Annotated in this window: 49 protein-coding genes (2 of these 49 only partly in view); 35 read left to right on the top strand and 14 right to left on the bottom strand. The window is 57.8% G+C overall.

The genetic code is table 11. The features are described from left to right. The 4 genes from zntA to rsmD form a co-directional block, all read right to left on the bottom strand. Positions 1–1,624 carry the 5' portion of a Zn(II)/Cd(II)/Pb(II) translocating P-type ATPase ZntA gene (zntA, locus tag RTN40_RS08340; protein ID WP_312228057.1) on the bottom strand. Its footprint begins 563 nt before the window's first position, so only the first 1,624 of its 2,187 coding nucleotides appear in the window; the start codon lies at positions 1,622–1,624; the stop codon falls past the left edge of the window. Between the two features lie 73 nt (positions 1,625–1,697). Beyond that, positions 1,698–2,324, bottom strand: coding sequence for a lysoplasmalogenase (locus RTN40_RS08335; RefSeq protein WP_312228056.1), 627 nt, complete (start codon positions 2,322–2,324; stop codon positions 1,698–1,700). A gap of 103 nt (positions 2,325–2,427) precedes the next feature. Beyond that, positions 2,428–2,709, bottom strand: coding sequence for a DUF1145 family protein (locus tag RTN40_RS08330; protein WP_312228055.1), 282 nt, complete (start codon positions 2,707–2,709; stop codon positions 2,428–2,430). A 1-nt stretch (position 2,710) separates the two neighbouring features. Then, a complete protein-coding gene (gene rsmD / locus RTN40_RS08325) occupies positions 2,711–3,295 on the bottom strand; it encodes a 16S rRNA (guanine(966)-N(2))-methyltransferase (protein WP_312228054.1) in 585 nt (194 codons plus the stop codon). Positions 3,296–3,498: 203 nt separating this feature from the next. Here rsmD and ftsY point away from each other — a divergent pair, with 203 nt between their 5' ends. The 6 genes from ftsY (at position 3,499) to livJ (ending at position 10,505) form a co-directional block, all read left to right on the top strand. Next, on the top strand, positions 3,499–4,965 hold the full coding sequence (gene ftsY / locus RTN40_RS08320) for a signal recognition particle-docking protein FtsY (RefSeq protein WP_312228053.1): 1,467 nt from the start codon (positions 3,499–3,501) through the stop codon (positions 4,963–4,965). A gap of 2 nt (positions 4,966–4,967) precedes the next feature. Continuing rightward, on the top strand, positions 4,968–5,636 hold the full coding sequence (ftsE, locus tag RTN40_RS08315) for a cell division ATP-binding protein FtsE (RefSeq protein ID WP_312211840.1): 669 nt from the start codon (positions 4,968–4,970) through the stop codon (positions 5,634–5,636). Then, positions 5,629–6,684 carry a permease-like cell division protein FtsX gene (ftsX, locus tag RTN40_RS08310; RefSeq protein ID WP_312228052.1) on the top strand — a complete coding sequence of 352 codons (1,056 nt, stop codon included), beginning with the start codon at positions 5,629–5,631 and terminating at the stop codon, positions 6,682–6,684. The genes ftsE and ftsX overlap by 8 nt, the downstream gene beginning before the upstream one ends. A gap of 265 nt (positions 6,685–6,949) precedes the next feature. Beyond that, on the top strand, positions 6,950–7,804 hold the full coding sequence (rpoH, locus tag RTN40_RS08305) for an RNA polymerase sigma factor RpoH (RefSeq protein WP_103820369.1): 855 nt from the start codon (positions 6,950–6,952) through the stop codon (positions 7,802–7,804). Positions 7,805–7,942: 138 nt separating this feature from the next. After that, positions 7,943–9,208, top strand: coding sequence for a 4-aminobutyrate--2-oxoglutarate transaminase (locus tag RTN40_RS08300; protein WP_312228051.1), 1,266 nt, complete (start codon positions 7,943–7,945; stop codon positions 9,206–9,208). A 196-nt stretch (positions 9,209–9,404) separates the two neighbouring features. Continuing rightward, positions 9,405–10,505, top strand: coding sequence for a branched chain amino acid ABC transporter substrate-binding protein LivJ (livJ, locus tag RTN40_RS08295; protein ID WP_312211843.1), 1,101 nt, complete (start codon positions 9,405–9,407; stop codon positions 10,503–10,505). Positions 10,506–10,607: 102 nt separating this feature from the next. Here the strand turns inward: livJ and panM are convergent, their stop codons facing one another. Next, positions 10,608–10,994 (bottom strand): aspartate 1-decarboxylase autocleavage activator PanM, encoded by a 387-nt coding sequence (gene panM, locus RTN40_RS08290; protein WP_312228050.1) that lies wholly within the window; start codon positions 10,992–10,994, stop codon positions 10,608–10,610. Positions 10,995–11,422: 428 nt separating this feature from the next. On the opposite strand from panM, the gene livK reads away from it, so the two are divergent. From livK to ugpQ, 10 genes are all read left to right on the top strand, one after another. Then, positions 11,423–12,532, top strand: a complete 1,110-nt coding sequence (gene livK, locus RTN40_RS08285) for a high-affinity branched-chain amino acid ABC transporter substrate-binding protein LivK (protein ID WP_312228049.1) — start codon at positions 11,423–11,425, stop codon at positions 12,530–12,532. A gap of 45 nt (positions 12,533–12,577) precedes the next feature. Beyond that, a complete protein-coding gene (gene livH, locus RTN40_RS08280; protein ID WP_312211847.1) occupies positions 12,578–13,504 on the top strand; it encodes a high-affinity branched-chain amino acid ABC transporter permease LivH in 927 nt (308 codons plus the stop codon). Continuing rightward, positions 13,501–14,778, top strand: coding sequence for a high-affinity branched-chain amino acid ABC transporter permease LivM (locus RTN40_RS08275; protein ID WP_312228048.1), 1,278 nt, complete (start codon positions 13,501–13,503; stop codon positions 14,776–14,778). Before livH ends, RTN40_RS08275 begins: the two co-directional genes overlap by 4 nt. Beyond that, positions 14,775–15,542 carry a high-affinity branched-chain amino acid ABC transporter ATP-binding protein LivG gene (livG, locus tag RTN40_RS08270; RefSeq protein ID WP_312228047.1) on the top strand — a complete coding sequence of 256 codons (768 nt, stop codon included), beginning with the start codon at positions 14,775–14,777 and terminating at the stop codon, positions 15,540–15,542. Before RTN40_RS08275 ends, livG begins: the two co-directional genes overlap by 4 nt. Positions 15,543–15,559: 17 nt before the next feature. Then, the gene (livF, locus tag RTN40_RS08265; protein ID WP_312228046.1) at positions 15,560–16,273 is read left to right on the top strand and encodes a high-affinity branched-chain amino acid ABC transporter ATP-binding protein LivF; all 714 of its coding nucleotides are present in this window, start codon (positions 15,560–15,562) and stop codon (positions 16,271–16,273) included. A gap of 163 nt (positions 16,274–16,436) precedes the next feature. After that, positions 16,437–17,753: a sn-glycerol-3-phosphate ABC transporter substrate-binding protein UgpB gene (ugpB, locus tag RTN40_RS08260; protein WP_312228045.1), complete on the top strand. Its 1,317-nt coding sequence runs from the start codon at positions 16,437–16,439 to the stop codon at positions 17,751–17,753. A 69-nt stretch (positions 17,754–17,822) separates the two neighbouring features. Further along, positions 17,823–18,710: a sn-glycerol-3-phosphate ABC transporter permease UgpA gene (gene ugpA, locus RTN40_RS08255; protein WP_312228044.1), complete on the top strand. Its 888-nt coding sequence runs from the start codon at positions 17,823–17,825 to the stop codon at positions 18,708–18,710. Next, positions 18,707–19,552 carry a sn-glycerol-3-phosphate ABC transporter permease UgpE gene (gene ugpE, locus RTN40_RS08250; protein WP_312228043.1) on the top strand — a complete coding sequence of 282 codons (846 nt, stop codon included), beginning with the start codon at positions 18,707–18,709 and terminating at the stop codon, positions 19,550–19,552. The genes ugpA and ugpE overlap by 4 nt, the downstream gene beginning before the upstream one ends. Positions 19,553–19,557: 5 nt before the next feature. After that, complete coding sequence (locus RTN40_RS08245; protein ID WP_312228042.1) at positions 19,558–20,631, top strand: sn-glycerol-3-phosphate import ATP-binding protein UgpC; 1,074 nt, start codon at positions 19,558–19,560, stop codon at positions 20,629–20,631. Beyond that, positions 20,628–21,368 carry a glycerophosphodiester phosphodiesterase gene (ugpQ, locus tag RTN40_RS08240; protein ID WP_312228041.1) on the top strand — a complete coding sequence of 247 codons (741 nt, stop codon included), beginning with the start codon at positions 20,628–20,630 and terminating at the stop codon, positions 21,366–21,368. Before RTN40_RS08245 ends, ugpQ begins: the two co-directional genes overlap by 4 nt. Here the strand turns inward: ugpQ and RTN40_RS08235 are convergent. Further along, positions 21,365–21,730, bottom strand: a complete 366-nt coding sequence (locus tag RTN40_RS08235) for a DUF2756 family protein (protein ID WP_312228040.1) — start codon at positions 21,728–21,730, stop codon at positions 21,365–21,367. The two genes, ugpQ and RTN40_RS08235, sit on opposite strands and share 4 nt — an antisense overlap. 121 nt (positions 21,731–21,851) lie before the next feature. On the opposite strand from RTN40_RS08235, the gene ggt reads away from it, so the two are divergent. Beyond that, the gene (gene ggt / locus RTN40_RS08230; RefSeq protein WP_312228039.1) at positions 21,852–23,600 is read left to right on the top strand and encodes a gamma-glutamyltransferase; all 1,749 of its coding nucleotides are present in this window, start codon (positions 21,852–21,854) and stop codon (positions 23,598–23,600) included. Positions 23,601–23,638: 38 nt separating this feature from the next. Here the strand turns inward: ggt and yhhY are convergent, their stop codons facing one another. Continuing rightward, positions 23,639–24,127, bottom strand: a complete 489-nt coding sequence (yhhY, locus tag RTN40_RS08225; RefSeq protein WP_312228038.1) for an N-acetyltransferase — start codon at positions 24,125–24,127, stop codon at positions 23,639–23,641. 325 nt (positions 24,128–24,452) lie between these two features. Between yhhY and RTN40_RS08220 the strand changes: the two genes are divergently transcribed. The 5 genes from RTN40_RS08220 to gntU all read left to right on the top strand — a co-directional run bounded on the left by RTN40_RS08220 (position 24,453) and on the right by gntU (position 29,422). Then, positions 24,453–25,490 carry an oxidoreductase gene (locus tag RTN40_RS08220; RefSeq protein WP_312228037.1) on the top strand — a complete coding sequence of 346 codons (1,038 nt, stop codon included), beginning with the start codon at positions 24,453–24,455 and terminating at the stop codon, positions 25,488–25,490. Between the two features lie 121 nt (positions 25,491–25,611). Then, positions 25,612–26,307 (top strand): pirin family protein, encoded by a 696-nt coding sequence (locus tag RTN40_RS08215; protein ID WP_312228036.1) that lies wholly within the window; start codon positions 25,612–25,614, stop codon positions 26,305–26,307. Between the two features lie 101 nt (positions 26,308–26,408). Beyond that, on the top strand, positions 26,409–27,404 hold the full coding sequence (gene gntR, locus RTN40_RS08210; RefSeq protein ID WP_312228035.1) for a gluconate operon transcriptional repressor GntR: 996 nt from the start codon (positions 26,409–26,411) through the stop codon (positions 27,402–27,404). 137 nt (positions 27,405–27,541) lie between these two features. After that, positions 27,542–28,063: a gluconokinase gene (gene gntK, locus RTN40_RS08205; protein WP_312211859.1), complete on the top strand. Its 522-nt coding sequence runs from the start codon at positions 27,542–27,544 to the stop codon at positions 28,061–28,063. An 18-nt stretch (positions 28,064–28,081) separates the two neighbouring features. Continuing rightward, a complete protein-coding gene (gntU, locus tag RTN40_RS08200; RefSeq protein ID WP_312211860.1) occupies positions 28,082–29,422 on the top strand; it encodes a gluconate transporter in 1,341 nt (446 codons plus the stop codon). A 63-nt stretch (positions 29,423–29,485) separates the two neighbouring features. On the opposite strand, the gene RTN40_RS08195 is transcribed toward gntU, so the two are convergent. After that, entirely contained in the window at positions 29,486–30,079 is a 594-nt protein-coding gene (locus RTN40_RS08195; RefSeq protein WP_042393172.1) for a YhgN family NAAT transporter, read from the bottom strand. A 176-nt stretch (positions 30,080–30,255) separates the two neighbouring features. Between RTN40_RS08195 and asd the strand changes: the two genes are divergently transcribed. The 6 genes from asd (at position 30,256) to glgP (ending at position 41,038) form a co-directional block, all read left to right on the top strand. Next, positions 30,256–31,362, top strand: a complete 1,107-nt coding sequence (asd, locus tag RTN40_RS08190) for an aspartate-semialdehyde dehydrogenase (protein ID WP_312228034.1) — start codon at positions 30,256–30,258, stop codon at positions 31,360–31,362. Between the two features lie 225 nt (positions 31,363–31,587). Further along, positions 31,588–33,774 carry a 1,4-alpha-glucan branching enzyme gene (glgB, locus tag RTN40_RS08185; RefSeq protein WP_312228033.1) on the top strand — a complete coding sequence of 729 codons (2,187 nt, stop codon included), beginning with the start codon at positions 31,588–31,590 and terminating at the stop codon, positions 33,772–33,774. Further along, a complete protein-coding gene (gene glgX / locus RTN40_RS08180; RefSeq protein ID WP_312228032.1) occupies positions 33,771–35,747 on the top strand; it encodes a glycogen debranching protein GlgX in 1,977 nt (658 codons plus the stop codon). The genes glgB and glgX overlap by 4 nt, the downstream gene beginning before the upstream one ends. A 14-nt stretch (positions 35,748–35,761) precedes the next feature. Further along, positions 35,762–37,045, top strand: a complete 1,284-nt coding sequence (gene glgC / locus RTN40_RS08175) for a glucose-1-phosphate adenylyltransferase (RefSeq protein ID WP_312228031.1) — start codon at positions 35,762–35,764, stop codon at positions 37,043–37,045. Between the two features lie 92 nt (positions 37,046–37,137). Further along, positions 37,138–38,571 carry a glycogen synthase GlgA gene (glgA, locus tag RTN40_RS08170; protein WP_312228030.1) on the top strand — a complete coding sequence of 478 codons (1,434 nt, stop codon included), beginning with the start codon at positions 37,138–37,140 and terminating at the stop codon, positions 38,569–38,571. A gap of 19 nt (positions 38,572–38,590) precedes the next feature. Next, positions 38,591–41,038, top strand: a complete 2,448-nt coding sequence (glgP, locus tag RTN40_RS08165) for a glycogen phosphorylase (protein WP_312228029.1) — start codon at positions 38,591–38,593, stop codon at positions 41,036–41,038. 84 nt (positions 41,039–41,122) lie between these two features. Here the strand turns inward: glgP and glpD are convergent, their stop codons facing one another. Beyond that, positions 41,123–42,628, bottom strand: coding sequence for a glycerol-3-phosphate dehydrogenase (gene glpD / locus RTN40_RS08160; protein ID WP_312228028.1), 1,506 nt, complete (start codon positions 42,626–42,628; stop codon positions 41,123–41,125). A 189-nt stretch (positions 42,629–42,817) separates the two neighbouring features. On the opposite strand from glpD, the gene glpE reads away from it, so the two are divergent. The 3 genes from glpE to RTN40_RS08145 are packed head-to-tail and all read left to right on the top strand — an operon-like array spanning position 42,818 to position 44,805. Continuing rightward, complete coding sequence (gene glpE / locus RTN40_RS08155; protein ID WP_312228027.1) at positions 42,818–43,147, top strand: thiosulfate sulfurtransferase GlpE; 330 nt, start codon at positions 42,818–42,820, stop codon at positions 43,145–43,147. Positions 43,148–43,206: 59 nt separating this feature from the next. Continuing rightward, the gene (gene glpG / locus RTN40_RS08150) at positions 43,207–44,028 is read left to right on the top strand and encodes a rhomboid family intramembrane serine protease GlpG (RefSeq protein ID WP_312228026.1); all 822 of its coding nucleotides are present in this window, start codon (positions 43,207–43,209) and stop codon (positions 44,026–44,028) included. Positions 44,029–44,046: 18 nt separating this feature from the next. Then, the gene (locus RTN40_RS08145) at positions 44,047–44,805 is read left to right on the top strand and encodes a DeoR/GlpR family transcriptional regulator (RefSeq protein ID WP_312228025.1); all 759 of its coding nucleotides are present in this window, start codon (positions 44,047–44,049) and stop codon (positions 44,803–44,805) included. A gap of 4 nt (positions 44,806–44,809) precedes the next feature. Here the strand turns inward: RTN40_RS08145 and malT are convergent, their stop codons facing one another. Next, positions 44,810–47,515, bottom strand: coding sequence for an HTH-type transcriptional regulator MalT (malT, locus tag RTN40_RS08140; RefSeq protein ID WP_312228024.1), 2,706 nt, complete (start codon positions 47,513–47,515; stop codon positions 44,810–44,812). A 635-nt stretch (positions 47,516–48,150) separates the two neighbouring features. On the opposite strand from malT, the gene malP reads away from it, so the two are divergent. Then, positions 48,151–50,544 carry a maltodextrin phosphorylase gene (gene malP, locus RTN40_RS08135; RefSeq protein ID WP_312228023.1) on the top strand — a complete coding sequence of 798 codons (2,394 nt, stop codon included), beginning with the start codon at positions 48,151–48,153 and terminating at the stop codon, positions 50,542–50,544. An 8-nt stretch (positions 50,545–50,552) separates the two neighbouring features. Further along, the gene (malQ, locus tag RTN40_RS08130; protein ID WP_312228022.1) at positions 50,553–52,640 is read left to right on the top strand and encodes a 4-alpha-glucanotransferase; all 2,088 of its coding nucleotides are present in this window, start codon (positions 50,553–50,555) and stop codon (positions 52,638–52,640) included. 38 nt (positions 52,641–52,678) lie between these two features. On the opposite strand, the gene gntT is transcribed toward malQ, so the two are convergent. From gntT to gntX, 3 genes are all read right to left on the bottom strand, one after another. Beyond that, positions 52,679–53,995: a gluconate transporter gene (gene gntT / locus RTN40_RS08125; protein ID WP_312228021.1), complete on the bottom strand. Its 1,317-nt coding sequence runs from the start codon at positions 53,993–53,995 to the stop codon at positions 52,679–52,681. A gap of 222 nt (positions 53,996–54,217) precedes the next feature. Beyond that, positions 54,218–54,793, bottom strand: a complete 576-nt coding sequence (nfuA, locus tag RTN40_RS08120) for a Fe-S biogenesis protein NfuA (protein WP_312228020.1) — start codon at positions 54,791–54,793, stop codon at positions 54,218–54,220. Positions 54,794–54,852: 59 nt separating this feature from the next. Further along, positions 54,853–55,536, bottom strand: coding sequence for a DNA utilization protein GntX (gntX, locus tag RTN40_RS08115; RefSeq protein WP_312228019.1), 684 nt, complete (start codon positions 55,534–55,536; stop codon positions 54,853–54,855). A gap of 37 nt (positions 55,537–55,573) precedes the next feature. On the opposite strand from gntX, the gene bioH reads away from it, so the two are divergent. Continuing rightward, a complete protein-coding gene (gene bioH, locus RTN40_RS08110) occupies positions 55,574–56,371 on the top strand; it encodes a pimeloyl-ACP methyl ester esterase BioH (RefSeq protein ID WP_312228018.1) in 798 nt (265 codons plus the stop codon). A gap of 68 nt (positions 56,372–56,439) precedes the next feature. After that, positions 56,440–56,709 (top strand): YdgH/BhsA/McbA-like domain containing protein, encoded by a 270-nt coding sequence (locus RTN40_RS08105; protein WP_312228017.1) that lies wholly within the window; start codon positions 56,440–56,442, stop codon positions 56,707–56,709. 29 nt (positions 56,710–56,738) lie between these two features. Here the strand turns inward: RTN40_RS08105 and feoB are convergent, their stop codons facing one another. After that, on the bottom strand, positions 56,739–57,671 hold the 3' portion of the coding sequence (gene feoB / locus RTN40_RS08100; protein WP_312228016.1) for a Fe(2+) transporter permease subunit FeoB. The gene runs 1,404 nt beyond the window's last position; only the last 933 of its 2,337 coding nucleotides appear in the window; its start codon lies off the right edge, out of view; the stop codon is at positions 56,739–56,741.

Below are 57,671 nucleotides of genomic sequence, written 5' to 3'. Positions count from 1 at the left end.
CCACGGCGATCACCGTCTGCCCGGCGGCTTCCAGCTTGTGAATGCGCTCGCTAAATTCGGCGTCAGGAAACTTATCCGCTGCACAAATCACGATCTTTTTACCCTCAACGTCGGCTTCAATACCCGACCCCACCAGCGCGCGCTGCGCCGTGGCGGCCGGTATCACCATCCCTCGAGACTCGGCTTCCCGCACAATGGCCTGCGCCAGCGGGTGGGTGGAACCCTGCTCAACCGCGGCGGCCAGCGTCAGCAGTTCGTTCTCTGTGGTTGCATGAGGATAAATTCCTGTAACCTGCGGTTTACCCAGCGTCAGGGTGCCAGTTTTATCGAAGGCGATATGCCGTACGCGCCCAAGCTGCTCCAGCGCTGCGCCGCCTTTAATCAGTGCGCCCCGGCGTGCCGCGGCCGCCATTCCGGAAGCGATCGCCGCTGGGGTGGAGATCACCAGCGCGCATGGGCAGCCGATGAGCAGCAGCGTCAGCCCCTTGTAGATCCAGCCTTCCCACGCTGCGCTAAAGAGCAGCGGTGGCACAGTCGCCACCAGCAGGGCGATGAGCATAACGATCGGGGTATAGATCCGGCTGAAGCGATCGATAAAGCGTTCGACGGGAGCACGGCGCTCCTCGGCCTCTTCGATCAGCCTGAGGATGCGGTCGATGGCGCTATCGCCCGGCTCTGACAGCACCTTCAGCTGAACCATGCGATCTACGCTAGTAGCGCCGGCAGGCACTTTTTCCCCTGCGGCGCGCGCCACGGGGATGGATTCGCCAGTGATGGCGCTCTCATCAAAACTGGCGTCAGCGCTAAGCAGTGCGCCATCGGCAGGCAGGCGGCCTCCGGCGGCGACCTCAATCACATCACCGGGACGCAGCGCGCCTATCGCCACGGTTTTACGCTCGCCGTTGACGACCAGAGTAGCGGTCTCTGGCTTAAGCGCCACCAGCGCGCTGACTCCCTTCCGCGCCCGGCTGGCGGCCCAGCCTTCAAGACGCTCGCCGACTAAAAATAGCAGCAGCACCATCGCCGCCTCTGCCGTTGCGCCGATAAACAGCGCCCCGATGGCCGCCACGCTCATCAACGTCTCAATGGCAAACCAGCTGCCGCTTCGCATCAGGCGCAGCGCCTGGCGGGCGATAGGGTAGAGGCCAACAAGAGTGGTGGCGATAAAGGCCAGATTACCGAGCGGATGGTTGACCTGCTCCAGCGCCCAGCTTAGCGCCATCATGATAATCAGCGTGATGATCGGCAGGTTTTCCTGCAGGAAGGACGTTTTCTCTGCCGGGGCCGTCACGCTGCGCAGGGAGTAACCGGCATTTTTGACCGCGGCCTCTACCTGCGTGCTGACGTTGCCCGAGGCGTTAACCAGCAGTTTCTCGGTGGCGAAAAGCACCTGAACCTGTTCAACCCCGGCAACCTGTCTCACCGCGTTCTCTACTTTGCGCGCGCAGGCGGCGCAGTCCATGCCGTTAACGATCCAGCTGTAACGATCGCCATGAGCGGGAAGGGGGGTGACACGCTGCGTCTCGCACTCTGCCTCGCAGCAGCAATCCTCTTTGACCGGGGCAGGGGTGAGCTTAAACGCCGTAAACTGCGGTGCTTTTTTGGGCTTTTCAGGAACAGACATGATGTCCTCCGGTCAATGATAATTTTCTCATTAACCGGAGGATACACTCTGGAGTCGACTCCAGAGTCAAGCGTTAAAGATAGAGAGAGCGAACAATCAGGAAGTGACCAGCAAAATAGCAGGCGCTGGAGATAGCGCTGTCTGCCCTGAAGCGGCGGCGATAGTGACTGCCCAGCCAGACGATGTTACTCAGCAGCAGCAGAGCTGCACCGACAAACGCCGACAGCGCCGGACTGGTGGGACGGAAGAACCACAGCTCGCCTGCCAGCCAAACCATCACCAGCGTCATGGCGATAAAGGTGCAGATAGGCCAGCGCAGCTCCTCAAGGCGCGTCCAGACGGTGGCAATTAGCAGAACGCCAATCGCCAGCAGCACCAGCGGCAGCGGCCAGAAGAAGCTGAGGGTCATCTGGCTGGCGAAGTAGATGGTGTAGAGCAGATGGGCAAGGAAGAACGCCCCGATGGCGTAGAGCATCTGTTGACGCGGCAGCAGGGTCAGCGCATCGCCCACCAGAGTTGCGCACAGACCGGCCAGTACCAGATAGCTGACGGCGTTAAACATCGGTGCCTGCCAGGCCAGCAGCAACAGCAGCAGCAGCGTGACGGGTTTAAAGACCCAGCGTTGCCATGCTGGCCCGCGATAGGAGGCATCTACGTAAAGCCAGGCGGAAAAACAGACGGCGATAAACGACCAGAGCATCTTAATTCCTTGAATTTGTTACTGTCTCGTGGGCTTTACGCCCACACCCTTGCTATTCAGTGTAGTGGCCGTTGCGGGCAGATGACAATGCTGGCCCGCGAGATTACTTCTTCTTCTGAAGATTCTGCTTAAGCCTTTTCTGCCACACCAGCAGCTCAAAGACGCCAAACAGAAAGATGCGCCACTGCTCGGCGGCGGTCATTTGCGGGCCATCCTTTGGCAGGGCGGTTTTCATCATCACCATCTGCAGGGCATGCATAAAGGCAGTGAAGACCAGCGCCACGTTGACGAAGATATTCAGCGGACGCGGGAAGGGGTGGATCAGATTGAAGATCAGAAACGCCCAGACGCACAGCATTAGAACTCGGCCCAGATTAATCAGCATGTTACGCTCCTTGTATGTGTCGATGGTATAGGCGGTAGGCGACCTGTCCGGCTATCTTTTCACGGTGCAGGTCCCAGTGCGTCGGCACCGGTGGCAGCCCATTTTCTACTTCGCTCTCTACATAGATTAGCGCGTCATCCGCCAGCCAGCCGTTATTTTCCAGCAGCCGCAGCGTCTCATCGAGCAAGCCTTTACGAAACGGCGGATCGACAAAGACGATATCATGCGGGGTCCCACTCTGGTTAAGGAACGCGAGAGTGTTGTCGTTAACCACCTTGCCCTGGGTGGCATTCAGCGTCGCCAGGTTCTGCTGCAGCTGACGGGCCACGCCGCGCTCCATCTCTATTAGCGTTGCGGAAGCGGCGTAGCGCGACAGCGCCTCCAGGCCCAACGCGCCGCTGCCAGCGAAGCAGTCGAGGCAGTGGGCGTCTACCATTGAGGGGGCCAGCCAGTTAAACAGGGTCTCTCTGACGCGATCCGTCGTTGGCCGCAGGCCGGGGCTGTCCGGCACCGGAAGTTTTCGGCCACGCCACTGGCCGCCAATGATACGTATCTGGCCGCTGGCGGCTCGGTTGGGTTTTTTCATAATGCTGGCTCTGGTCACGATTTTTAGGCCGCTATTTTAGCGGCGGGCGACGCTGGACGAAACCTTAATCCGCAGGCGGTGCTGTGGAATCAGGAAAGTGTTAGACTAACGAATTACTTACACATTTTTCAGCCCCTGTTTGCGACTATCTTTAGGACAATACGGGCTGTGCCATGAATTAACCGCGAGGAGTGTAGTCGCAAATGGCAAAAGAGAAAAAACGGGGTTTCCTCTCCTGGCTGGGCTTAGGCCCAAAAGAGGAGCCGCAGCAGGCAGAGCCAGAGCAGCAGGTTGAGCAGCAGCCGGAAGAGCAGATCCAGCAGCAGGCGGCGGTTGTCACTGAAAAAGAAACGCAAACGGAAGCAGAAGCGAAAGCGGAGCATGCGCCGCATAGCGAAGCCGAGTCAGAAGCCTTTGCCGCCGATGTCGTCGAGGTGACGGAGCAGGTTGCTGCCAGGGAAGAGGTTCAGGAGACCGCGCCGGAAGAGGTTCCGGAGGAGCCTGCGCTGCCGCAGGAAGCGCCTCTGCACGCGCAACCGCCGGTCTACATTGCCGAGGAAGAGCTGCCGCAGGCGGAAGAAGTTGCTCTCGTCGAGCCGGAACCGGAAGAGTGGTTAACGGAAGAAGATCAGCGTGAGGTCACCGACGAGGAGCTGGAGGCCGCTGCGCTCTCTACCCCTGCGGAAGAGGAGATCGCCCTTGAGGAGGAGCCTGTCGAGGTCGCGCCTCTGGAGCAGGAAAAACCCACCAAAGAGGGTTTCTTTGCGCGCCTGAAACGCAGCCTGCTGAAAACGAAAGAGAATCTCGGTTCCGGATTTATCAGTCTTTTCCGCGGCAAAAAAATCGATGATGATCTGTTCGAAGAGCTGGAAGAGCAGCTGCTGGTGGCGGACGTTGGCGTCGAGACGACGCGTAAAATTATCGCCACGCTGACCGAGAGCGCCAGCCGCAAACAGCTGCACGATGCCGAGGCTCTCTACGGCCTGCTGAAGGCGGAGATGGGTGATATCCTCGCAAAAGTTGACGCGCCGCTTAATATTGAAGGCAAAACGCCGTTTGTTATTCTGATGGTTGGCGTTAACGGCGTGGGGAAAACCACGACTATCGGTAAGCTGGCCCGTCAGTTTGAACAGCAGGGTAAGTCGGTGATGCTGGCGGCGGGTGATACCTTCCGTGCGGCAGCGGTTGAGCAGCTGCAGGTGTGGGGCCAGCGCAACAACATTCCGGTGATTGCCCAGCACACCGGCGCGGACTCTGCCTCGGTGATTTTTGACGCCATCCAGGCGGCGAAGTCGCGCGGCATCGACGTGCTGATCGCCGATACCGCCGGGCGCTTGCAGAATAAAGCGCACCTGATGGAAGAGCTGAAAAAGATTGTCCGGGTGATGAAAAAGCTGGACGTCGACGCGCCGCATGAAGTGATGCTGACCATTGACGCCAGCACCGGGCAGAATGCAGTAAGCCAGACCCGTCTGTTTAACGAGGCGGTAGGCCTGACGGGGATCACTCTGACCAAGCTGGATGGTACGGCGAAGGGTGGGGTGATCTTCTCCGTCGCCGACCAGTTCGGGATCCCTATCCGGTATATCGGGACTGGCGAGCGTATAGAGGACTTGCGTCCGTTTAATGCGGGCGATTTTATAGAGGCACTTTTTGCCCGAGAGGATTAACAATGATTCGCTTTGAACACGTCAGCAAGGCCTATCTCGGTGGGAGACAAGCGCTGCAGGGGGTGACGTTCCACCTGCAGCAGGGCGAGATGGCATTTCTGACCGGCCACTCTGGCGCAGGGAAAAGTACGTTGCTCAAGCTGATCTGTGGTATTGAGCGGCCAAGCGCCGGGAAAATCTTCTTTGGCGGCCATGATATTAGCCGCCTGAAGAATCGTGAAGTGCCGTTTTTGCGTCGGCAGATCGGCATGATTTTCCAGGATCACCATCTGTTGATGGACCGAACGGTTTACGACAACGTGGCTATCCCGCTGATTATTGCCGGGGCCAGCGGGGATGATATTCGTCGCCGCGTCTCTGCGGCGCTGGATAAGGTCGGGCTGCTGGACAAAGCGAAAAATTTTCCGATTCAACTCTCCGGCGGTGAGCAGCAGCGCGTGGGTATCGCCCGCGCCGTGGTTAACAAGCCGGCGGTGCTGCTGGCGGATGAACCGACCGGTAACCTTGATGAGGCGCTTTCGGAAGGCATTCTGCGCCTGTTCGAGGAGTTCAACCGCGTCGGGGTCACCGTACTGATGGCGACGCATGACATCGGACTGATTTCCCGTCGTTCATATCGTACGCTGAGCCTGAGCGACGGACATTTGCATGGAGGCCTGACGGGTGAATAAACGCGACGCAGTAAATCAAATTCGCCAGTTTGGCGGCAGATTCGACCGTTTCCGCAAGCCTGGCGCAGGTGCGGGTGGCAACCGCCCCCCGTCAGGACGCAGCAGGACACCGCCTAAGCCCGGCTCGCGTAAAACAAACGTCTTTAATGAGCAGATGCGCTATGCGTTTAGCGGTGCGATTCAGGATCTCAAAAGCAAGCCGTTGGCGACCTTCCTGACGGTGATGGTGATTGCCATCTCCCTTACGCTGCCCAGCGTCTGCTATATGGTCTATAAGAACGTCAATCAGGCGGCGACCCAGTACTATCCGTCGCCGCAGATCACCGTCTACTTTGATAAGGCGCTGGATGATAACGCCGCCCAGCAGGTGGTCGGCCAGCTGCAGTCGGAGCAGGGGGTTGAGAAGGTCAACTATCTCTCCCGCGAGGACGCCCTCGGCGAGTTCCGTAACTGGTCCGGGTTTGGCGGCGCGCTGGATATGCTGGAAGAGAACCCGCTTCCTGCCGTTGCGGTGGTGGTGCCCAAGCTCGATTTTCAGAGCACCGAGTCGCTGAATACCCTGCGGGATCGTATTACCCGGATTAACGGTATTGATGAAGTGCGCATGGACGACAGCTGGTTTGCTCGCCTGACGGCACTGACCGGGCTGGTGGGCCGGGTATCAGCGATGATCGGCATTCTGATGGTGGCCGCCGTGTTCCTGGTGATCGGCAACAGTGTGCGCCTGAGCATCTTTGCCCGCCGCGATACCATTAATGTGCAGAAGCTGATTGGCGCAACTGACGGTTTCATACTGCGCCCGTTCCTTTACGGCGGAGCGCTGCTGGGCTTTAGCGGGGCGCTGATGTCGCTGATCCTCTCAGAGGTGCTGGTGATGCGGCTCTCCGCCGCCGTGACTGACGTGGCGAAGGTATTTGGCACCCAGTTCAATCTCGACGGCCTGTCGTTTGATGAGTGCCTGCTGCTGCTGCTGGTCTGCTCAATGATCGGCTGGCTAGCCGCCTGGCTGGCAACGGTGCAACATTTACGTCACTTTACGCCTGACTAAGCGATTTTTTGATATACTCTTTTCCTGCACCAGATGTCTTGCAGGGAAAGAGTCCCTGTTATCTCTTCTCCCCTGCGTCTGTTTTTATCAACGATGTGTCACAATTTGTGCGTAATCTATTCACAAGATGGCATTGAACTTGTGGATAAAATCACTGTCTGATAAAAATGTGGATGATATTCTCGTTGCTCACAATCGCTGGCATGTTTGTTGCCTTATCCAGGGACGAACTGCCGCCAGTAAGAAGTTTATTGAGAGGATTTGAATGACCAAAGAAATGCAAACTTTAGCTTTAGCCCCTGTTGGTAACCTGGAGTCTTACATCCGGGCCGCTAACGCTTGGCCGATGTTAACGGCTGATGAAGAGCGGGCGCTGGCTGAAAAGCTGCATTACCAGGGCGATCTGGAAGCAGCTAAAACGCTGATCCTGTCCCACCTGCGCTTTGTTGTTCATATTGCTCGTAACTACTCGGGCTATGGCCTGCCGCAGGCGGACCTGATCCAGGAAGGTAATATCGGTCTGATGAAGGCCGTGCGTCGCTTCAACCCGGAAGTAGGCGTGCGTCTGGTCTCGTTCGCGGTGCACTGGATCAAAGCCGAAATTCACGAATACGTGCTGCGTAACTGGCGTATTGTGAAGGTTGCCACCACGAAAGCGCAGCGTAAGCTGTTCTTTAACCTGCGTAAAACCAAGCAGCGTCTGGGCTGGTTCAACCAGGACGAAGTCGAAATGGTTGCACGCGAGCTGGGCGTCTCCAGTAAAGACGTGCGCGAGATGGAGTCCCGTATGGCCGCGCAGGACATGACCTTCGATATGTCCTCCGACGATGAGTCCGATAGCCAGCCGATGGCACCGGTGCTCTATCTGCAGGATAAATCGTCTAACTTTGCTGACGGCATTGAAGACGATAACTGGGAAGAGCAGGCGGCAAACCGCCTGACCGATGCGATGCAGGGTCTTGACGAGCGTAGCCAGGCGATCATTCGCGCCCGCTGGCTGGACGAAGATAACAAGTCCACGCTGCAGGAGCTGGCCGACCAGTACGGCGTCTCTGCCGAGCGTGTACGTCAGCTTGAAAAGAACGCGATGAAAAAGCTGCGCGCGGCAATCGAAGCGTAATTTCCGCGAAGCAACCTGCTGATACCCCTGGATGAAAGTCCGGGGGTTTTGTTTTTTTAGCGCCTGCTCTGGCGAATTTTTAGCCCCTGGCAAACACTTACAGATGCGCTACGCATGGGTATTTCTCAGGGGGACAGGATGAAAAATAACGAACTACATGAACGCCGCTTACAGGCGACACCGCGCGGCATCGGCGTAATGTGTAACTTCTTCGCTGACAGAGCGGAGAACGCCACGCTATGGGACGTGGAGGGTAACGAGGTAATCGACTTCGCTGCCGGGATCGCGGTGCTGAATACCGGCCATCGCCATCCGAAGATCATATCGGCAGTGGAGAATCAGCTCCTGGCCTTTACCCATACGGCGTATCAGATTGTGCCCTACGAGAGCTATGTGACGCTGGCGGAGAAAATTAATGCCCGCGTGCCGGTCGAAGGGCCAGCAAAAACTGCCTTCTTCTCCACCGGCGCGGAAGCAGTAGAGAATGCGATTAAAATTGCTCGCGCCTACACCAAACGCCCCGGCGTCATTGCCTTTGGCGGCGGCTTTCATGGCCGAACCTCAATGACGATGGCGCTGACCGGTAAGGTCGCGCCCTACAAAATTGGCTTTGGCCCTTTTCCCGGATCGATCTTTCACGCCCAGTATCCCAATGCGGTACATGACGTCTCCACCCAGGATGCCCTGAAGAGTCTCGAGCGCATCTTTAAAGCCGATATCGCCCCGGACCAGGTGGCGGCTATCCTGCTGGAGCCGGTACAGGGTGAAGGCGGCTTTGTCATCGCGCCCGACGACTTTATGCAGGGCGTGCGTAAGCTCTGCGACCAGCACGGGATCCTGCTCATCGCTGATGAGGTTCAGAGCGGCTATGCCCGCACCGGTAAGCTTTTTGCGATGGAGCACTACAGCGTGAAGCCGGATCTGATCACCATGGCCAAGAGTCTCGCGGGCGGCCTGCCGCTGTCGGCGGTCTCTGGTCGTGCCGAGGTGATGGATGCCCCCGCACCGGGTGGGCTGGGTGGCACCTACGCCGGTAACCCGCTGGCGATCGCTTCCGCGCTGGCGGTGCTGGAAGTCATTGAAGAGGAGCAGCTTTGCGAGCGCTCCCGCGTGCTGGGAGACGCGCTGGTGGCGGAGCTGAATAAAGCGAAAGCGGACTGCCCGTACATTGCCGACGTGCGCGCATTGGGTTCGATGGTTGCCGTGGAGTTTATCGATCCGCAGACCGACGAACCGTCACCGGCCTTTACCCAGAAGGTGCAGGCCCACGCGCTGGAGGCGGGCCTGCTGCTGCTCAGCTGCGGCGTCTACGGCAACGTCATCCGCTTCCTCTATCCGCTCACCATTCCCGATGCGCAGTTCCGCCGTGCACTGGATATCCTCTCCCGCTCGCTGACGCAGTAATCCTCCGCCCGGTGGCATACGACTGCCGGGCATACACTATTAACATTTCAAAATATCTATTCCCAAAAGATAAAAATGGGGTATGTTTTAGCAGAGTGTGCTGAAAAGGCGCGCACAGCAGACGCATATATGAAATAAAGCGCCATAAAACAACATCACAACAAACGTTACAACCAGAACAATGGGGAATCTCAGGATGAAAATGAAGGGTAAAGCGTTACTGGCAGGATGTATCGCGCTGGCATTCAGCACCATGGCACAGGCAGACATTAAAGTGGCCGTGGTGGGCGCGATGTCCGGTCCGGTTGCGCAGTATGGCGATCAGGAGTTTACCGGCGCGGAACAAGCCGTTGCAGACATCAATGCGAAAGGCGGTATCAAAGGCGAAAAACTGCAAATTGTAAAATACGATGACGCCTGTGACCCGAAACAGGCCGTTGCGGTGGCAAACAAGGTAATTAACGATGGCATCAAATACGTTATCGGTCACCTCTGCTCCTCCTCCACCCAGCCGGCTTCTGATATCTATGAAGACGAAGGCATTCTGATGATCACCCCAGCGGCAACAGCTCCGGAGCTGACCGCCCGTGGTTATAAACTGGTGCTGCGTACTACCGGTCTCGACTCCGATCAGGGACCGACCGCTGCGAAATACATTCTGGAAAAGGTCAAACCGCAGCGTATCGCCATCGTTCATGACAAACAGCAGTATGGTGAAGGCCTGGCCCGCGCCGTGCAGGATAACCTGAAAAAGGGCAACGCTAACGTGGTCTTCTTTGACGGTATCACCGCCGGTGAGAAAGATTTTTCCACGCTGGTAGCTCGCCTGAAGAAAGAGAACATCGACTTCGTTTACTACGGCGGTTACCACCCGGAGATGGGGCAGATCCTGCGTCAGGCTCGCGCCGCAGGCCTGAAAACCCAGTTTATGGGTCCGGAAGGGGTAGCGAACGTATCGCTCTCTAACATCGCTGGCGAATCTGCCGAGGGTATGCTGGTGACCAAGCCGAAGAACTACGATCAGGTTCCGGCAAACAAACCGGTTGTGGATGCGATCAAGGCGAAGAAACAGGATCCGAGCGGCGCGTTCGTGTGGACTACCTACGCCGCGCTGCAATCCCTGCAGGCTGGCCTGAATCAGTCCGACGATCCGGCGGAAATTGCCACCTGGCTGAAAGCCAACTCCGTGGATACCGTGATGGGTCCGCTGTCATGGGATGAGAAGGGTGACCTGAAAGGCTTCGAGTTCGGCGTGTTTACCTGGCATGCCAATGGTACAGCCACGGATGCTAAATAGTTTATGTATACGCCGGGTGGCGGCTAACGCCTTACCCGGCCTACGTCACTGAAGGCATGTAGGCCCGGTAAGCGCTAGCGCCACCGGGCTTTTTTATGGCCGCTACAGCCGCTTTTCCCAGCCGTCCTGCTGCGGGCGAAAGCCCAGCGCCTGGGTAAAGGCTGCCATGACGCTGCGGTCCTCGACGCCGACGTCTGCTATCCACCAGCGGGTCACCTGCGGATTACGCGCCATCGCCTCTTCAATCAAATACTGCCCCACGCCACGACGGCGGGTCACATCCCGCACGCGCAGAGAATCCAGCGCCCCCTCGCTGCCGCTAAGCGTCACGCGCACTGCCGCCAGCAGTCGCTCATTAAAGCGGGCAGCGTAGATCGGGTGCGTATCGTCAACGTTTAACGACGATGCGGAGTACTCCGGCCAAATTTTAGCTAAATCAATGCGATCCTGGTCGCTAAACGTGTCTAAACGGATGATGGTCAGTTTCATTCACTGCGGGTCCAAATCTCAAAAGATGGCAGCAGTGTACTCAATTTCATTAGCCAGACGCTTTCACTTTTTAATCACGTGGATCAGGTGAATACTTTTAACGCAGCCGCTGAAGCAGTTTTAAACATCAGGGATCGAAAAACAGGCAGTTTTTTTCTCTAATGAGTGGTGATTTATTCCGCTCTTTGTCCCATTATTTTATGCTGACAGACGCGCTTTTTTTTGTTTATCTCTGCATAAATACAGAATATTATCTCTGCTTAATAGCCTGAAAAATAGAGTATTTAATCAGGTTTTACGGTAAAAACTGCGCTAAACCATTAAGCATGCTGGTAAAAATAGCGTTGTTTAATAAAAGTACAGAATGCTTTTTAACCATAATAAAACAAAATATATACACGTCACGACGGTAATGGGGATTTCAGGTTATGAAAAGGAACGCGAAGACGTTGATCGCGGGCGCGATTGCACTGGCGGTGTCATATAGCGCGTCGGCTGCCGATATTAAAGTCGCCGTAGTCGGCGCGATGTCCGGGCCGGTTGCTCAGTGGGGTGACATGGAGTTCAACGGCGCACGCCAGGCCATTAAAGACATCAACGCTAAGGGCGGCATTAAAGGCGACAAGCTGGTTGCCGTTGAGTATGACGACGCCTGCGATCCGAAACAGGCCGTGGCGGTAGCGAATAAAATCGTTAATGACGGTATTCAATATGTGATCGGCCACCTCTGCTCATCATCAACCCAGCCCGCGTCTGATATTTATGAAGATGAAGGCATTCTGATGATCTCTCCAGGCGCAACTAACCCGGAGCTGACCGCACGCGGCTACAAATACATTATGCGTACCGCCGGGCTGGACTCGTCGCAGGGACCGACCGCAGCGAAATACATTCTGGAGAAGGTGAAACCGCAGCGTATCGCCATCATTCATGATAAACAGCAGTACGGTGAAGGGCTGGCTCGCTCCGTGCAGGATGGCCTGAAAAAGGGCAACGCGAACGTCGTCTTCTTCGACGGTATCACCGCCGGTGAGAAAGACTTCTCGGCGCTGATCTCCCGACTGCAGAAAGAGAATATCGACTTCGTCTACTACGGCGGCTACTACCCGGAGATGGGGCAGATGCTGCGCCAGGCGCGAGCCAACGGCCTGAAGACCCAGTTTATGGGACCGGAAGGGGTAGGCAATGCGTCCCTCTCCAATATCGCGGGTAGTGCAGGCGAGGGATTGCTGGTCACGATGCCAAAACGCTATGACCAGGATCCGGCTAACGGCGCTATCGTAGAGGCGCTTAAGGCTGAAAAGAAAGATCCTTCAGGCCCTTACGTCTGGATCACCTACGCCGCCGTGCAGTCGCTGGCGACGGCGCTTGAGCGGTCCGGCAGCGCCGATCCGCTGGCACTCGCAACAGATTTAAAATCTCACGGGGCAAATACCGTGATTGGGCCGCTGAACTGGGATGAAAAAGGCGATTTGAAGGGATTTGAGTTCGGTGTCTTTGAATGGCATGCCGATGGTTCGTCTTCGGTAGCTAAGTAAATCTCAATCGCCCGCTCAGCCGGGCGAGTTTAGAAAGGTTACGTTATGTCCGAGCAGTTTCTCTACTTCCTGCAGCAGATGTTTAACGGCGTGACGCTGGGAAGCACCTATGCACTCATCGCCATCGGTTACACCATGGTCTACGGCATTATCGGCATGATTAACTTCGCCCATGGCGAGGTCTACATGATCGGTAGCTATGTCTCCTTTATGATTATCGCCGCCCTGATGATGATGGGCATCGACAGCAGCTGGCTGCTGGTAGCGGCCGGATTCGTTGGCGCGATTGTTATCGCCAGCGCCTACGGCTGGAGTATCGAACGGGTGGCCTATCGCCCGGTGCGTAAATCCAAGCGCCTGATCGCACTGATCTCCGCCATCGGGATGTCTATCTTCCTACAAAACTACGTTAGCCTGACCGAAGGCTCGCGAGACGTGGCCCTGCCGAGCCTCTTCAACGGCCAGTGGACTATCGGCAGCAGCGAGAACTTCGCCGCCTCGATCACCACCATGCAGCTGGTGATCTGGATTGTTACCTTCGTTGCCATGCTGGCGCTAACCCTGTTCATCCGCTACTCCCGCATGGGCCGCGCCTGCCGTGCCTGCGCGGAAGATCTGAAGATGGCCAGCCTGCTGGGGATCAACACCGACCGTGTAATTGCCCTCACCTTTGTGATTGGTGCGGCGATGGCTGCCGTGGCGGGCGTCCTGCTTGGACAGTTCTACGGCGTGATCAACCCCTACATTGGCTTTATGGCCGGGATGAAAGCCTTTACCGCCGCGGTGCTAGGCGGCATCGGCAGTATTCCCGGCGCGATGATTGGCGGCCTGATCCTCGGCGTGGCCGAATCACTCTCCTCCGCGTACCTGAGTACCGAATATAAAGATGTGGTGTCGTTTGCTCTGCTGATCCTGGTGCTGTTGGTGATGCCAACCGGTATCCTGGGCCGCCCGGAGGTTGAAAAAGTATGAAACCGATGCATTTCGCGATGGCGCTGCTCTCCGCTGCGCTCTTCTTTGTGTTGGCCGGCGTTTTTATGGGCGTCCAGCTCAGCCTCGACGGCACTAAACTGGTGGTTGGCAGCGCGGCGGATATCCGCTGGCAATGGGTCTTTATCGGCACCGCGGTAGTCTTTCTCTTCCAGCTCCTGCGTCCCATGATGCAGAAAGGGCTGAAGAACGTCTCCGGGCCGAAGTTTATCCTGCCCGCTATTGACGGTTCAACGGTCAAACAGAAGCTATTTCTGATAGCCCTACTGGTCGCCGCCGTGGCGTGGCCGTTTGTGGTCTCCCGCGGCACGGTGGATATTGCCACCCTGACCATGATCTACATCATCCTCGGTCTCGGGCTAAACGTGGTGGTGGGGCTTTCCGGCCTGCTGGTGCTGGGCTACGGCGGCTTCTATGCCATCGGTGCCTACACCTTTGCGCTGCTGAACCACTACTACGGCCTCGGCTTCTGGACCTGCCTGCCGCTGGCGGGGCTGGTCTCGGCCGCGGCGGGCTTCCTGCTGGGCTTCCCGGTGCTGCGCCTGCGCGGTGACTATCTGGCGATCGTGACCCTCGGTTTCGGTGAGATCGTGCGTATCCTGCTGCTCAACAACACCGAAGTGACCGGCGGCCCGAACGGCATCAGCCAGATCCCGAAACCGACGCTGTTTGGCCTTGAGTTTAGCCGTACCGCCCGCGAAGGCGGCTGGGATACCTTCAGCAACTTCTTCGGCGTGAAGTACGATCCCAGCGACCGCGTGGTCTTCCTCTATCTGGTGGCGCTGCTGCTGGTGGTGTTAACCCTGTTCGTCATCAACCGTCTGCTGCGCATGCCGCTGGGTCGGGCGTGGGAAGCGCTGCGTGAGGATGAGATCGCCTGTCGCTCGCTGGGCCTCAATCCGACCCGCATCAAGCTGACCGCCTTTACCATTAGCGCCGGTTTCGCTGGCTTTGCCGGGACGCTGTTCGCCGCACGCCAGGGCTTCGTCAGCCCGGAATCCTTTACCTTTGCCGAGTCCGCCTTTGTGCTGGCGATTGTGGTGCTGGGCGGGATGGGCTCGCAGTTCGCGGTTATCCTGGCGGCAATCCTGCTGGTGGTCTCCCGTGAGCTGATGCGTGATTTCAATGAGTACAGCATGTTAATGCTCGGTGGTTTGATGGTACTGATGATGATTTGGCGTCCTGAAGGCTTGCTGCCGATGACCCGTCCGCAGTTGAAACTGAAAAACGGGCAAGTGAAAGGAGAGCAGGCATGAGTGAGCCATTACTGTCCGTTAACGGCCTGATGATGCGCTTCGGCGGGCTGCTGGCGGTAAACAACGTTGCACTGGAGCTGCATCCGCAGGAGATTGTCTCCCTGATTGGGCCGAACGGCGCGGGGAAAACCACGGTCTTCAACTGCCTGACCGGCTTCTATAAGCCCACCGGCGGCACCATCATGCTGCGCGACCAGCACCTGGAAGGGCTGCCGGGGCAGCAGATCGCCCGCATGGGCGTGGTGCGTACTTTCCAGCATGTGCGTCTGTTCCGTGAGATGACGGTGATCGAGAACCTGCTGGTGGCCCAGCATCAGCAGCTTAAAACCGGACTCTTCTCCGGCCTGCTGAAAACCCCGGCTTTCCGCCGCGCCCAGAGCGAAGCCCTGGATCGTGCCGCGACATGGCTGGAGCGCATCGGCCTGCTGGCCCACGCCAACCGTCAGGCTAGCAACCTGGCCTATGGCGACCAGCGCCGCCTGGAGATCGCCCGTTGCATGGTGACCCAGCCGGAGATCCTGATGCTGGACGAACCGGCGGCCGGACTGAACCCGAAAGAGACCAAAGAGCTGGACGAGCTAATCGTTGAGCTGCGTAACCATCACAACACCACCATCCTGCTAATTGAGCATGATATGAAGCTGGTGATGGGTATCTCCGACCGTATCTACGTGGTAAACCAGGGTACGCCGCTGGCAAACGGCACGCCGGAGCAGATTCGTAACAACCCGGACGTGATCCGCGCCTATTTAGGTGAAGCATAATGGTGGTAACGCGTAACATGGAAAACGTGATGTTATCTCTTGACCAGGTCAGCGCCCACTACGGCAAAATCCAGGCGCTGCACGACGTCAGCTTGCATATCAACCAGGGCGAAATTGTTACCCTGATCGGGGCCAACGGCGCGGGTAAAACCACGCTGCTTGGCACCCTGTGCGGCGATCCGCGCGCCAGTAGCGGACGTATTGTCTTTGACGGTAAAGACATTACCGACTGGCAGACAGCAAAGATCATGCGCGAGGCGGTGGCGATTGTACCGGAAGGGCGGCGCGTCTTCTCCCGCATGACGGTAGAGGAGAACCTGGCGATGGGCGGCTTCTTTGCCGATCGCGACCAGTTCCACACCCGCATCAAGTGGGTCTACGAACTGTTCCCGCGTCTGCATGAGCGCCGCATTCAGCGGGCCGGGACCATGTCCGGCGGTGAGCAGCAGATGCTGGCCATTGGCCGGGCGCTGATGAGCCAGCCACGTCTGCTGTTGCTCGACGAGCCATCCCTCGGTCTTGCACCGATTATCATCCAGCAGATCTTCGACACCATCGAGCAGCTGCGCAAAGAGGGGATGACCATCTTCCTCGTGGAGCAGAACGCTAACCAGGCGCTGAAGCTCGCCGATCGCGGCTACGTGCTGGAGAACGGTCGTGTGGTTCTTGAGGATAGCGGCGACGCGCTGCTGGCCAACGAAGCGGTGCGGAGTGCCTATTTAGGCGGTTGATTCGTCTCCTACGCCCGGCGGCGCTCTGCTTGCCGGGCCTACATATTCCTGTCATCTTTCTGTAAACAAACGGTTATTTTTCTGTCATTTGAGCGTGTCATGTTACTTCGCGAGCACGAAAAGCGTGATATCGCGCATCCGGCACAACAAGAGAGATAACCGAATGACATCGTTACGACATACAGCTTTAGGATTAGCGTTAGGTCTGGCGTTTGCAGGTCAGGCTATGGCAGTGACCACCATTCCGTTCTGGCATTCGATGGAAGGGCAACTGGGCAAAGAAGTAGACTCCCTGGCGCAGCGTTTCAATGACACCCATCCGGATTACAAAATTGTGCCGGTCTACAAAGGTAACTATGAGCAGAGCCTGAGCGCCGGGATTGCCGCCTTCCGTACCGGCAACGCCCCTGCCATTTTGCAGGTGTATGAAGTCGGCACCGCCACTATGATGGCGTCGAAAGCCATCAAGCCGGTGTATGAAGTGTTCAGCGATGCGGGTATCACGTTCGACGAGTCGCAGTTTGTGCCGACCGTCTCCGGCTACTACACCGATGCGAAATCCGGCCATCTGCTCTCCCAGCCGTTTAACAGCTCCACCCCGGTGCTCTACTACAACAAAGACGCCTTCAAAAAAGCGGGTCTCGATCCAGAGCAGCCGCCGAAAACCTGGCAGGATCTCGCCGCCTACACCGCGAAGCTGAAAGCCGCCGGCATGAAGTGCGGCTACGCCAGCGGCTGGCAGGGCTGGATCCAGATCGAAAACTTCAGCGCCTGGCACGGTCTGCCGGTCGCTACCAAAAACAACGGCTTTGACGGCACCGACGCCGTGCTGGAGTTCAACAAGCCGGAGCAGGTCAAGCACATCGCGATGCTGGCCGACCTCAACAAGAAGGGCGACTTCAGCTACTTCGGGCGCAAGGACGAGTCCACCGAGAAGTTCTATAACGGTGACTGCGCGATCACTACCGCCTCCTCCGGTTCGCTGGCAGATATCCGCCAGTACGCCAAATTTAACTACGGCGTAGGTATGATGCCGTATGACGCCGACGTGAAGGGCGCGCCGCAGAACGCCATCATCGGCGGGGCCAGCCTGTGGGTCATGCAGGGCAAAGATAAGCCGACCTATACCGGCGTCGCCCAGTTCCTTGAGTTCCTGGCGAAGCCGGAAAATGCCGCCGAGTGGCATCAGAAGACCGGCTACCTGCCGATCACCACTGCCGCTTACGATCTGACCCGTGAGCAGGGCTTCTATGACAAGAACCCAGGCGCGGATATCGCCACTCGCCAGATGCTGAACAAGCCGCCGTTACCGTTCACCAAAGGGCTGCGTCTGGGCAACATGCCGCAGATCCGCACCATCGTGGATGAAGAGCTGGAGTCGGTCTGGACCGGCAAGAAAACCCCGCAGCAGGCGCTGGACAGCGCGGTAGAGCGCGGTAACCAGCTGCTGCGCCGCTTCGAGCAGTCCACCAAATCATAAAAGTTGCAGCAATCCGTAGGCCGGGTAAGCGTAGCGCCACCCGGCATTTTCTCAGGAATAAAACGCCCTATGTCATCATCCCGTCCGGTATTCCGCTCGCGCTGGCTTCCCTATGCGCTGGTCGCGCCGCAGCTGATTATTACCGTTATCTTTTTTATCTGGCCCGCGGGCGAAGCGCTGTGGTACTCGGTGCAGAGCGTTGATCCGTTCGGTCTCTCCAGCCAGTTTGTCGGGCTGGACAACTTTATGGCGCTGCTGCATGACAGCTACTATCTGGACTCCTTCTGGACGACGATAAAGTTCAGCGCGCTGGTGACCTTCTCCGGCCTGCTGGCCTCGCTCTTTTTTGCTGCGCTGGTAGACTACGTGGTGCGCGGCAGCCGCTTCTATCAGACGCTGATGCTGCTGCCCTACGCCGTAGCCCCTGCTATCGCCGCCGTGCTGTGGATCTTCCTCTTCAACCCGGGGCGCGGGCTAATTACTCACGCGCTGGAGCAGATTGGCTATAGCTGGAACCACGCCCAGAACAGCGGCCAGGCGATGTTTTTAGTGGTCTTCGCCTCGGTATGGAAGCAGATCAGCTATAACTTCCTCTTCTTCTTCGCCGCGCTGCAGTCGATTCCCCGCTCGCTGGTGGAGGCCGCCGCTATTGACGGCGCAGGACCGGTGCGTCGCTTCTTCCAGCTCTCACTACCGCTGATCGCCCCCGTTAGCTTCTTCCTGCTGGTGGTTAACCTGGTGTATGCCTTCTTCGACACCTTCCCGGTGATCGACGCCGCCACCGCCGGTGGGCCGGTACAGGCCACCACCACGCTGATCTACAAAATCTATCGGGAAGGCTTTGCCGGGCTGGATCTCTCCGCCTCTGCCGCCCAGTCGGTGGTGCTGATGATGCTGGTGATTATCCTGACGGTGGTCCAGTTCCGCTACGTCGAGAGTAAGGTGCGCTATCAATGATTGAAAACCGACGCGGGCTGACGATCTTCAGCCATGTGATGCTGATCCTCGGCATCACCGCCATTCTCTTTCCGCTCTACGTCGCCTTTGTGGCGGCGACGCTGGACAACCGGGCGGTGTTTGAGACGCCGATGACCCTGATCCCCGGCAGCCACCTGCTGGATAACATGAAGACCATCTGGCTACAGGGCGTGGGAGCCAATAGCGCACCGTTCTGGCTGATGCTGCTCAACAGCTTCATCATGGCCTTTAGCATCACGGTGGGGAAAATTGCCGTGTCGATGCTCTCCGCCTTCGCCATCGTCTGGTTCCGCTTCCCGCTGCGCAATCTCTTCTTCTGGATGATCTTTATCACCCTGATGCTGCCGGTGGAGGTACGTATCTTCCCGACGGTCGAGGTGATCGCCAACCTGAAGATGCTCGACAGCTACACCGGCCTGACGCTCCCCCTGATGGCCTCGGCCACCGCGACCTTCCTGTTCCGCCAGTTCTTTATGACCCTGCCGGACGAGCTGATCGAAGCTGCGCGTATTGACGGTGCGTCGCCGATGCGCTTTTTCCGCGACATCGTGCTGCCGCTGTCGAAAACCAACCTTGCGGCGCTGTTTGTCATCACCTTTATCTACGGCTGGAACCAGTATCTGTGGCCGCTGCTGATCGTCAGCGACGTCAACCTCGGCACCGCCGTGGCGGGAATTAAAGGGATGATTGCTACCGGGGAGGGGACGACCCAATGGAACCAGGTGATGGCGGCGATGCTGCTAACCCTGATTCCCCCCGTCGTTATCGTATTAGCCATGCAGCGTGCCTTCGTGCGTGGTTTAGTAGACAGTGAGAAATAAAAAACATGGCTGGATTAAAACTACAGGCAGTAAGCAAAAGCTGGGACGGCGGCAAAACTCAGGTGATCCAACCCCTGACCCTGGACGTATCAGACGGTGAATTTATTGTCATGGTTGGTCCCTCCGGCTGCGGCAAATCGACCCTGCTGCGGATGGTGGCCGGGCTTGAGCGGGTCACCAGCGGCGACGTCTGGATCGATCGTCAGCGGGTGACCGAGATGGAGCCAAAAGAGCGTGGTATCGCCATGGTGTTCCAGAACTATGCCCTCTATCCACACATGAGCGTGGAGGAGAACATGGCGTGGGGACTGAAAATTCGTGGTATGAGCAAGGCGCACATCGCCGAGCGGGTCAAAGAGGCGGCGCGCATTCTGGAGCTGGATAGCCTGCTGAAGCGTCGTCCGCGCGAACTCTCCGGTGGACAGCGTCAGCGCGTAGCGATGGGCCGGGCGATCGTCCGCGATCCCGCCGTTTTCCTCTTTGATGAGCCGCTCTCCAACCTCGACGCCAAGCTGCGCGTCCAGATGCGCCTCGAGCTACAGCAGCTGCACCGCCGCCTGAAGACCACGTCGCTCTACGTCACCCACGATCAGGTGGAGGCGATGACCCTGGCGCAGCGGGTGATGGTGATGAATAAGGGCGTGGCAGAGCAGATCGGCACCCCGGTTGAGGTCTACGAGAAGCCCGCCAGCCGCTTTGTGGCAAGCTTCATCGGCAGCCCGGCGATGAACCTGCTGGATGGACGCATCAGCGTCTCTGGGGATCACTTTGAGCTGGAGAGCGGTATGGCTCTGCCCATTAACTGGTTCTACCGCGGCTACGCCGGGCGCAAAATGACGTTGGGTATCCGCCCGGAACATATTACGCTAAGCTCACAGTCCGCAGGCGGCATCCCGCTGGTGATGGATACCCTGGAGATGCTGGGGGCGGATAACCTGGCCCATGGCCGCTGGGGCGAGCAGAAGCTGGTGGTGCGGCTGCCGCATCACGATCGCCCGGCACCGGGCAGCACGCTGTGGTTGAACATGCCCGAGAGCCACCTGCACCTTTTTGACGGTGAAACAGGACAAAGAATATGAGTCACTGGCCTTACCCCGCAGTCGTCGCCCATCGCGGCGGCGGCAAGCTGGCCCCGGAGAATACCCTCGCGGGCATCGATACCGGGGCGCGCCTCGGTCACACCATGATCGAGTTTGACGTCAAGCTCTCGCGCGACGGGGAGATCTTCCTGCTGCATGACGATAACCTGGAGCGCACCAGCAACGGCTGGGGCGTGGCAGGGGATCTGGCGTGGAGCGATCTGCTGAAGGTGGATGCGGGGAGCTGGTTTAGCGGCGAGTTCAAAGGCGAGCCGCTGCCGCTGCTCTCGCAGGTGGCGGATCGCTGCCGCCAGCACGGCATGATGGCCAACATTGAGATCAAGCCGACCACCGGAACCGGGCCGCTGACGGGGAAAACGGTAGCGCTGGCGGCGCGAGCGCTCTGGCAGGGCATGACTCCGCCGCTGCTCTCGTCATTTGAGATTGATGCCCTGGAGGCGGCCCAGCAGGCGGCACCCGAGCTGCCACGCGGTCTGCTGCTCGATGAGTGGCGCAACGACTGGCGCGAGCTGACGGCGCGCCTTAGCTGCGTTTCACTGCACCTAAACCACAAATTGCTTAACGCGCAGCGGACGGCAGAGATAAAAGCGGCCGGGCTACATATTCTGGTTTACACCGTCAACCAACCCCAGCGTGCGGCGGAGCTTCTACGCTGGGGTGTGGACTGCATCTGTACCGATCGTATCGACATTATTGGTCCGGATTTTCAGCCCTAAGGACTCATCGTCTTCAGGGGGATGTTAGGCTGCGGCGTGCCGGACGGGTGCAGCATGCTGCCGCTATTGTTAGGCAGCATCTGCTCGCGGCTGTTATCCAGCATACCCGGCTGAGAATTTAGCATGCGCTGGGAGTTGTTGTTGATCTGCGACTCCAGGTGCTGCTGCTGCATGCGCGTCTGGGTCTGAAGCTGCTGATTCAACATCCCTTTCTGCTGGCTCTGCTGATTCAGCATCTGGGTCTGCATCCGCTGCTGGCTGGGGATTTGATACCCCGGCTGGTTCGGGTTATTCATGGTATTAATCGGCTGCGCGAAAGCACTAAGCGGCAGCAATATAGCCAGAGATAAGAGGCGTTTCATCGTTTTTCCTCCTGTAGGTGGATTATTTAAGTTTACTTGCTCAGCGCAAAGACTGTGCGTTTTTTAGCGTTGTGAACCAGGATTAAGCAGCAATATCAGCCATTTTTCCTGGAGAATAATGATGAGTAAGCCTAAGTTTGCGCGCTGGGCCGCTATTGCGGCGCTGGTTGCCGGAAGCTGTTTTGGCGTGGCCGCCGCGCCACAGCCGGAAGCGCCCCCCGTCTCCTACGGCGTTGAAGCCGATACCTTCCACCCGGTGCGCGAGCAGCAGGGAATGGTGGCGTCGGTGGATGCCGCCGCGACCCGCGTGGGCGTTGATATTTTAAAGCAGGGTGGTAACGCGGTAGATGCCGCCGTAGCGGTGGGGTACGCACTGGCGGTGACCCATCCGCAGGCGGGGAACCTCGGCGGCGGCGGATTTATGCTGCTGCGTAACAAAGACGGTACGACCACCGCCATCGACTTCCGTGAGATGGCTCCGGCCCAGGCTAGCCGGGATATGTTCCTCGACGAGCAGGGCAACCCCGATAGTAAAAAATCCCTGACTTCTCATCTGGCGACTGGCACCCCCGGCACGGTGGCAGGCTTCTCATTGGCGCTGGAGAAGTACGGCACGCTGCCGCTGAACAAGGTAGTGCAGCCCGCCATCAAGCTGGCCCGGCAGGGCTTTACGGTTAACGATGCCCTGGCGGAGGATCTGAAAACCTACGGCAGCGAAGTCTTGCCCAATCACGACAACAGCAAGGCGATCTTCTGGAAAAATGGCGAGCCGTTGAAGAAGGGCGACAAGCTGGTGCAGGCTAATCTGGCGAAAAGTCTGGAGATGATTGCCGAGCTGGGGCCGGATGCGTTCTATAAGGGGACGATTGCCGATCAGATTGCCCAGGAGATGAGTAAGAACGGCGGCTTGATTACCAAAGAGGATCTGGCGGCCTACCGGGCGGTAGAGCGTACGCCCATCAGCGGCGACTACCGTGGCTATCAGGTCTTCTCCATGCCGCCGCCCTCGTCAGGCGGGATCCATATCGTGCAGATCCTCAATATCCTCGAAAACTTCGACCTCGCGAAATATGGTTTTGGCAGCGCGGACGCTATGCAGGTGATGGCCGAGGCGGAGAAATACGCCTACGCCGACCGCTCTGAGTACCTTGGCGATCCGGACTTTGTGAAAGTGCCGTGGCAGGCGTTGACCAGTAAAGAGTACGCCAAATCCATTGCTCAGCAGATCGACGTCAACAAGGCGAAGCCGTCGAGCCAGATCCGCCCCGGCAAGCTGGAGCCTTACGAGAGCAATCAGACCACTCACTTCTCGGTGGTGGATAAAGAAGGCAACGCGGTAGCGGTAACCTACACGTTGAACACCACCTTTGGCTCGGGGATCGTGGCGGGTAACACCGGCATTCTGCTTAACAATGAGATGGATGACTTCTCGGCCAAGCCGGGCGTGCCGAACGTCTATGGGCTGGTGGGAGGCGATGCTAATGCCGTGGGGCCAAACAAGCGTCCGCTCTCATCGATGTCGCCCACCATCGTCGCTAAAGACGGTAAGACCTGGCTGGTCACCGGCAGCCCGGGCGGCAGCCGAATTATCACTACCGTGCTGCAAATGGTCGTCAACAGCATCGATTTCAAGATGAACGTGGCCGAAGCAACCAACGCACCGCGCTTCCACCATCAGTGGCTGCCGGACGAGCTGCGCGTGGAGAAGGGTTTTAGCCCGGATACGCTGAAAATGCTGGAGCAGAAGGGGCAGAAGGTCGCGCTGAAGGAGGCGATGGGCAGCACCCAGAGCATTATGGTGGGCGAGGACGGGGCGCTGTACGGTGCGTCAGATCCGCGTTCGGTGGATGACTTAACGGCGGGATATTAATCTGTTTGCCCGGTGGCACAGCGTCACCGGGCAATGTCTCACTTCATGCGTGCCATAAAGTAAGAGTCCACCAGCTCGCCGTTGCGCAGGGCATACTTCCTGGCGGTGCCCTCAATCTCAAAGCCATGCTTGCGGTAGAGCGCGATAGCGGCTTCGTTATCGGCATATACCGATAGCTCAATGCGCTCGATGCGCAGCCAGTTCTCGCAAACATCAATCATCGCCTTCATCAGGGCGCTGGCGACGCCCCGCTGGCGAAAGGCTGGCGAAACGGCAAGGCCAAACTCTGCCGCGTGGCTGCGGCGCGGGTTTTGCTCCACGCTGATGCCAATATGCCCGGCCACTTCCCCATCAATGGTGGCGACTAGCATACGGTGGCCAGGCCGGGGCTTAACCCGCTCCTGCCAAAGCTCCTGTGAAGGGTAGGGTAGCTGTAGTAGATGGTGATACATCTCCGGCTGCGCTGACATCAGGCGTAATGGCTCGGCATCGCTGGCTTCGACGTGGCGTATCACTATCTCACTCATTTTCCTCTATCCTCAGTTAGTTAACTCTCCTCTCCAACATCAGGGAATTTAAAATTTCCGTCAACTGCCATTTTTTGCAAAAAGTATTGGACAAGTGCGAATGATAATGATTATTATTGCGATGCGTTCAGGGGATGCTACGGTGAACCTGAAAGCACGACATTGCTCACATTGCTTCCAGTATTGTTTAGCCAGCTTATGCTGGCTTTTTTTTTGCGTATGTATCAATCTGGCTTACTTGCCATTTTGCTTCCGGGAAGTGCGTGTTACGGTGCTCCACTTTGCGCTATGGTTATGGACAGTGATTTAACAAAAGGACTGATTCATGACTCTGCACTGCGCATTTATTGGCTTTGGTAAAAGCACCACCCGCTACCATCTTCCCTACGTTCTCAACCGCAAAGCGAGCTGGCACGTGGCGCATATCTTCCGCCGCCATCCCAAGCCGGAAGAGCAGTATCCTCAGTATCAGCACATCCATTTCACCAGCGATCTCGATGAAGTGCTCAACGATCCGCAGGTGAAGCTGGTGATCGTCTGTACCCATGCCGATAGCCACTTTGAGTATGCGAAGCGCGCCCTGGAGGCGGGTAAGAACGTACTGGTAGAGAAGCCCTTTACCCCCTCGATGGCCGAAGCCATTACCCTGTTCGAGCTGGCGAAAAGCAAAGGCCTTACCGTCACGCCATACCAGAACCGCCGCTTTGACAGCTGCTTCCTGACGGCGAAAAAAGCCATCGAGAGTGGCAAGCTGGGTGAGATTGTCGAAATCGAGAGCCACATTGACTACTTCCGCCCGATAGCAGAGACCAAACCGGGTCTGCCGCAGGACGGCATGTTCTTTGGGCTGGGCGTGCATACGCTGGATCAGATCATCTCCCTGTTTGGTCGTCCGGACCATGTCTCCTATGACATCCGCAGCCTGCGTAATAAAGCCAACCCGGACGACACCTTTGAGGCGCAGCTCTTCTACGGCGATTTGAAGGCAATTGTGAAGACCAGCCACTATGTCAAAATCGATTACCCGAAATTTATCATTCACGGCACGCGCGGCTCGTTTATCAAGTACGGCATCGACCAGCAGGAGACCAGCCTGAAGGCCAATATCATGCCGGGTGAGCCAGGATTTGCCGCTGACGACACGCTGGCGACGCTGGAGTACCTCAACGATGCTGGAGAGACGGTACGCGAAGAGTGGCAGCCGGAGATGGGCGACTATGGCCGCGTCTACGATGCGCTCTACGCTACCCTGACAAATGGCGCAGAAAACTACGTCAAGGAATCTGAGGTGTTAACCAACCTTGAGATCCTCGAACGCGGGTTTGAACAGGCGGCACCCGCCACGGTAACCCTCGCAAAATAAGGTTTTTTGCTGTTTTAAAAGTTGTTCATAATTTTTGAACAGAGGAGTCAATTTTCACCCTCTATCATCCTGGGCCGATCGAGTACACACTTACTCCATCGACAGCATACGGGGGTGAAAAATGATTTTCTTACGCAAAGCAAACGAACGTGGTCATGCAAATCATGGCTGGTTAGATTCATGGCATACCTTCTCTTTTGCCAACTATTACGATGCGAATTTCATGGGCTTCTCTGCGCTGCGCGTCATTAACGACGACGTGATCGACGCAGGCCAGGGCTTCGGTACCCATCCCCATAAAGATATGGAGATCCTGACCTATGTACTGGAAGGAGCGGTTGAGCATCAGGACAGCATGGGTAACAAAGAGCAGGTGCCTGCCGGTGAGTTCCAGATTATGAGCGCCGGGACCGGAGTACGTCACTCGGAGTACAACCCGAGCGAAACCGAACGTCTGCACCTGTATCAAATCTGGATCATTCCAGAAAAAACCGGCATCACGCCGCGCTACGAGCAGCGCCGCTTTGACGCCACGCAGGGTCGCCAGCTGGTGCTCTCCCCGGATGCCCGGGACGGATCGCTGAAGGTGAACCAGGATATGGAACTTTCTCGCTGGCCGCTACAGAAAGATGAGCAGGGGGATTATCAGATTGCCGCCGGGCGCAAAGTCTGGATCCAGGTGGTGAAGGGTAGCGTCTCTATCAACGGGACTACCGCCACCACCGCTGATGGCCTGGCTATCTGGGATGAGCAAGCCCTGTCGATTCACGCTGACAGCGACAGTGAAATTCTGCTGTTTGACCTGCCACCGGTATGATGAGTTAAATAAAGTGCGCAACCTCTCCTTATCAGCGGGGAGGTTGCGTGCGTGGCGTGGTAAACTAAAACAATGTTTTCCCGTTTACCCCGCTCAGGACGATGAAAAAGAAAAGACCCGTACTTCAGGACGTTGCAGATCGCGTTGGCGTGACCAAAATGACCGTCAGCCGTTTTTTACGCAACCCGGAGCAAGTCTCCGTGGCGCTGCGTGGCAAAATCGCAGCGGTGCTGGACGAGCTGGGCTACATTCCTAATCGCGCACCTGACATTCTCTCCAATGCCACCAGCCGCGCCATCGGTGTGCTGCTGCCCTCTCTGACCAACCAGGTTTTCGCTGAAGTGCTGCGTGGAATCGAAAGCGTTACCGATGCCTACGGCTACCAGACCATGCTGGCCCACTACGGCTATAAGCCGGAAATGGAGGAGGAGCGGCTGGAGTCGATGCTGTCGTGGAATATCGACGGTCTGATCCTTACCGAGCGCAGCCACACCCCGCGCACGCTGAAAATGATCGAGGTAGCGGGCATTCCGGTAGTCGAACTGATGGACAGCCGTTCGCCGTGCCTCGACATTGCTGTTGGCTTTGATAACTTTGAGGCCGCCCGCCAGATGACCGCCGCTATTATTGCGCGCGGCCATCGCCACGTTGCCTATCTGGGTGCACGTCTCGACGAACGTACTATTATCAAACAGCAGGGGTATGAGCAGGCGATGCGTGATGCGGGCCTGACGCCGTACAGCGTGATGGTGGAGCAGTCCTCCTCTTACACATCTGGCATTGAACTGATGCGCCAGGCGCGCCGCGAGTATCCGCAGCTCAACGGTATCTTCTGTACCAACGACGATCTTGCGGTGGGCGCGGCCTTTGAGTGCCAGCGTTTAGGACTGAAAATTCCGGATGATATGGCGATTGCCGGCTTCCACGGCCACGATATCGGCCAGGTGATGGAGCCACGGCTGGCGAGCGTACTGACGCCGCGCGAACGGATGGGTCGTATTGGCGCAGAGCGCCTGCTGGCGCGCATTCGCGGTGAGGTAGTGACGCCGAAAATGTTAGATTTAGGTTTCACTTTGTCACCGGGTGGATCTATTTAGTCTGACAAATTTGAAGTAGCTCACACTTATTCACTTCTGCGACCGCCGGTTATTGCTTCTCATCAGCCCCGGCAGGAAAATGTTACCGATAACTGTTACCCGTAACAATCTACCTTTTGTCTCTGTGGGAGCGACCTTTGAGCACGACTAATCACGATCACCACGTCTATGTCCTGATGGGCGTATCCGGCAGCGGTAAATCTGCCGTTGCCAGCGAAGTGGCCTATCAGCTTCATGCCGCGTTCCTGGATGGCGACTTCCTGCATCCGCGTAGCAATATCACTAAAATGGCCGCTGGCGAGCCGCTGAACGATGACGATCGCAAACCCTGGTTGCAGGCGCTGAATGATGCCGCCTTTGCCATGCAGCGTACCAACAAAGTGTCGCTGATCGTCTGCTCGGCGCTGAAAAAACGCTATCGCGACCTGCTCCGCGATGGCAACCCAAACCTCTCCTTTATCTACCTGAAGGGTGATTTCGACGTGATCGAAACCCGCCTGAAGGCGCGTAAAGGTCACTTCTTCAAAACGCAGATGCTGGTGACCCAGTTTGAAGCGCTGGAAGAGCCGGGCGCGGATGAGCGCGACGTGTTAATTGTGGATATTGACCAGCCGCTTAACGGCGTAGTGGCCAGCACTATTGATGTGATTAATAAATAAAAAGATTAAGGCAGTACAGTGGGTACTTTAACGCTTGTTTTGACAGCGGTCGGCTCGGTTTTGCTGCTGCTGTTTTTAGTAATGAAGGCACGTCTTCACGCTTTCATTGCTTTGATGGTGGTCTCTATTGGAGCAGGGTTGTTTTCCGGAATGCCGCTCGACGCCATTGCCAAAACCATGGAAAAAGGCATGGGCGGTACGCTGGGCTTCCTCGCGATAGTGGTCGCGCTGGGGGCAATGTTTGGCAAAATTCTGCATGAAACCGGCGCGGTAGATCAGATCGCGGTCAAGATGCTGAAATCCTTCGGCCATAGCCGGGCGCACTATGCCATTGGCCTTGCAGGGCTGATCTGCGCGCTGCCGCTCTTCTTTGAGGTCGCGATCGTGCTGCTGATCAGCGTCGCGTTCTCGATGGCGCGCCACACCGGCACTAACCTGGTCAAGCTGGTCATTCCGCTCTTTGCCGGGGTTGCGGCGGCGGCGGCCTTCCTGCTGCCGGGACCAGCGCCGATGCTGCTGGCCTCCCAGATGCACGCCGACTTTGGCTGGATGATCCTCATTGGCCTCTGCGCGGCGATCCCTGGCATGCTGATTGCCGGTCCGCTGTGGGGCAACTTTATCAGCCGCTACGTTGAGCTGCATATTCCGGATGACATCAGCGAGCCGCATCTCGGCGAAGGCAAGATGCCGTCGTTCGGCTTCAGCCTGGCGCTGATCCTGCTGCCGCTGGTGCTGGTAGGTTTGAAAACTATCGCCGCCCGCTTCGTTGAGCAAGGCTCTACGCTTTACGAATGGCTGGAGTTTATCGGCCATCCGTTTACCGCCATCCTGGTGGCGTGTCTGGTCGCGATCTATGGCCTGGCGTATCGTCAGGGCATGGAGAAAGATAAAGTGATGGCGATCTGCGGTACGGCGCTGCAGCCGGCGGGCATTATCCTGCTGGTAATCGGTGCAGGCGGCGTCTTTAAGCAGGTGCTGGTGGATTCCGGCGTCGGTCCGGCCTTGGGCGAAGCGTTGACCGGCATGGGCCTGCCCATTGCCATCACCTGCTTCGTGCTGGCTGCGGCGGTGCGTATTATTCAGGGGTCGGCAACGGTGGCCTGTCTGACCGCGGTGGGTCTGGTAATGCCGGTGATTGAGCAGCTGCACTTCTCCGGCGCACAGATGGCTGCACTGTCGATCTGCATCGCGGGCGGCTCTATCGTGGTCAGCCACGTCAATGACGCCGGCTTCTGGCTGTTCGGTAAGTTTACCGGCGCAACCGAAGGGCAGACGCTGAAGACGTGGACGATGATGGAGACCATCCTCGGCACCACGGGCGCGATTGTCGGGATGATTGCCTTCTCGCTGCTGAGTTAATGGTCGATATGCCCGGTGGCGCTTCGCTTACCGGGCCTACAGTTTGAATGCACGTTTAAACGACTACCCCTTCATCCACACCCGGATGCCGTCCAGGAACATCTGGGTTGCCAGCATCACCAGCACCAGCCCCATCAGGCGCTCCAGCGCGTTAACCCCTTTCTCGCCAAGCAGGCGTAAGAACAGCGTTGATTGCAGAAGGATCGCCACCGTGCCGCCCCACGCCAGCATCAGGGCGATCACCAGATGTCCCATCTGGTTGGGATACTGGTGCGACAGCAGCATCAGCGTGGCGAGGAGGGTAGGGCCAGCCACCAGCGGGATCGCCAGCGGCACGATAAACGGCTCTTCACCGGCGGGCATACCGTAGCTGCCACCCTCCGGGCTGGGGAAGATCATCTTAATGGCGATTAAAAACAGAATGATGCCGCCGGAAATAGAGACGGTCTCGGCGCGCAGGTTCAGGAAGGAGAGGATCTTCTCACCGGCGAACAGGAAAATCAGCATCAGCAGCAGGGCGATCAGCAGCTCGCGGATCATAATCGCCCGGCGGCGTTTCGGCTCGGTGTGCTTCAGCACTGACATAAAGATAGGCAGGTTGCCGAGCGGATCCATAATCAGGATCAACAGCACCGCGATGGAGAGGATATCATTCATTGCTTCTTGTCCCTGAGGCACGCCATAAACGGCCGCTGATAAGCGCTATTTCTGACGGCGACACTATCATTGATTAATTTCACTTGCGACTTTAGCTGCATTTTGTAATGTGTGCGGTATACCAGTAAAAAGATCTGGATTGCTCAAACAGCACACACCTCTGCAGGAAATACGCTATGAAAAATGTTGGTTTTATCGGCTGGCGCGGTATGGTCGGCTCTGTACTCATGCAACGCATGGTAGAAGAGCGCGACTTCGATGCCATTCGCCCTGTCTTCTTCTCTACGTCCCAGCTTGGCCAGCCAGCCCCGACGTTCGGTACAGGCGCGGCGGGCACGCTTCAGGACGCGTTTGATCTGGAGGCGCTGAAGGCACTCGACATTATTGTCACCTGCCAGGGCGGCGATTATACCAACGAAATCTATCCAAAGCTTCGTGAAAGCGGCTGGCAAGGCTACTGGATCGACGCAGCCTCCTCGCTGCGCATGAAAGATGACGCCATCATCATTCTCGATCCGGTCAACCAGGACGTCATTACCCAGGGCCTGAACAACGGCGTGAAAACCTTTGTTGGCGGCAACTGTACCGTCAGCCTGATGCTGATGTCGCTGGGCGGCCTGTTTGCCGAGAACCTGGTGGACTGGGTCTCGGTTGCAACCTACCAGGCAGCCTCCGGTGGCGGCGCACGCCACATGCGTGAGCTGCTGGCACAGATGGGTCAGCTGCACAGCCACGTTGCGGGCGAGCTTGCAGATCCGGCCTCGGCTATCCTCGATATCGAACGTAAGGTCACGACCCTCTCCCGCAGCGGCGAGCTGCCGGTAGACAACTTCGGCGTACCGCTGGCGGGCAGCCTGATCCCGTGGATTGATAAACAGCTTGATAACGGCCAGAGCCGTGAAGAGTGGAAGGGGCAGGCGGAGACCAATAAAATCCTCAATACCGCCTCGGCGATCCCGGTAGATGGCCTCTGCGTGCGCGTGGGCGCGCTGCGCTGCCATAGCCAGGCCTTCACCATTAAGCTGAAGAAAGATGTCTCTATCCCGACCGTTGAGTCCCTGCTGGCGGCACACAATCAGTGGGCTAAAGTGGTGCCGAACGATCGCGAGATCACCATGCAGGAGCTGACCCCGGCGGCGGTAACCGGCACGCTGACTACCCCGGTTGGCCGTCTGCGTAAGCTCAACATGGGACCGGAGTATCTCTCTGCCTTTACCGTCGGCGATCAGCTGCTGTGGGGGGCTGCGGAGCCGCTGCGGCGAATGCTGCGCCAGCTGGCGTAACTATCACTGTTTATGAGGAGGTGCAGCGTCACCTCCTTTTTTTTGCACATTTTTTGTGAACCCGCGCGCTGAGTTTTTTGTTAAATACATAATGTAGTCGCAATTCATCCAAATTTATCAGGAGACAGGGGAACCCTTGTCTATGCTTAAGTTGGATCAGCTTCAGGCCAGCGTTGATGTGGCTGGCGAAAAAATGTGGCACATATAGAACAGGATAAAAAAACCATGTCCAGTCTTGTCGATAGAGACGTGATTAACGCGCTAATAGCAGGCCATTTTGCGGATCCCTTTTCCGTACTCGGTATGCATCGCACTAATGCCGGGCTGGAAGTCCGCGCGTTGCTACCTGACGCCACCGAAGTGTGGGTTATCGAAACGAAAACCGGACGTAAACTGGCCAGGCTAGAGTGCCTTGATTCACGCGGCTTCTTTGCCGGTATCATTCAACGCCGTAAAAATCATTTCCGCTATCAGCTTGCCGTTAACTGGCACGATCACTCCAATTTATTGGACGATCCTTACCGCTTCGGCCCTCTGCTCCAGGACTTAGATGCCTGGCTACTGTCAGAGGGTACGCACCTGCGGCCCTATGAAACCCTTGGCGCGCACGCCGATACAATGGATGGCGTCACGGGTACCAAATTCTCCGTCTGGGCACCTAACGCCCGACGCGTCTCGGTCGTAGGCGAATTTAACTATTGGGATGGCCGTCGCCACCCGATGCGCCTGCGCAAAGAGTCCGGCATCTGGGAGCTGTTTATCCCCGGTGCGCAGCATGGTCAGCTCTACAAGTTTGAGATGATCGACGCCCACGGCAACCTGCGCATTAAGGCCGACCCGTATGCCTTTGAGGCGCAGATGCGTCCGGAGACTGCCTCCATGATCTGCGGCCTGCCGGAGAAGGTTGAGCAGTCGGAAGAGCGCCGACAGGCTAATGAATTTGACCAGCCCATCTCCATCTATGAGGTGCACCTCGGCTCCTGGCGTCGCCATACCGACAACCACTTCTGGCTGAGCTACCGCGAGCTGGCGGAGCAGCTGGTTCCCTATGCCAAATGGATGGGCTTTACCCATTTAGAGCTGATGCCGGTCAACGAGCATCCGTTTGACGGCAGCTGGGGCTATCAGCCGACCGGGCTATACGCGCCCACCCGCCGCTTCGGCACGCGGGATGATTTCCGATACTTTATTAAGGCCGCCCATGCGGCGGGCCTGAACGTAATCCTCGATTGGGTGCCCGGCCATTTCCCGAGCGATGAGTTTGGCCTCGCCGAGTTCGACGGGACCGATCTCTATGAGCATAGCGATCCGCGTGAGGGCTACCATCAGGACTGGAACACGCTGATCTATAACTACGGTCGCCGTGAGGTCAGCAACTATCTGGTGGGCAACGCTCTCTACTGGGTAGAACGCTTCGGTATTGATGCCCTGCGCGTCGATGCGGTGGCCTCGATGATCTACCGCGACTATAGCCGCAAAGAGGGGGAGTGGATCCCCAACGAGTTTGGCGGTCGCGAGAACCTGGAAGCCATCGAATTTCTGCGCAGCACCAACCGCAAGCTAGGGGAGCAGGTGCCCGGCGCGGTGAGCATGGCGGAAGAGTCCACCGATTTCCCTGGCGTATCGCGGCCCCCGGCTAACGGCGGGCTGGGATTCTGGTACAAGTGGAACCTGGGCTGGATGCATGACACCCTCGACTACTTTAAGCTCGACCCTATCTACCGTCAGTATCATCATAATCAGATGACGTTCGGGATGCTCTACAACTACACCGAGAACTTCATTCTGCCGCTGTCGCACGATGAAGTGGTGCACGGCAAAAAATCCATTCTTGACCGGATGCCGGGCGACGCATGGCAGAAGTTTGCCAACCTGCGCGCCTACTACGGCTGGATGTGGGCCTTCCCAGGTAAAAAACTGCTCTTTATGGGCAACGAGTTTGCCCAGGGGCGCGAGTGGAACCACGACAGCAGCCTTGACTGGCATCTGCTGGAGGGTGGCGATAACTGGCATCACGGCGTTCAGCGGCTGGTACGCGATCTCAATACTACCTATCGTCACCACAAGGCGCTGCACGAGCTGGACTTTGATCGCTACGGTTTCGAATGGTTGGTGGCCGATGATAACGAGCGTTCGGTGTTTATCTTTGTACGCCGGGATAAAGCCGGTAATGAAATTATCGTTGCCAGCAACTTTACGCCGGAGCCGCGCCATGAATACCGCTTTGGCGTCAACCAGCCGGGCCGCTGGCGTGAGGCACTGAATACCGACTCGGTACACTATCATGGCAGCAATATGGGGAACTACGGTACCGTGCACAGCGATGAGATCCCAAGCCACGGGCGTGATAACTCGCTCAGCCTGACGCTGCCGCCGCTCTCTACCATCTGGCTGGTCAGGGAGGGTGAATGACGAAGCTGGCGGCAGGCAAGCCTGCGCCACTTGGCGCGCATTATGAAGGCAATGGCGTGAACTTCACGCTCTTCTCGGCAAATGCAGAGCGGGTTGAGCTTTGCATCTTTGACGATGAGGAGAATGAGCAACGCTACGATATGCCTGCCCGCAGCGGTGACGTCTGGCACGGTTTTCTGGAGAAGGCACGCCCTGGCCTGCGCTACGGCTACCGGGTACACGGCCCCTGGGATCCGGCTGCGGGCCACCGCTTTAATCCAGCAAAGCTGCTGATCGATCCCTGCGCTCGCCGGGTTGACGGTGACGCCATCGATCACGATCTCTTTCACAGCGGCTTCGATATTGCCGATCCGCATAATAACGCAAAGATTGCGTTGAAGAGCGTGGTGGTTAACGAAGCCTTTGACTGGGAAGACGATGCGCCGCCGCGTATCCCCTGGGGCAACACGGTGATCTATGAGGCCCATGTCAAAGGGCTGACCTGGCTGCACCCTGATATTCCGGAAAAGATCCGCGGTACCTATAAGGCGCTCGGCCATCCGGTGATGATCGACTACTTCAAGCGTCTCGGGATCACTGCCCTGGAGCTGTTGCCGGTGGCGCACTTCGCCAGCGAGCCGCGTTTGCAGCGGCTGGGCTTAAGCAACTACTGGGGCTACAACCCGCTGGCGATGTTTGCCCTCGATCCACGCTACGCCTGTGAGCCTGCCCGCGCGCAACAAGAGTTTTGCGAGGCGGTAAAAGCGCTGCACGCTGCCGGTATTGAGGTGATCCTCGATATCGTCCTGAACCACAGCGCCGAGGTCGATATTGAAGGCCCCACCTTCTCCCTGCGCGGAATCGATAACCGTAGCTATTATTGGATCAGGGAGAACGGCGAGTACGCGAACTGGACCGGCTGCGGCAACACCCTGAATCTGAGCCACCCTGGCGTGGTGGAGTACGCCCACCAGTGCCTGCGGCATTGGGTCGATACCTACCACATCGACGGTTTTCGCTTCGATCTGGCGTCGGTAATGGGGCGTACGCCGCACTTTGATCCCTGTGCGCCGCTGTTTGAGGCGATTAAAAACGATCCGGTGCTGTCGGCGGTCAAGCTGATTGCCGAGCCGTGGGACGTGGGGGAAGGCGGCTACCAGGTAGGTAATTTTCCACCGCTGTTTGCCGAGTGGAACGATCAGTTTCGCGATGCTGCTCGCCGCTTCTGGCTGGCAAAAGATATCTCTTTGGGCCGGTTTGCCACGCGTTTTGCCGGCTCTGGCGACGTATTCAGACGTAGCGGGCGTCTTCCCGCCGCGTCGATTAATTTGGTGACGGCGCACGACGGCTTTACGCTGCGCGACTGCGTCTGCTTTAACCATAAACACAACGAGGCCAACGGCGAAGAGAATCGCGACGGCACTAACAATAATCACAGCAATAATCATGGTACAGAGGGATTAGGCGGGTCGTTGTATGTGATTGAGCGGCGACGAGACAGTGTCCATGCCCTACTGGTCACGCTGCTGCTATCACAAGGTACGCCAATGTTGCTGGCCGGTGATGAACTGGGTCACAGCCAGCACGGTAATAATAATGCCTATTGCCAGGACAACGCGCTGACCTGGCTCGACTGGGAACAGGCAAATGACGGGTTGACCACCTTTGTGGCTACGTTAATCCATCTTCGCCAGCAGGTACCGGCATTAACGCAAAATGCCTGGTGGGAAGAGGGTGACGGCAACGTCAGCTGGCTGAACAAGGATGCCCAGCCTTTAAGCGTGCGGGAGTGGGAGCATGGGGTAGGCCGTCTGCAGATCCTGCTTTCAGACCGTCTTCTGATTACGCTGAACAATACGGATAAGGTTACAGAAATTGTATTACCCGACGGGGAATGGCGCGCCGTTCCCCCATTTGCCGGTGAGGATAATCCGGTAGTAGTGGCTGTCTGGCATGGGCCCGCGCATGGAGTATGCGTTTTTCGAAGGTCATAAAAAAGGAGTTCATCATGGTTAGATTAGATAACAACGATCCGCTAATGTTAGCGCGCCAGCTCCCCTTAAAATCTGTAGCCCTGATCCTGGCGGGCGGGCGCGGTACGCGTCTCAAAGACTTGACCACCACGCGTGCCAAGCCTGCGGTACACTTTGGCGGCAAGTTCCGTATTATCGATTTTGCTCTCTCCAACTGTCTTAACTCCGGTATCCGCCGTATCGGCGTGATTACCCAGTACCAGTCGCATACGCTGGTGCAGCATATCCAGCGCGGCTGGTCCTTCTTTAGCGAAGAGATGAACGAGTTTGTCGATCTTCTCCCCGCCCAGCAGCGCGTACATGGTGAAAACTGGTACCGCGGCACGGCGGATGCGGTCACCCAGAACCTCGACATTATTCGTCGCTATAATGCGGAGTACGTGGTGATCCTCGCAGGCGATCATATCTACAAGCAGGACTACTCGCGCATGCTGATCGACCACGTCGAGAAGGGTGCACGCTGCACCGTGGCCTGTCTGCCGGTACCGGTCGCGGAGGCCACGGCGTTTGGCGTCATGGCGGTCGATGAAAACGAAAAAGTAATCGATTTCGTTGAGAAGCCCCCTAAGCCGCCTTCAATGCCTAACGATCCAACCCGTGCGCTGGCCAGCATGGGGATCTATATCTTTGACGCTGATTATCTTTATGAGCTGCTGGAGCAGGACGATCAGGATCCCACCTCCAGCCACGACTTCGGCAAAGATATTATTCCTAAGATCACCCGCGCCGGGATGGCCTTTGCGCACCCGTTCCCGCTCTCCAGCGTGCAGTCGGATCCGGACGCAGAGCCATACTGGCGCGACGTGGGCACCCTCGAGGCCTACTGGAAGGCTAACCTCGATCTCGCCTCTGTGACGCCAGAGCTTGATATGTACGATCAAAATTGGCCTATCCGAACCCACATGGAATCGCTACCGCCTGCTAAATTTGTACAGGATAGATCCGGTAGCCACGGTATGACGCTCAATTCGCTGGTGTCGGGCGGCTGCATTATCTCCGGTTCGGTGGTGGTGCAGTCGGTGCTGTTCCCGCGCGTGCGCGTTAACTCATTCTGCAATATCGACTCGTCGGTACTGCTGCCGGACGTCTGGGTAGGACGTTCGTGCCGCCTGCGCCGCTGCGTCATTGACCGCGCCTGTAAGATACCTGAGGGCATGGTCATCGGTGAAAACGCAGAGGAGGATGCCCGCCGGTTCTACCGTTCAGAGGAAGGCATTGTGCTGGTCACGCGTGAGATGTTAAGCAAATTAAAAGAGTGACGGCATCAACTCATAACCTTGCGCGGAAGGGGTCCGCGCGCTGGTTTACCGCTACCGCTCGCATACGGTAGCGGTTTTTAACAGGAGCGAGAATGCAGGTTTTACATGTATGTTCTGAGATGTTCCCGTTGCTCAAGACCGGTGGTCTGGCAGATGTCCTTGGTGCACTCCCTGCGGCGCAAATAGCCGGTGGTGTTGATACTCGCGTACTGCTGCCGGCATTTCCTGATATTCGGCGCGGTATTACCGATGCGAAAGTGGTGTCCCGACGGGAGACGTTTGCCGGACACATCACGCTGCTCTACGGCCACTATAACGGCGTTGGCATCTATCTGATTGATGCCCCACACCTCTATGACCGTCCCGGCAGTCCGTATCATGACACCAATCTTTTTGCCTATACCGACAACGTGCTGCGCTTTGCCCTACTCGGCTGGGTAGGCAGCGAGATGGCCTGCGGCCTCGATCCGTTCTGGCGGCCGGACATTGTCCATGCCCACGACTGGCATGCCGGGCTGGCTCCCGCCTACCTTGCGGCACGTGGCCATCCGGCCAAATCGGTATTTACCGTGCATAATTTAGCCTACCAGGGTATGTTTTATGCTCATCATATGGGTGAAATAGAACTGCCATGGTCATTCTTTAATATTAATGGCGTAGAGTTTAACGGTCAGATCTCGTTCCTGAAGGCGGGACTCTACTTTGCCGACCACATTACGGCGGTCAGCCCGACCTACGCGCGGGAGATCACCGAGCCGCAGTTTGCGTACGGCATGGAAGGGCTGCTGCGTCAGCGCCACGCGGAGGGCCGCCTCTCGGGGATCCTCAACGGGGTGGATGAACAGATCTGGGATCCAGAGACCGACCTGCTGCTGGCGTCACGCTTTACCCGTGATTCGCTGGAAGATAAAGCGGAGAACAAGCGCCAGCTGCAAATTGCCATGGGTCTGAAGGTCGATGAGAAGATCCCGCTCTTCGCCGTGGTCAGCCGCCTGACCAGCCAGAAAGGGCTGGATCTGGTGCTGGAAGCACTGCCGGGCCTGCTGGAGCAGGGCGGACAGCTGGCTCTGTTGGGCGCGGGCGATCCGGTGCTGCAGGAGGGCTTCCTTGCCGCTGCCGCCGAGCATCCGGGGCAGGTAGGGGTCCAGATTGGCTATCATGAAGCCTTCTCGCACCGCATTATGGGCGGCGCGGATGTGATTCTGGTGCCGAGCCGTTTTGAGCCTTGCGGCCTGACCCAGCTCTACGGCCTGAAGTACGGCACGCTGCCGCTGGTGCGGCGTACCGGTGGGCTGGCTGACACCGTATCCGACAGCTCACTGGAGAACCTGGCGGACGGTATCGCCAGCGGATTTGTGTTTGAAGACAGCAACGCCTGGTCGCTGCTCAGGGCGATAAGGCGTGCTTTTGTGCTGTGGTCCCGACCTTCGCTGTGGCGCTTTGTTCAGCGCCAGGCGATGAATATGGATTTTAGCTGGCAGGTTGCCGCTCAGTCCTATCGGGATCTCTATTATCGGTTGAAGTAGAGCACCAGGAATCACGTTTATGAATGCACCCTTTACCTATACATCACCGACACTCAGCGTCGAGGCGTTAAAGCACTCTATAGCCTATAAGCTGATGTTTACCATTGGTAAAGATCCGGCTATCGCCAACAAACACGAGTGGCTGAACGCCACCCTGTTTGCCGTACGTGACCGCCTGGTCGAGCGCTGGCTGCGCTCAAACCGTGCGCAGCTCTCTCAGGAGACGCGTCAGGTCTACTACCTGTCGATGGAGTTTCTGATTGGCCGCACGCTTTCCAACGCGATGCTTGCGCTGGGCATCTACGGCGATGTTAAAAACGCGCTGGAAGAGATGGGGCTGGATCTCGAAGAGCTGATCGACGAAGAGAATGACCCGGGTCTGGGCAACGGCGGTCTGGGCCGCCTGGCCGCCTGCTTCCTCGACTCGCTGGCTACGCTTGGCCTGCCGGGGCGCGGCTACGGTATCCGCTACGACTACGGCATGTTTAAACAGAACATCGTTGATGGCCGCCAGAAAGAGTCCCCGGACTACTGGCTGGAGTATGGCAACCCGTGGGAGTTCAAGCGCCACAACACCCGCTATAAAGTGCGGTTCGGTGGCCGGATCCAGCAGGAGGGGAAAAAGACCCGCTGGCTGGAGACGGAAGAGATCCTGGCGGTTGCCTATGACCAGATTATCCCTGGCTTTGATACCGATGCCACCAATACGCTGCGACTGTGGAACGCCCAGGCCAGTAGCGCGATCAATCTCGGTAAATTCAACCAGGGCGACTACTTTGCCGCAGTGGAAGATAAAAACCACTCGGAAAACGTCTCCCGTGTGCTCTACCCGGATGACTCCACCTACTCCGGTCGCGAGCTGCGTCTGCGCCAGGAGTATTTCCTTGTCTCCGCGACGGTGCAGGACATCCTCAACCGCCACTTCCAGCTGCATAAAACCTACGCCAACCTCGCTGATAAGGTCGCCATTCACCTCAACGATACCCATCCGGTACTGGGTATTCCTGAGCTGATGCGCCTGCTGATCGACGAGCATAAGTTCTCCTGGGATGATGCCTTTGAGGCGACCTGCCAGATCTTCTCCTATACCAACCACACGCTAATGAGTGAGGCGCTGGAGACCTGGCCGGTGGATATGCTGGGCAAAATTCTGCCGCGCCACCTGCAAATTATCTTTGAGATCAACGACTACTTCCTGAAGACCGTGCAGGAACAGCATCCGAACGACACCGGGCTACTCAGCCGCGTCTCGATCATTGATGAGTCCAACGGCCGACGGGTGCGCATGGCCTGGCTGGCGGTAGTGGCCAGCCACAAGGTCAACGGTGTCTCCGAGCTGCACTCGAACCTGATGGTACAGTCGCTGTTTGCGGATTTTGCAAAGGTATTCCCGACGCGCTTTACCAACGTCACCAACGGCGTGACGCCGAGGCGCTGGCTGGCGCTGGCTAACCCGCCGCTGTCGGACGTGCTTGACGAGCATATCGGCCGCACCTGGCGTACCGATCTCAGCCAGCTTAGTGAACTTGAGCAGCACATCGACTTCCCCATGGTGAACCAGGCCGTACGCCAGGCGAAGCTGGAGAACAAAAAACGCCTTGCGCTCTACATCGGCCAGCAGCTTAACGTGGTAGTGAACCCGAAGGCGCTGTTCGATGTGCAGATCAAGCGTATCCATGAGTACAAGCGCCAGCTGATGAACGTTCTGCACGTCATTGCCCGCTATAACCGCATCAAGGCCGATCCGGAAGCGGACTGGGTGCCACGCGTTAATATCTTTGCCGGCAAGGCAGCTTCGGCCTACTACATGGCGAAGCATATTATTCACCTAATCAACGACGTGGCGAAGGTCATCAACAACGACCCGCAGATTGGCGACAAGCTGAAGGTGGTGTTCATTCCGAACTATAGCGTCAGCCTGGCGCAGCTGATCATTCCGGCGGCCGATCTCTCCGAGCAGATTTCTCTGGCGGGAACGGAGGCTTCCGGGACCAGCAACATGAAGTTTGCTCTCAACGGTGCGCTGACTATCGGCACGCTGGACGGTGCAAATGTCGAGATGCTGGAGCATGTGGGCAACGACAATATCTTTATCTTTGGTAACACGGCGGATGAGGTTGAGACGCTGCGTCGTCAGGGCTATAAGCCGCGTGACTACTACGATAAAGATGGAGAGCTGCACAGCGTGCTGACGCAGATCGCAACCGGCGTGTTTAACCGTGAGGATCCGGGCCGCTACCGCGATCTGGTGGACTCCCTGCTTAACTTTGGCGATCACTATCAGGTGCTGGCAGATTTCCGCAGCTACGTTGACTGTCAGGACAGGGTAGATGAGCTGTATCGCCAGCCGGAAGAGTGGACCATTAAAGCGATGCATAACATCGCCAATATGGGCTACTTCTCATCTGACAGGACGATCAAGGAGTACGCGGACAAAATCTGGAACATCAAGCCGATACGCCTGTAAAAACAAAACGCCCGGTGGCGCTATGCTTACCGGGCCTACACGTAGGCCGGGCAAACGCAGTGCCGCCCGGCGTTTCAATATCAACTACGATGCCAGCGACAGTTCACGCTTGGCCCAGTTAGCCAGCCACTGCGCCACTCGCGACTGCTGCTCAGCGTTCAGCCACATACCTGCTTTTGTCCGACGCCAGATGGCATCGTCGAGGCGGCGCACCCACTCATGCTCCGCCAGATAACGTAGTTCAGCCTCGTAGAACTCATGGCCGAAGTTCTCGCCAAGCTCTTCAAGCGAGCTGGTACCAGCAAGAATAAGCTCGCTGTTGCTGCCGTAGGTGCGAGCGTAGTGACGAGCCTGCGGCTCGCTGATAAACGGATAGCGACGGCGCAGCTTCGCCGCGTAGTCATCCCGATCGCCGGCAATATCGCCCCCCGGCAGCACGCACTCTTTCGTCCACGCCGGACCGATGCCGCTGTAGTACGGGGTCAGCTTCTCCATCGCATGCTCGGCCAGCTTACGGTAGGTGGTCAGCTTACCGCCAAAGACGGAGAGCAGCGGCGCTTTTCCCTCGTCGTCACGAATATCCAGGGTGTAGTCGCGGGTGATCGCCTGCGGTGAGTCGGACTCATCGTCGCACAGCGGGCGCACGCCGGAGTAGGTCCAGACGATATCGTTCCGGGTAAGGGGTTTTTTAAAGTGCGCGTTATAGACCTTCAGCAGATAGTTAATCTCACTCTCGTCGATCTCAACGTGCTTCGCATCGCCTTTATACTCTACGTCGGTGGTGCCGATGATGGAGAACTCATCCATCCACGGGATCACAAATACGATACGCTTATCTTCGTTTTGCAGAATGTAGGCCTGCTTCTGGGAGTGCACGCGCGGCACCACGATATGGCTGCCTTTGATCAAGCGGATCCCATACGGCGACGGCAGCTGCATCCCCTCGTCAAAGAACTGTTTCACCCATGGGCCGGTAGCGTTGACAAGGCCGCGCGCCTGCCAGCGGTACTTCTCGCCGGTATCCACGTCTTCGGCTTCAACAATCCACAGGCCGTTTTCCCGGCGTGCCGAGGTTGCCCGGGTGCGGGTTAATACCTCACCGCCTTTACGCACCACCATTTGCGCATTCGCCAGCACCAGCCGTGCGTCGTCTACCCAGCAGTCAGAATATTCGAATCCGCGCACAATCTCCGGTTTCAGCACCGACTCTGAGCCAAAACGCAAGCTAGTAGAGCCAGGCAGGCTGGTGCGCTTGCCCAGGTGATCGTACATAAACAGGCCGATGCGGATCATCCACGCCGGACGCAGGTGCGGACGGTGCGGCAGACGAAAGCGCATAGGGAAGGCGATATGCGGGGCCATCTGCAACAGCACCTCACGCTCTGCCAGCGCCTCGCTTACCAGACGGAACTCGTAATGCTCCAGGTAGCGCAGGCCTCCGTGGATGAGTTTAGAGCTGGCGGAAGAGGTGGCACAGGCCAGATCGTTTGCCTCCAGCATGAGCACGGAAAGGCCACGCCCGGCGGCGTCTGCCGCGATACCGGCACCGTTGATGCCCCCACCTATCACAATCAGATCTTTGGTTTCCATGCTCACCTCATGCACTTTCGTAAAAGCTCAAAAATGTTCGATATCGCTCATAATAGCAAACGAACGCGCCTTTGGTAACATCAAAAAAACAATTTAGAGTGATATGCATAACATAATGGCGTTTACCTGGCGGAACGACGTAAAATTAGAGAATGTGGAACGTCCATACCCAACAGAGATGAGAGCGCAATGGATCAGTTTGAGTGTATTAATGTAGAAGAGGCCCACCAGAAGATGCAGCAGAAGCTGGCGGTGCTGGTAGATATTCGCGATCCGCAAAGCTATGCCATGGGCCATACCCCAGGCGCGTTTCATCTGACCAACGATACGCTGGGCACCTTTATGCAGCAGAACGACTTTGATACGCCGGTGATGGTGATGTGCTACCACGGCAACAGCAGCAAAGGCGCAGCCCAGTACCTGTTACAGCAGGGTTTTGACCAGGTCTACAGCGTCGACGGCGGCTTTGACGCCTGGCATCGCCATTTCCCGGCGGAAGTGGCGCACGGTACGCTTTAGTCAGCGGAGCAATAACCCGCTATACTGCCCTCTTTTGTGTGGAAAAAGCGACCGCCAGCATGTTGATGATCACCTCCTTTGCTAACCCGCGCGTCGCCCAGGCGTTTGTTGACTATATGCAAACCCAGGGCGTTGTTTTGACTATTCAGCACCACGAGACCAGCGACGTCTGGCTGGCGGACGAGAGCCAGGCCGGACGCGTGCGCGAGGAGCTGGCGCGCTTCCAGCAGAATCCGGAAGATCCGCGCTACCTGGCGGCCAGCTGGCAGTCAGGGCAGATCGACAGCGGCCTGCACTACCGCCGATACCCCTTTATCGCCACTCTGCGCGAACGGGCCGGGCCGGTGACGCTGATCGTGGCGCTGCTCTGCATGCTGGTGTTTGTCCTGATGAGCACCCTCGGTGACCAGATAGTGATGGTCTGGCTGGCGTGGCCCTTCGACCCTTCGCTGCAGTTCGATCTCTGGCGCTACTTTAGCCATGCGCTGATGCACTTTTCCGTGATGCATATTCTCTTCAACCTGCTCTGGTGGTGGTACATCGGCGGGGCGGTGGAGAAGCGTCTCGGCAGCGGCAAGCTGATTGTTATCACCCTTATTAGCGCGCTGCTCAGCGGCTATGTGCAGCACAAGTTTAGCGGACCGTGGTTTGGCGGCCTCTCTGGCGTGGTGTACGCGCTGATGGGCTATGCCTGGCTACGAGGCGAGCGCGATCCGCAAAGCGGTGTCTATTTGCCGCGCGGCCTGATAGCCTTCTCATTAATATGGTTAATTGCCGGCTGGTTTGATCTGTTTGGCATGTCTATCGCCAACGGCGCGCACGTCACCGGCCTGGCCGTGGGGCTGGCGATGGCGTTTGTTGATACGCGAAAACGAACATAAAAGCTCAGGAACATTGCAATGAAACAGACACAGCGCCACGATGCCATCATCGAGCTGGTAAAAAAGCAGGGCTACGTCAGTACCGAGGAGCTGGTGGAGCAGTTTGCCGTCAGCCCGCAGACCATTCGCCGCGATTTGAACGACCTGGCCGATCAGAACATGATCCTGCGCCACCACGGCGGCGCGGCGCTCCCCTCCAGCTCGGTGAACACCTCGTGGCACGATCGCAAGGCCACCCAGACGGCGGAAAAGGAGCGGATTGCCCGCAAGGTCGCCAGCCAGATCCCGGACGGGGCAACGCTGTTTATCGATATCGGCACCACGCCAGAGGCGGTAGCCCATGCGCTGCTGGATCACAGTAACCTGCGCATCGTGACCAATAACCTCAACGTCGCCAACACGCTGATGGTGAAAGAGGACTTCCGTATCATTTTGGCCGGGGGCGAGCTGCGCAGCCGTGATGGTGGGATTATCGGCGAGGCGACACTCGACTTTATCTCCCAGTTCCGCCTCGACTTCGGCATCCTCGGGATCAGCGGCATTGACGCCGACGGCTCGCTGCTGGAATTTGATTACCATGAGGTGCGCACCAAGCGAGCGATCATCGACAACTCACGCCACGTGATGCTGGTGGTGGATCACTCTAAATATGGCCGTAACGCGATGGTGAATATGGGCAGCATCAGCATGGTGAATGCAGTCTATACCGACGTGATGCCGCCCGCTGGCGTGCTGGACGTGATCAAAAGCCACAATATCCAGCTGGAACTGTGTTAAGGGATTAGACCCCGTAACCCATCATCTGTAATAGCTGCTGCGCGTGCTGCACCGCATCCTGGCGGTGGGCGACGCCCAGCTTCTGGTAGAGGTTACGGATGTGGGTTTTGATGGTGGTCGCTGCCACTGCCAGCTCGCCGGCAATCTGCTCGTTGCTGTAGCCAGAGTAGATGAGACCCAGCACCTGCCACTCCCGCTGGGTCAGCGGGCTGGTGCGGATCAGCTCCGGCACCTCCGGGTGGGTCAGCAGACGCTCAACGAAGCGCTCATCAAAATGGGCATACTTGTGGCGATGATGCTGGTTGATGTCGCGCAGGATGCGCTGAGCGCGATGGCCCTCCAGCTCCGGCAGGGCGTTAAGCTGGATCAGCTGTCGCAGCTGCTGCGCCATCGCTTCACCTTCAATCACAAAATGGCTGATAAAGCCGGTGCGGTTTGCCAGCGTCAGCGCTTCCAGCAGCACCCGCTGGGCATCGGTCTTGCGTCCGGACTGCCAGTAGAGCTGGTTGAGCAGCAGCAGGTTACGGTTCAGATCGCTCATCAGCCGTAGGCTGCGCGCGTTCTCGTTCAGCTCCTCCAGTACCATCTCCGCTGACTCCACGTCCCCCAGCAGGATCTGCGCCCGGGCGATATTTCGCCATTGACTCTGGCGGAAGTGGTTATTGGCAAATTCTGATTTCGGCGTCTGGCGCAGCCACTGGGCGGCGGCCTGCTTATCACCGGTCATCTGCCAGTAGATCACCCGCACCTTGTCAGCATTCGACACCCAGTCGCTATGGTACTGCCCATTGCCGAGCAGGTTTTCCAGCCGGTTAAGGTGGCTGCGGGCATTATCAAGATCGCCACGCGCCAGCGAGTTTTGCACCAGCAGGGCCAGACACTGTAGCTGTTGCTGAGGCTGGTAGGCGGAGAGCACGGTCATGCCTTCCCGGGCGGCGGCTTCGGATTCATCGAGACGTCCCCATGCCCACAGCAGCTGGGCGCGAATGCGCAGCAAAAATTCATGCAGCGGCAGCTGTTCAAGGTGCTGCTCGCGAATAAGGGTGAATGCTTTCTCCTGGCACTCCCATGCAGCCTGCAGGAAGCCCTGGGCAAACAGGATCTCACACTGCTGGATCAGGCTCCACAGCGCGTAGTGCCAGACGTCGTGGCGGCGCGCCATCTGCTCGGTTTGCTGCATCAGGGTAAGGGAGTGGCTGAGCTGTCCCTTGCAGTGCAGCACCTCACCGTGCACCGAAGTGGCCACGATACGGCTGTAGAAGTTGGCCAGCGGCAGCTCGTCGAGGGCGATCATCGCCAGCCGCTCAGCCTCCACCGGATCGCCGTCGTTAATGGCGACCTGGGCGCGCAGGGCGTTAAAGTCACCGTGCAACGCGTGATCCGCCGTCATATCCATCTCCTGCTCGGCGCGGGCCAGCAGGGTATTCACTTCGCTATAGCGGTGCTGGCTCTGCATCAGCCAGGCCTGCAGTAGCACCAGACGTGGGTTCTCCAGCAGGCTCTCCCACGGCAGCGCCTTTAACGACGCCTCCAGCAGGGTCAGCTCGCTGTGGTTAAACAGTCCCCATGCATGGTGCAGCAGAATATCGCGCAGCATCGTGCCATCGCCTGCGGCCAGCGCATGGTGGATGGCCTCGCTCGGGAAGCCCTGCGCCATCCAGCTCTCTGCCGCCGCGCGGTGGATATCCGGCAGCTCGGTAGCCAGCTCCCACTGGCAGCGCTGGCGTAAAAAGCTGCCAAACAGCGGGTGGTAGCTAAACCACTCTCCAGAGTCATCCATACGCTGTAAAAACAGCCCCTGACGCTCGATCTCTTCCAGCCGCATCTGACCGTTCTCTTCGCCGGTGACGCGGACGATCAGCGCATCGTTCATTGAGCGCAGCAGGGAGCTTTTCAGCAGGAACTGGCGGGTGTTGAGATCGATATTGTCCAGCACTTCATCAACCAGATAGTCCGACAGATGGCTGGCGTTGATCCCCGCCAGACGTCGGGCGGAGTGCTGGGTTGAGCTGTTGTTCTGCCGCGCCGAGAGAGCGATCAGCTGCAGCGCGGTGGCCCATCCGGCCACGTCGTCGCACAGGCGGCTGCTCTCTGCTGCTTCAATCGGTGCATTCAGGCGGCAGTCAAAAAACTGCTTCGCCTCCTGATGGGTGAAGGCCAACTGCTGGCTGCTCACCTCCAGCAGCTGATCGCGCACGCGCAGGTTGGCAATGCCTAGCTGCGGCAGGTTGCGCGATAGCACGACCAGGGTCAGGTTTTCCGGCTGGTGGCGCAGGAAGAAACGCATGGCGTCGTGGATAACCGGATTGGTGATCAGATGATAGTCGTCGATAACGATATAGAGCGAGCGCTGCCACTCTGCCAGCTCAATAAAGAGCTGTGAGAAGAGCGAGGGGAGGCTGGCATACTGGCGCTTCTGCGCCATCGCCTCGCTGGAGACGCAGTGGCCGCCGGTGGCCTGCTGCACGGCGGCAACGAGATAGCTGGCGAATCGCTCCTGCTGATTATCTCCTTCGTCGAGGGAGAACCAGCCCAGATCGTCTTTACTGGCGGCCCACTGTGAAATAAGCGTCGTTTTGCCATAGCCAGCCGGGCTGGTAACCAGGGCCAAACGAAAATTGTTCGCGCCGGAAAGTTTAGCCAGCAGGCGTTCGCGGACCACAGTATGGTCAAGACGAACCGGGCGACTTAATTTAGACGGAATCAACATAGTTATCACTTCACTGTGAGGGAACGAAAAAAAGGAATTTTTTTGAGCTTCGTAATTAATAACTAATACGTTCGGTCAGAATGGATTTTATTGCAAGTTATGTCCGAATTTTACGGCGCTGAATTTGCACCAAGTCACATTTCTATAACCTGGCTGAATAAAACGCCCGACAGGTAGCGAGGGCAGGTGGTAACTAGCCTGCGGGCAAATGGAGCAGAATGTAATATTCACTTTTGGCACAGTAAGGTTATCGCGGTGATATTCAGAATCCATAGGTCAAAAGTGGTAATTAATAGGGGATGAGCGTGAGGGTTGTTAATATTTGTATACGCGTTTTCCCTGAGTAAATTTAAATTCATGGCTGTATGTATGAAACGGCATTTCATTTTTATGACCCCTGGCCAGGTTACCTGTGTCTAATTCCCTCATACTTTCGTATCAGTTTTTATGCCGTCTGGCCGTTGAATTTTTGAGTAATTCGCGTTTTTACAGCTAACTTTAAGTGGCAGCGGTCACACTTTTGGCTCATCCCTGCGGCTCCTCCCGGCCTTTTCCCCGGCAGGATGAGGAAGTCAGCGTATGGGCCAGGCAAACTAGCATTAACGTTGTTTTTACCTACAGGATCCCCGTTTGCTATGTCACAGCCAACCTTCAACAAAGCTCAGTTTGCCGCCGCCCTGACGCGTCAGTGGCAGCGTTTTGGTCTCCATGCTGCTGATGAGATGACGCCTCACCAGTGGTGGCACGCGGTCAGCGGCGCGCTGGCAGAGCAGCTTGCCGCCCAGGCGGTCACCAAACCCGCAGATAACCAGCGCCATGTGAACTATATCTCGATGGAGTTCCTGATTGGCCGCCTCACCGGTAACAACCTGCTCAATATGGGCTGGTATCAGGAGGTAAGCGACGTGCTACAAACGCACAACGTCAACCTGACCGACCTGCTGGAGGAGGAGATCGATCCGGCGCTGGGCAACGGTGGGCTGGGACGGCTGGCAGCCTGCTTCCTCGACTCGATGGCGACGGTGGGCCAGCCCGCTATTGGCTACGGTCTGAACTATCAGTACGGCCTGTTCCGCCAGTCCTTTGCCGACGGGCATCAGCAGGAGGCCCCGGACGACTGGCATCGCGGCAGCTACCCCTGGTTCCAGCACAATTCCGCGCTGGACGTGCAGGTCAATCTTGGTGGCAAGGTGAGCCGGGACGGGCACTGGGAGCCGGCGTTTTCCCTGATTGGCGAGGCGTGGGATCTGCCGGTGCTCGGCTACCGTAACGGTGTAGCCCAGCCTCTGCGGCTGTGGCAGGCAAAGCACGCCCATCCGTTTGACCTGACCAAATTTAACGACGGCGAGTTCCTGCGTGCCGAACAGCAGGGCATCGACGCCGAAAAGCTGACTAAAGTTCTCTATCCCAACGACAACCATACCGCAGGTAAAAAGCTGCGCCTGATGCAGCAGTATTTCCAGTGCGCCTGCTCGGTGGCGGACATTCTGCGTCGTCACCATCTGGCCGGGCGCAAGCTGGCGGAGCTGCCCGACTACGAAGTGATCCAGCTGAACGATACCCACCCGACCATCGCCATTCCGGAGATGCTGCGGGTGCTGATCGACGAGCATCAGCTGGGCTGGGACGAGGCGTGGTCGATCACCAGCCGACTCTTTGCCTATACCAACCATACGCTGATGCCGGAGGCGCTGGAGAACTGGCACGTGCAGCTCCTGAAGCCGCTGCTGCCGCGCCACATGCAGATCATTAAAGAGATCAACGACCGCTTTAAAAAGCAGGTGGTGAAAGTCTGGCCGGGCAACGAGGCAGTGTGGGCCAAGCTGGCGGTGGTCTATGATGGCCAGGTGCGGATGGCGAACCTCTGCGTGGTCAGCGGCTTCGCGGTCAACGGCGTCGCTGCACTGCACTCGGACCTGGTGGTGAAGGATCTCTTCCCGGAGTATCACCAGCTGTGGCCGAACAAGTTCCATAACGTTACCAACGGCATCACTCCGCGCCGCTGGATCAAGCAGTGCAATCCGGCGCTGGCTTCGCTAATCGACAGCACCCTGAAAAAAGAGTGGGCCAACGATCTCGACCAGCTGCTGGCTCTGGAGAAGTATGCCGATGACGCCAGCTTCCGTGAACGCTACCGCGCGATAAAACAGGAGAACAAGACCCGGCTGGTGGAGTTTGTGAAAGCGCGCACCGGTATCGTCATCAATCCCAACGCTATTTTTGATATTCAGATCAAGCGCCTGCATGAGTACAAGCGTCAGCACCTGAACCTGCTGCACATTCTCGCCCTCTACAAAGAGATCCGCGAGAATCCGCAGGTAGACCGCGTGCCGCGCGTCTTCCTGTTTGGGGCCAAAGCCGCACCGGGCTACTACCTGGCGAAGAATATTATTTTTGCTATCAATAAAGTGGCGGAGGCGATCAACAGCGATCCCCACGTGGGCGACAAGCTTAAAGTCGTCTTCCTGCCAGACTACTGCGTCTCGGCGGCGGAGAAACTGATCCCGGCGGCGGACGTCTCTGAGCAGATCTCTACCGCAGGGAAAGAGGCCTCCGGGACCGGCAACATGAAGCTGGCGCTGAACGGCGCGCTCACCGTCGGCACGCTGGATGGTGCAAACGTCGAGATTGCCGAAAAGGTGGGCGAGGAGAATATTTTCATCTTCGGCCATACCGTGGAAGAGGTGAAGGCGCTGAAGGCCAAAGGCTACGATCCCGTGAAGTGGCGTAAGAAAGACAAGCTGTTGAATGCGATCCTTAAAGAGCTGGAGAGCGGTAAATACAGCGACGGCGACAAGCATGCGTTCGACCTGATGCTGCACAGCATCGGTAAGCAGGGGGGCGATCCCTATCTGGTTGCCGCTGACTTTGCCGCCTACGTTGAGGCGCAAAAACAGGTCGATGTGCTCTATCGCGACCAGGAGGCGTGGACCCGTGCGGCGATCCTCAATACCGCCCGCTGCGGCATGTTCAGCTCCGATCGCTCAATTCGTGACTATCAAAATCTGATTTGGCAGGCCAAACGCTAAGGAGCGCCATGGAAAGTAAACGTCTGGCTGACGCCGCGCTGGCGGCGGGCATTGGCCCAAACTATATCAACGCCCACGGCAAACCCCAGTCAATTGGTGCCGACACCAAACGGCGTTTGCTTAACGCGATGCATCCCGATGCGGCAAAAAAGGCAGCAGCGGCCCCCATTCCACAGGTTAAGGTGCTTATCCACGGCAAAAGGCTGTCATTGCCCGTTGAAGGCAGCGGCGAATTTAGCTGGGAGCTGACGACCGAAACCGGCGAGCAGCATCAGGGGACATTCCGCGATAAGAAGCGAATGACGCTACCGGCCTCGCTGGCAGAGGGCTACCATACGCTGACCCTGCGACAGGGTAAAAAGCAGTGGCGGTGTCGGGTGATTGTCGCCCCGCCGCGCTGCTATGAACCCGACGCGCTGCTGGCGGGTAAGAAGCTGTGGGGCGCGACCGTGCAGCTCTACACCCTGCGTTCGGACAGCAACTGGGGCATCGGCGATTTTGGCGATCTGAAAGCGATGCTGGTAGAGGTGGTGAAGCGGGGCGGCTCTTTCATCGGCCTTAACCCGGTTCATGCCCTCTACCCGGCGATGCCGGAGAGTGCCAGCCCCTATAGCCCCTCCTCGCGCCGCTGGCTTAACGTACTCTATATCGACGTCAACGCGGTGGAGGATTACCGACGCAGCGACGAGGCGCAGGCGTGGTGGAAGATGGAGTCTACCCAGAAGGCGCTGAATGCAGTACGCGACAGCGAGTGGGTTGACTATGCTGGCGTGACCGCCCTCAAGCTGGCGGCGCTCAAAATGGCGTGGCGGCTGTTTGCCGATCGGGCTGATGACGACGAGCAGATGGCGGCGTTTCGCGGCTTTGTGCAGCAGCAGGGGGAGGGGCTCTACTGGCAGGCGGCGTTTGACGCTCTGCATGCGTACCAGGTGAAAGAGGATGAGATGCGCTGGGGCTGGCCGGTATGGCCGGAAGCCTATCGGCGCACCGATAGCCCGCAGGTAACAGCTTTCTGCCAGGAGCACGCCGACGAGGTGGATTTCTACCTCTGGCTACAGTGGCTGGCCGCCGTTCAGCTTGCGGAGTGCTGGGAGACCAGCCAGGGCTTTGCGATGCCGATTGGTCTCTACCGTGACCTGGCGGTAGGCGTTGCCGAGGGCGGGTCGGAGACCTGGTGCGATCGCGAGCTTTACTGTCTGGAGGCCTCCGTGGGTGCGCCGCCGGATATTCTTGGGCCGCTGGGGCAAAACTGGGGCCTGCCGCCGATGGATCCGCATATCATCACCGGCCGTGGCTATGAGCCGTTTGTTCAGCTGCTGCGGGCTAACATGAAGAGCTGCGGCGCGCTGCGTATTGACCACGTCATGTCGCTTCTGCGCCTGTGGTGGATCCCCTACGGCGAGACGGCGGATCAGGGCGCGTATGTTCACTACCCGGTGGATGACATGCTGGCGATCCTTGCTCTGGAGAGTCAGCGCCACCGCTGCATGGTCATTGGCGAAGATCTGGGCACCGTGCCGAAGGAGATCGTCAGCAAGCTGCGCGACAGCGGGGTCTACTCCTACAAGGTGCTCTATTTCGAAAGCGATCATAAGAAGCGGGTACGCGCCCCGGAAGCCTGGCCTGCCCAGTCGATGGCGGTGGCGACCACTCATGACCTGCCGACTTTGCGCGGCTACTGGGAAGCACACGATCTGACCCTCGGCAAGACGCTCGGGCTGTATCCGGATGAAGAGGTGCTGCGTGGGCTGTATGAAGATCGTGAGCGAGCCAAACAGGGCCTGCTGGACGCCCTTCATCAGCACGGCTGCCTGCCGAAAAGCACCGGCCGTAAAGCCGCGCGCATGGCAATGAATGCTACTCTCAACCGGGGCCTGCAACGCTATATTGCCGACAGCAGCAGCGCCTTGCTGGGGCTGCAGCCCGAGGACTGGCTAGATATGGCCGAGCCGGTCAACGTGCCGGGGACCAGCTACCAGTATAAAAACTGGCGGCGCAAGCTCTCAACGTCGTTGGAGAAGATGTTTGCCGATGAGAAGGTAAACAGGCTGGTGAAGGATCTGGATAAGCGGCGTAAGGCAGCATTACGGAAGTAAAGAATCGCCCGGCAGCGCAGCGCCGCCGGGCACATCAGTTAGATCACCATTCCCAGCAGCAGACAGCCGATCAGGCCGCATACCGCGATAATGGTCTCCAGCGCCGACCAGGATTTCATGGTCTCACCGATGCTCAGGTTGAAGTACTCCTTGAACAGCCAGAAGCCTGGATCGTTCACGTGAGAGAAGATCACGCTGCCGGAACCCACGGCGATAACCATCAGCTCAGGGCTAACGCCGGTAGTGGCAATCAGCGGAGCGGCAATACCGCCAGCGGTAATGGCCGCTACGGTGGCAGAGCCAAGGGCGATACGCAGCACGGCGGCAATCGACCACGCCATAAAGAGCGGCGACAGGTTAGTGGAGTGCATCATGGCGGCAATGTATTTATCCACGCCGCTGTCTACCAGCACCTGCTTGAACGCGCCACCGCCGCCGATAATCAGCAGCATCATGGCGATGATTTTGATTGAGGAGGTGATGGTCTCGGTGATCTGATCCATCGAACGACCACGGTTAAGGCCGAAGGTAAAGATGGCGATCAGCACCGCAATCAGCGTCGCCATCACCGGGTCGCCAAAGAACTCGGCGTAGGCGAGCACGGGGTGACCTTTCGGCAGGATCATCTCCGCGACGGCGCGACCAGCCATCAGAATCACCGGCACCAGCGAGGTCCAGACGCTGACCGCAAAGCTCGGCATCTCCGCTTCGGTAAAGGTTTTCGCGTTGTAGAGGCCTTCCGGGATCGGCTTATCGATTTTCTTCAGGAAGCGCGCATAGACCGGGCCGGCCAGGATCACGGTCGGGATAGCCAGCAGCGTACCGTAGAGCAGGGTTTTGCCCATGTCGGCGTGGAAAATAGTGGCGATAGCGGTCGGGCCAGGGTGCGGCGGCAGGAAGCCGTGGGTTACGGAGAGAGACGCCGCCATCGGCACACCGACGTAGAGCAGCGGTACGCGGGCTTTTGCCGCGATGGTGAATACCAGCGGCAGCAGCAGCACGAAGCCCACCTCATAGAACAGGGCAAAGCCGACGGTGAAGCCGGTTAATACCACTGCCCATTGAATGTATTTCTGACCAAATTTAGCAATCAGGGTGGTGGCGATACGTTGGGCACCGCCGCAGTCCGCCAGCATCTTACCCAGCATGGCGCCGAAGCCCATGATCAGCGCAAGGCTGCCGAGGGTACCGCCGACGCCAGCTTTAATCGAGGCGATCACTTTATCCACCGGCATTCCTTGCAACAGCCCGACGGCAAGCGCCACCAGGATGAGTGCAATGAAGCCGTTTAATTTAAAGCGGATCATTAACAGAAGTAATAGAGCAACACCGAGAGCAACGATGATGAGTGGCATGATTTACCTGGCCTTTATGATGTTATGGGTAACGCTTATCTAAAAAGTCGCTGGCTTAATAAGTAGTTTTAACTGCACGGAGGGATGATACGGGTAACATGCGGGCGAATAGAATCACTTCGGCCGGGTAAATTTAAGAAGTGCGACGTGGGTCATATTATAAAGCGGAGTGAAGAGGCCCGGCAGGCGGGCCACCGGGCATAACATCAGAAGGCAGGTCGATCAGTAGTAGGAGTGTTCGCCGCGCTGGTGCTCGGTCAGATCGCGCACGCCTTTCAGCTCAGGGAACTCGTTCAGCAGCTGCTTCTCGATCCCCTCTTTCAGCGTGACATCGACCATTGAGCAGCCGTTGCAACCGCCGCCAAATTGCAGAATGGCGTAGCCTTCATCGGTGATCTCCATCAGCGTCACGCGGCCGCCGTGGCCCGCCAGCTGTGGGTTGATCTGCGACTGGAGCAGATACTCCACGCGCTCCATCAGCGGGGCGTCGTCAGAGACCTTGCGCATCTTGGCGTTTGGTGCTTTCAGCGTCAGCTGTGAACCCAGCTGATCGGTCACGAAATCGATCTCCGCATCGTCCAGATACGGGGCGCTCAGCTCGTCAACATACGCGGTCAGCAGCGGAAAAGTTAACGCGGTGTCAGTCGCTTCCACTGCATCCGGCGGGCAGTAAGAGACGCCGCATTCGGCATTTGGAGTGCCTGGATTGATCACAAATACGCGGATTTGTGTTCCTTCTTCCTGATTTGCCAGCAGTTTGGCAAAGTGCGCCTGTGCGGCGTCGGAAATATGGATCATAGCAATGGCCTAAATAGTTGACTGTTTTACTTGGTTATAATACGCCCATCATCGAGGCTCTACAAGGTTCGACACAGGCACCATACCTGAACAGTCGCCGCGCCGCCCTGCATCAGCAGGCGGGTGATCTCCGCAACGGTGCTTCCGGTAGTGACGACATCATCCACAATAGCGATATGGAGACCGTGGAGAGGCAATTCAAGGCGAAAGGCATTTTTCAGATTGCTTTTTCGTTGGCGGGCGTTGAGAACGTGCTGAGTCAGAGCAGGACGGATGCGGGTCAGGGTTTCGCTGGCGTAGCGGCAACCTAGCCAGCGCGCCAGCGGGCGGCAGAGAAGCTCGCTTTGGTTAAAACCTCTTCGCCACTGGCGGCGCGAATAGAGCGGAACGCTAACGATGCGGTCCGGCAAGGGCAGCCTCGTTGTGCGACGGGCATCGAGGATCGCCAGCAGCTGTAGCCGGGCCAGCGCCGCGGCCAGCTCTGGCCGGCGGGAAAACTTTAGCTGGTGAATCAGCGCGCTAAGCGGCGGCGCATAGGTGTTGACCGCCACCAGCCTCTGCCAGGGGGGCGGCTTTTGCAGGCAGCGTCCGCAGGGTAGGGTCATACTGGCGGCAGGCAGGCCGCACTGCGGACATAACGTATCAGTAAGGTGAGCCGCCCGGTAACAGACGGAGCAGATCCCTGAGTGGGGTAGGGCGAGCGGCATTCGGCATAGCCAGCACAAGCCTGGCACTGTTAGCATACGTAACCTCCTGGACAAGAGAAGAGAACAATAGCGGATGAACGACATCTGGTGGCAAACCAAAGGCGAAGGAAATTGTCATCTTGTGCTGCTGCACGGATGGGGACTGAATGCGGAGGTGTGGGATTGCATTACGGCGGATCTGGCCGCGCATTTTACACTTCACCTGGTCGATCTGCCCGGCTATGGGCGCAGCACCGGCTTCGGCGCAATGACGCTGGCCGAGATGACGGAAATTGTGCTGGCCCACGCGCCCGATGAGGCTATCTGGCTCGGCTGGAGTCTCGGCGGGCTGGTGGCAAGCCAGGCGGCGCTCAGCGCGCCGGAGCGTGTCACTGCCCTGGTGACGGTGGCCTCCTCGCCCTGTTTCAGTGCCGAAGGTGACTGGCCGGGGATCAAGTCTGAGGTACTGTCAGGCTTCCAGCAGCAGCTGAGCGACAACTTTCAGCGCACGGTAGAGCGATTCCTGGCCCTGCAAACGCTGGGGACGGAAACCGCTCGGGACGATGCCCGCAAGCTGAAACGCGCCGTGCTGGCGCTGCCGATGCCGTCGGCGGAGGTGCTTAACGGCGGGCTGGAGATCCTGAAAACCGCCGATCTGCGCGAACCGCTGGCGAGGCTTCAGCAGCCGTTCCTGCGCCTCTATGGGCGTCTCGACGGGCTAGTACCGCGCAAAATCGTACCGTGGCTGGACGAGCTATGGCCAAAGAGCGAGTCGCAGCTGTTTGCCAAAGCGGCACACGCGCCTTTTATCTCGCACCCTGATGATTTCTGCCAGACGCTGGTAGAGTTTACGCAGCGGCTGGCGAAACGGCGGGATCAGACTAAAATTTAAACGTATTTAGCTACTCGGCGTTCCAACAAAAAGCGTAATGGCAACCACTACCTGATGGAGTAAAAGCTATGAAACGTGCAGCAGGTATCGTCGTATCTCTGGTTATTGGCGCACTCTCGTTTGGCGTGATGGCCGTGGAAGAGGTGCAAAAAGATAAGATTAAAGAGATGAATCTGACCAAAATCGGCACCGTCAGTACCTCAGATGCCACAGCGCCGATGGATGCCCGGGCGGAGCTGGTCAAAAAGGTTGAGGAGCTGGGTGGCAAGTACTATGTCATCACCAGCGCGGATCAGCCGGGTAAAGATATCCGCGCTACGGCGGACGTCTATAAGTAGGCTCAGTCAGGCGGGCAGCGCGCCCGCCTTCACCGTTTAGCGCAACATCCACGACAATCATTTGCCTGACTCTCGCAGCATCTGGCCGCCGTTTTGCGGGTTGCCAGCAGGTTGACGTCGATTCGGCTCCGGGCGTGACGCAAGCTCCCCAGCAGCAGGACGTTAAATAACACGACCACCAGAATGCAGACCAGGCTGTAGTGTGGATGGGCGCTAAAGCTGGTCGTCTGGTAGAAAAGCGTTGCCAGCGAGTAAGCGATATTCAGCCCCCAGAGGATTGAGAAGCCCATCCAGCCGCGGCTGGCTTCACGGGCGATCGCTCCCATGACCGAAATACAGGGGATATAGAGCAGGACAAAGATCAGATAGCTGTACGCCGCGGCGGCGCTGCCAAATTTTTCCCCCATCACCCCCATGGTGCCGGTCGCCATCTCGCCGTCGCCTTTGCTGGCCTCAATGGGATTAGCCAGCACGCTCAGGCTAAAGGTATCGGCCAGACTCTGGCCGGTCTCCTGCAATGCGCTAACAAGCTCGTCCGTCAGGCTGAAGGTGGCAGGATCAAACGCCCCCTGCTCAATGTCTTCGGCGGTATAGAGGGTGTTCAGCGTACCGACCACTACCTCTTTCGCCATTGCGCCGGTAAAGAGACCGACGGTGGCCTGCCAGTTATCCTCGTGGATGCCAATGGGCTTAAGCAGCGGAGTAAACACCCGGCTGACCGCTGCCAGCGCCGAGTCGTTGATACTGGTCGCCGCCGTCCCGCTGAGCGTAAAGCTGTTCAGGGCGCTCAGGAAGATGCTAACCACCACAATCACTTTCCCGGCGCGCAGCACAAAGCCCTTCAGCCGTTGCCAGGTCTGGATCGCCAGGCTCTTCAGATGGGGAACATGGTAGACCGGTAGCTCCATCACAAAGGGCGACGCTTCGCCGCGCATTATGGTGTGCTTGAGCATCAGCCCGGT

Source organism: Pseudescherichia sp., assembly GCF_031987975.1.
Taxonomy (GTDB): Bacteria; Pseudomonadota; Gammaproteobacteria; order Enterobacterales; family Enterobacteriaceae; genus Pseudescherichia.
This window is presented reverse-complemented; position numbering and strand designations above follow the sequence as displayed.

Bases quoted from the DNA above. Each gene is read 5' to 3' on its own strand.
- RTN40_RS08335 (WP_312228056.1), bottom strand. From the start codon at position 2,324: ATGCTCTGGTCGTTTATCGCCGTCTGTTTTTCCGCCTGGCTTTACGTA.
- RTN40_RS08330 (WP_312228055.1), bottom strand. From the start codon at position 2,709: ATGCTGATTAATCTGGGCCGAGTTCTAATGCTGTGCGTCTGGGCGTTT.
- rsmD (WP_312228054.1), bottom strand. From the start codon at position 3,295: ATGAAAAAACCCAACCGAGCCGCCAGCGGCCAGATACGTATCATTGGC.
- ftsY (WP_312228053.1), top strand. From the start codon at position 3,499: ATGGCAAAAGAGAAAAAACGGGGTTTCCTCTCCTGGCTGGGCTTAGGC.
- ftsE (WP_312211840.1), top strand. From the start codon at position 4,968: ATGATTCGCTTTGAACACGTCAGCAAGGCCTATCTCGGTGGGAGACAA.
- rpoH (WP_103820369.1), top strand. From the start codon at position 6,950: ATGACCAAAGAAATGCAAACTTTAGCTTTAGCCCCTGTTGGTAACCTG.
- RTN40_RS08300 (WP_312228051.1), top strand. From the start codon at position 7,943: ATGAAAAATAACGAACTACATGAACGCCGCTTACAGGCGACACCGCGC.
- livJ (WP_312211843.1), top strand. From the start codon at position 9,405: ATGAAAATGAAGGGTAAAGCGTTACTGGCAGGATGTATCGCGCTGGCA.
- panM (WP_312228050.1), bottom strand. From the start codon at position 10,994: ATGAAACTGACCATCATCCGTTTAGACACGTTTAGCGACCAGGATCGC.
- livK (WP_312228049.1), top strand. From the start codon at position 11,423: ATGAAAAGGAACGCGAAGACGTTGATCGCGGGCGCGATTGCACTGGCG.
- livH (WP_312211847.1), top strand. From the start codon at position 12,578: ATGTCCGAGCAGTTTCTCTACTTCCTGCAGCAGATGTTTAACGGCGTG.
- RTN40_RS08275 (WP_312228048.1), top strand. From the start codon at position 13,501: ATGAAACCGATGCATTTCGCGATGGCGCTGCTCTCCGCTGCGCTCTTC.
- livG (WP_312228047.1), top strand. From the start codon at position 14,775: ATGAGTGAGCCATTACTGTCCGTTAACGGCCTGATGATGCGCTTCGGC.
- livF (WP_312228046.1), top strand. From the start codon at position 15,560: ATGGAAAACGTGATGTTATCTCTTGACCAGGTCAGCGCCCACTACGGC.
- ugpB (WP_312228045.1), top strand. From the start codon at position 16,437: ATGACATCGTTACGACATACAGCTTTAGGATTAGCGTTAGGTCTGGCG.
- ugpA (WP_312228044.1), top strand. From the start codon at position 17,823: ATGTCATCATCCCGTCCGGTATTCCGCTCGCGCTGGCTTCCCTATGCG.
- ugpE (WP_312228043.1), top strand. From the start codon at position 18,707: ATGATTGAAAACCGACGCGGGCTGACGATCTTCAGCCATGTGATGCTG.
- RTN40_RS08245 (WP_312228042.1), top strand. From the start codon at position 19,558: ATGGCTGGATTAAAACTACAGGCAGTAAGCAAAAGCTGGGACGGCGGC.
- ugpQ (WP_312228041.1), top strand. From the start codon at position 20,628: ATGAGTCACTGGCCTTACCCCGCAGTCGTCGCCCATCGCGGCGGCGGC.
- RTN40_RS08235 (WP_312228040.1), bottom strand. From the start codon at position 21,730: ATGAAACGCCTCTTATCTCTGGCTATATTGCTGCCGCTTAGTGCTTTC.
- ggt (WP_312228039.1), top strand. From the start codon at position 21,852: ATGAGTAAGCCTAAGTTTGCGCGCTGGGCCGCTATTGCGGCGCTGGTT.
- yhhY (WP_312228038.1), bottom strand. From the start codon at position 24,127: ATGAGTGAGATAGTGATACGCCACGTCGAAGCCAGCGATGCCGAGCCA.
- RTN40_RS08220 (WP_312228037.1), top strand. From the start codon at position 24,453: ATGACTCTGCACTGCGCATTTATTGGCTTTGGTAAAAGCACCACCCGC.
- RTN40_RS08215 (WP_312228036.1), top strand. From the start codon at position 25,612: ATGATTTTCTTACGCAAAGCAAACGAACGTGGTCATGCAAATCATGGC.
- gntR (WP_312228035.1), top strand. From the start codon at position 26,409: ATGAAAAAGAAAAGACCCGTACTTCAGGACGTTGCAGATCGCGTTGGC.
- RTN40_RS08195 (WP_042393172.1), bottom strand. From the start codon at position 30,079: ATGAATGATATCCTCTCCATCGCGGTGCTGTTGATCCTGATTATGGAT.
- asd (WP_312228034.1), top strand. From the start codon at position 30,256: ATGAAAAATGTTGGTTTTATCGGCTGGCGCGGTATGGTCGGCTCTGTA.
- glgB (WP_312228033.1), top strand. From the start codon at position 31,588: ATGTCCAGTCTTGTCGATAGAGACGTGATTAACGCGCTAATAGCAGGC.
- glgX (WP_312228032.1), top strand. From the start codon at position 33,771: ATGACGAAGCTGGCGGCAGGCAAGCCTGCGCCACTTGGCGCGCATTAT.
- glgC (WP_312228031.1), top strand. From the start codon at position 35,762: ATGGTTAGATTAGATAACAACGATCCGCTAATGTTAGCGCGCCAGCTC.
- glgA (WP_312228030.1), top strand. From the start codon at position 37,138: ATGCAGGTTTTACATGTATGTTCTGAGATGTTCCCGTTGCTCAAGACC.
- glgP (WP_312228029.1), top strand. From the start codon at position 38,591: ATGAATGCACCCTTTACCTATACATCACCGACACTCAGCGTCGAGGCG.
- glpD (WP_312228028.1), bottom strand. From the start codon at position 42,628: ATGGAAACCAAAGATCTGATTGTGATAGGTGGGGGCATCAACGGTGCC.
- glpE (WP_312228027.1), top strand. From the start codon at position 42,818: ATGGATCAGTTTGAGTGTATTAATGTAGAAGAGGCCCACCAGAAGATG.
- glpG (WP_312228026.1), top strand. From the start codon at position 43,207: ATGTTGATGATCACCTCCTTTGCTAACCCGCGCGTCGCCCAGGCGTTT.
- RTN40_RS08145 (WP_312228025.1), top strand. From the start codon at position 44,047: ATGAAACAGACACAGCGCCACGATGCCATCATCGAGCTGGTAAAAAAG.
- malT (WP_312228024.1), bottom strand. From the start codon at position 47,515: ATGTTGATTCCGTCTAAATTAAGTCGCCCGGTTCGTCTTGACCATACT.
- malP (WP_312228023.1), top strand. From the start codon at position 48,151: ATGTCACAGCCAACCTTCAACAAAGCTCAGTTTGCCGCCGCCCTGACG.
- malQ (WP_312228022.1), top strand. From the start codon at position 50,553: ATGGAAAGTAAACGTCTGGCTGACGCCGCGCTGGCGGCGGGCATTGGC.
- gntT (WP_312228021.1), bottom strand. From the start codon at position 53,995: ATGCCACTCATCATCGTTGCTCTCGGTGTTGCTCTATTACTTCTGTTA.
- nfuA (WP_312228020.1), bottom strand. From the start codon at position 54,793: ATGATCCATATTTCCGACGCCGCACAGGCGCACTTTGCCAAACTGCTG.
- gntX (WP_312228019.1), bottom strand. From the start codon at position 55,536: ATGCTAACAGTGCCAGGCTTGTGCTGGCTATGCCGAATGCCGCTCGCC.
- bioH (WP_312228018.1), top strand. From the start codon at position 55,574: ATGAACGACATCTGGTGGCAAACCAAAGGCGAAGGAAATTGTCATCTT.
- RTN40_RS08105 (WP_312228017.1), top strand. From the start codon at position 56,440: ATGAAACGTGCAGCAGGTATCGTCGTATCTCTGGTTATTGGCGCACTC.